This window comes from Actinacidiphila sp. bgisy144, from assembly GCF_057708105.1.
This window is the reverse complement of the sequence record NZ_JBYIRM010000036.1, coordinates 1-57,671: the sequence shown is the minus strand read 5'-3', so window position 1 is coordinate 57,671 and position 57,671 is coordinate 1. Positions and strand designations below refer to the sequence as shown.

The 57,671-nt window shown below is 74.4% G+C and carries 29 protein-coding genes and 2 pseudogenes (1 of these 31 running past the window's edge); 20 read left to right on the top strand and 11 right to left on the bottom strand.

Annotated elements, in window-relative coordinates; genetic code table 11:
* From AC3EVP_RS30975 to AC3EVP_RS30940, 8 genes are all read left to right on the top strand, one after another.
* Positions 1-136: the 3' portion of a nucleotidyltransferase family protein gene (locus tag AC3EVP_RS30975; RefSeq protein WP_435135649.1), read on the top strand. The gene continues 905 nt to the left of window position 1, outside the view; the window shows 136 of its 1,041 coding nt (coding positions 906-1,041); the start codon falls outside the window, past its left edge; the stop codon is at positions 134-136.
* Positions 137-168: 32 nt separating this feature from the next.
* A complete protein-coding gene (locus tag AC3EVP_RS30970; RefSeq protein WP_435135647.1) occupies positions 169-1,110 on the top strand; it encodes an LLM class flavin-dependent oxidoreductase in 942 nt (313 codons plus the stop codon).
* Positions 1,110-1,844, top strand: a complete 735-nt coding sequence (locus tag AC3EVP_RS30965; RefSeq protein ID WP_435135645.1) for a TauD/TfdA family dioxygenase — start codon at positions 1,110-1,112, stop codon at positions 1,842-1,844. The genes AC3EVP_RS30970 and AC3EVP_RS30965 overlap by 1 nt, the downstream gene beginning before the upstream one ends.
* A 163-nt stretch (positions 1,845-2,007) precedes the next feature.
* Complete coding sequence (locus AC3EVP_RS30960) at positions 2,008-3,918, top strand: transketolase-like TK C-terminal-containing protein (RefSeq protein ID WP_435135643.1); 1,911 nt, start codon at positions 2,008-2,010, stop codon at positions 3,916-3,918.
* Complete coding sequence (locus tag AC3EVP_RS30955; protein WP_435135641.1) at positions 3,915-5,060, top strand: 3-dehydroquinate synthase; 1,146 nt, start codon at positions 3,915-3,917, stop codon at positions 5,058-5,060. The genes AC3EVP_RS30960 and AC3EVP_RS30955 overlap by 4 nt, the downstream gene beginning before the upstream one ends.
* Complete coding sequence (locus AC3EVP_RS30950; RefSeq protein WP_435135639.1) at positions 5,057-6,139, top strand: BadF/BadG/BcrA/BcrD ATPase family protein; 1,083 nt, start codon at positions 5,057-5,059, stop codon at positions 6,137-6,139. The genes AC3EVP_RS30955 and AC3EVP_RS30950 overlap by 4 nt, the downstream gene beginning before the upstream one ends.
* Positions 6,139-7,053: an inositol monophosphatase family protein gene (locus AC3EVP_RS30945; RefSeq protein WP_435135637.1), complete on the top strand. Its 915-nt coding sequence runs from the start codon at positions 6,139-6,141 to the stop codon at positions 7,051-7,053. Before AC3EVP_RS30950 ends, AC3EVP_RS30945 begins: the two co-directional genes overlap by 1 nt.
* Positions 7,050-8,438 carry a phosphohexomutase domain-containing protein gene (locus AC3EVP_RS30940; RefSeq protein WP_435135635.1) on the top strand — a complete coding sequence of 463 codons (1,389 nt, stop codon included), beginning with the start codon at positions 7,050-7,052 and terminating at the stop codon, positions 8,436-8,438. Before AC3EVP_RS30945 ends, AC3EVP_RS30940 begins: the two co-directional genes overlap by 4 nt.
* A gap of 61 nt (positions 8,439-8,499) precedes the next feature.
* Here the strand turns inward: AC3EVP_RS30940 and AC3EVP_RS30935 are convergent, their stop codons facing one another.
* The gene (locus AC3EVP_RS30935) at positions 8,500-9,054 is read right to left on the bottom strand and encodes an NUDIX hydrolase (protein ID WP_435135633.1); all 555 of its coding nucleotides are present in this window, start codon (positions 9,052-9,054) and stop codon (positions 8,500-8,502) included.
* 10 nt (positions 9,055-9,064) lie between these two features.
* Positions 9,065-9,301: an RraA family protein gene (locus AC3EVP_RS30930; protein ID WP_488179836.1), complete on the bottom strand. Its 237-nt coding sequence runs from the start codon at positions 9,299-9,301 to the stop codon at positions 9,065-9,067.
* Between AC3EVP_RS30930 and AC3EVP_RS30925 the strand changes: the two genes are divergently transcribed.
* The 5 genes from AC3EVP_RS30925 (at position 9,197) to AC3EVP_RS30905 (ending at position 13,911) form a co-directional block, all read left to right on the top strand.
* Positions 9,197-9,550 (top strand): LysR substrate-binding domain-containing protein, encoded by a 354-nt coding sequence (locus AC3EVP_RS30925; protein WP_435135686.1) that lies wholly within the window; start codon positions 9,197-9,199, stop codon positions 9,548-9,550. The genes AC3EVP_RS30930 and AC3EVP_RS30925 overlap by 105 nt on opposite strands.
* Positions 9,551-9,968: 418 nt before the next feature.
* Positions 9,969-10,847 carry an ABC transporter permease gene (locus AC3EVP_RS30920; RefSeq protein WP_435135629.1) on the top strand — a complete coding sequence of 293 codons (879 nt, stop codon included), beginning with the start codon at positions 9,969-9,971 and terminating at the stop codon, positions 10,845-10,847.
* 76 nt (positions 10,848-10,923) lie between these two features.
* Positions 10,924-12,003, top strand: a complete 1,080-nt coding sequence (locus tag AC3EVP_RS30915; RefSeq protein WP_435135627.1) for a taurine ABC transporter substrate-binding protein — start codon at positions 10,924-10,926, stop codon at positions 12,001-12,003.
* Between the two features lie 115 nt (positions 12,004-12,118).
* Entirely contained in the window at positions 12,119-12,874 is a 756-nt protein-coding gene (locus AC3EVP_RS30910; RefSeq protein WP_435135684.1) for an ABC transporter ATP-binding protein, read from the top strand.
* Positions 12,875-13,005: 131 nt separating this feature from the next.
* Positions 13,006-13,911 carry a TauD/TfdA dioxygenase family protein gene (locus AC3EVP_RS30905; protein ID WP_435135625.1) on the top strand — a complete coding sequence of 302 codons (906 nt, stop codon included), beginning with the start codon at positions 13,006-13,008 and terminating at the stop codon, positions 13,909-13,911.
* A gap of 317 nt (positions 13,912-14,228) precedes the next feature.
* Here the strand turns inward: AC3EVP_RS30905 and AC3EVP_RS30900 are convergent, their stop codons facing one another.
* A complete protein-coding gene (locus AC3EVP_RS30900) occupies positions 14,229-15,170 on the bottom strand; it encodes a LysR family transcriptional regulator (RefSeq protein ID WP_435135623.1) in 942 nt (313 codons plus the stop codon).
* A 124-nt stretch (positions 15,171-15,294) separates the two neighbouring features.
* Here AC3EVP_RS30900 and AC3EVP_RS30895 point away from each other — a divergent pair, with 124 nt between their 5' ends.
* Positions 15,295-16,176: an NmrA family NAD(P)-binding protein gene (locus tag AC3EVP_RS30895; protein WP_435135621.1), complete on the top strand. Its 882-nt coding sequence runs from the start codon at positions 15,295-15,297 to the stop codon at positions 16,174-16,176.
* A gap of 369 nt (positions 16,177-16,545) precedes the next feature.
* On the opposite strand, the gene AC3EVP_RS30890 is transcribed toward AC3EVP_RS30895, so the two are convergent.
* Positions 16,546-16,860, bottom strand: coding sequence for a DUF6980 family protein (locus tag AC3EVP_RS30890; RefSeq protein WP_435135619.1), 315 nt, complete (start codon positions 16,858-16,860; stop codon positions 16,546-16,548).
* A gap of 506 nt (positions 16,861-17,366) precedes the next feature.
* Positions 17,367-18,320 (bottom strand): aldo/keto reductase, encoded by a 954-nt coding sequence (locus AC3EVP_RS30885; RefSeq protein ID WP_435135617.1) that lies wholly within the window; start codon positions 18,318-18,320, stop codon positions 17,367-17,369.
* Positions 18,321-18,461: 141 nt separating this feature from the next.
* Here AC3EVP_RS30885 and AC3EVP_RS30880 point away from each other — a divergent pair, with 141 nt between their 5' ends.
* The 3 genes from AC3EVP_RS30880 to AC3EVP_RS30870 all read left to right on the top strand — a co-directional run bounded on the left by AC3EVP_RS30880 (position 18,462) and on the right by AC3EVP_RS30870 (position 22,411).
* Complete coding sequence (locus AC3EVP_RS30880; RefSeq protein WP_435135615.1) at positions 18,462-19,376, top strand: helix-turn-helix transcriptional regulator; 915 nt, start codon at positions 18,462-18,464, stop codon at positions 19,374-19,376.
* Positions 19,377-19,652: 276 nt separating this feature from the next.
* Positions 19,653-20,468 carry a hypothetical protein gene (locus AC3EVP_RS30875; RefSeq protein WP_435135613.1) on the top strand — a complete coding sequence of 272 codons (816 nt, stop codon included), beginning with the start codon at positions 19,653-19,655 and terminating at the stop codon, positions 20,466-20,468.
* 155 nt (positions 20,469-20,623) lie between these two features.
* Positions 20,624-22,411: an amino acid adenylation domain-containing protein gene (locus AC3EVP_RS30870; protein ID WP_435135611.1), complete on the top strand. Its 1,788-nt coding sequence runs from the start codon at positions 20,624-20,626 to the stop codon at positions 22,409-22,411.
* A gap of 71 nt (positions 22,412-22,482) precedes the next feature.
* On the opposite strand, the gene AC3EVP_RS30865 is transcribed toward AC3EVP_RS30870, so the two are convergent.
* Together AC3EVP_RS30865 and AC3EVP_RS30860 are read right to left on the bottom strand one after the other, a co-directional pair.
* Positions 22,483-23,898, bottom strand: a complete 1,416-nt coding sequence (locus tag AC3EVP_RS30865) for an amidase (RefSeq protein ID WP_435135609.1) — start codon at positions 23,896-23,898, stop codon at positions 22,483-22,485.
* A 5-nt stretch (positions 23,899-23,903) separates the two neighbouring features.
* Positions 23,904-24,134: a hypothetical protein gene (locus AC3EVP_RS30860; protein WP_335984253.1), complete on the bottom strand. Its 231-nt coding sequence runs from the start codon at positions 24,132-24,134 to the stop codon at positions 23,904-23,906.
* A gap of 218 nt (positions 24,135-24,352) precedes the next feature.
* Here AC3EVP_RS30860 and AC3EVP_RS30855 point away from each other — a divergent pair, with 218 nt between their 5' ends.
* From AC3EVP_RS30855 to AC3EVP_RS30845, 3 genes are read left to right on the top strand one after another with little or no spacing between them, the layout of a single operon-like run.
* Positions 24,353-25,768, top strand: coding sequence for an NDP-hexose 2,3-dehydratase family protein (locus AC3EVP_RS30855; protein WP_435135682.1), 1,416 nt, complete (start codon positions 24,353-24,355; stop codon positions 25,766-25,768).
* Positions 25,738-26,907: a Gfo/Idh/MocA family protein gene (locus AC3EVP_RS30850; RefSeq protein WP_435135607.1), complete on the top strand. Its 1,170-nt coding sequence runs from the start codon at positions 25,738-25,740 to the stop codon at positions 26,905-26,907. Before AC3EVP_RS30855 ends, AC3EVP_RS30850 begins: the two co-directional genes overlap by 31 nt.
* Positions 26,904-27,674, top strand: a complete 771-nt coding sequence (locus AC3EVP_RS30845; RefSeq protein ID WP_435135605.1) for an NAD-dependent epimerase/dehydratase family protein — start codon at positions 26,904-26,906, stop codon at positions 27,672-27,674. The genes AC3EVP_RS30850 and AC3EVP_RS30845 overlap by 4 nt, the downstream gene beginning before the upstream one ends.
* Positions 27,675-27,747: 73 nt before the next feature.
* Here the strand turns inward: AC3EVP_RS30845 and AC3EVP_RS30840 are convergent, their stop codons facing one another.
* From AC3EVP_RS30840 to AC3EVP_RS30825, 4 genes and pseudogenes are all read right to left on the bottom strand, one after another.
* Positions 27,748-28,497: a thioesterase II family protein gene (locus AC3EVP_RS30840; protein ID WP_435135603.1), complete on the bottom strand. Its 750-nt coding sequence runs from the start codon at positions 28,495-28,497 to the stop codon at positions 27,748-27,750.
* A gap of 92 nt (positions 28,498-28,589) precedes the next feature.
* Positions 28,590-38,510, bottom strand: a pseudogene (locus AC3EVP_RS30835) (type I polyketide synthase); the annotation flags it as partial.
* 64 nt (positions 38,511-38,574) lie between these two features.
* Positions 38,575-49,539: a type I polyketide synthase gene (locus AC3EVP_RS30830; RefSeq protein WP_435135601.1), complete on the bottom strand. Its 10,965-nt coding sequence runs from the start codon at positions 49,537-49,539 to the stop codon at positions 38,575-38,577.
* 110 nt (positions 49,540-49,649) lie between these two features.
* Positions 49,650-57,650 (bottom strand): annotated as a pseudogene (locus AC3EVP_RS30825) (type I polyketide synthase); the annotation flags it as partial.
* Positions 57,651-57,671 lie beyond the last annotated feature (21 nt).

The window sequence follows — 57,671 nt, the reverse complement described above, 5'->3', positions numbered from 1 at the left end:
CGCGGAGGTCCCCCCGTACAGCCTGCTGTCGGGCTCGGTGTTCGGTACGGCCCACCATCTCGACGGCGCGCTGCTGCGGCCCGACACGGCCGGCCGGGCGGACCGGCTCGTCGGCGCGGCGGGCGGAGCACGATGACACCGCGGGCCTCGAAGGAGGAGGGAGCCGGCATGGAGCTCTTCGTCAGTATGGAGGCCCACCGCGCGACGTACGAGCAGCAGCTCGCGGTGGCCCGGGCCGCCGAACGCCTCGGTTTCGGCGGGGTGTTCCGCTCCGACCACTTCCTGGGCTGGGCGCCTAGCGCCTCGCCCGGCAGCCCCACGGAGGTGTGGACGACGCTCGCGGGGCTGAGCCGTGAGACCCGGCGGGTCCGCCTGGGCAGCCTGCTCAGCGCGGCCCCTTTCCGGTCGCCCGCGCTCCTGGCCACGGTGGTCGCGCAACTGGACGAGATGAGCGGCGGCCGGGTGGAACTGGGCCTGGGGGCAGGCTGGTTCGCGCGCGAGCACCACGCGATGGGCGTGCCCTTCCGCTCCCCGGCCGAGCGGTTCGCCGCGCTGGAGGAGCAGCTCGCGATCATCCGCGGGCTGTGGGAGGCAAGTGCGCAGCGGCCGTTCGGCTTCGCCGGAGCGCACCACCGCCTCCAGGCGAACCCCGGGCCGCGGACCGGGTCCGGCCGTCCCCGGCCGCGGATCACCGTCGGCGGCCGGGGCCGGGTCCGCACACCGCGGATCGCCGCGCGCTTCGCGGACGAGCACAACCTGGCCAGGCCCTCGCCGGAGGCGGCCGCCGCCGCGATCGCGCGCGGCAGGGCGGAGTGCCGGGCGATCGGGCGCGATCCGGCGTCCCTGCGGCACTCGGCACTGCTGCGGGTGTGCTGCGGCACCACCGAGGACCAGGCGCGCGAGCGCGCAGCACGGGCGGGCGCGGGCCGCGCGCCCGGCACCGTGACGGGCACGCCGTCCCAGGTGGTCGCGGAACTCGCCGGCTACGCGGCCCTCGGCGTGAGCCGCGTCTACTGCCAGCTGGTCGACCTCGCCGACCTGGCCCATCTGGAACTGCTCGCGAGCGCAGTCCTCCCGGAGGTGGAAGCGATGACCGGACCGAGGGCGTGATGCCGCGCCTCGTCAGCACCCTGGACCAGCGGGCCTTTGGGGGCCTGGAACTCGACGTGGACCGGGTCCGCGCGGCCCTGGCGGCCACCGGGCACGTGTACCTGCGCCGCGTCCCCGACGGCTTCGACCACGTCGCCCAGCTGACCCGGCTGGGGCCGGCCGTCCCGCAGTTCGACGGCGTGGTGGTGCGGGACATCCGACCGGACCCGGCGGTGGACAACAGCGTGTACCTGCCGTCCAACACCCGCGAACTGCGGGCCCACACCGAGTGGTTCGAGTTCCCGGGGCCCCCTCCGCGCTACCAGGCGCTGTGGTGCGTGACGCAGGCCGAAGGGCCGGGCGGGGAGACCACCCTCGCCGACTCCTACGACTTCGTCGCGGGCCTGCCGCCGGAACAGCTCGCGCGGCTGCGCGCCAGGTCCTACACCTGGACGCCGACCGCGGCGCTCGCCCGCTCCGGGGTCAGCTATCGGTGCCGCCATCCGCTCGTGGAGGACCGGCACGGGGCCCTGGTGGTCCGGTTCCCCTGCGACGACCGCTGCCGCGACCACGACGCGCTGATGGCCGGCTACCTCGCGGCGGGCCGGCGCTACTTCGCCGAGCACCGCCTCGCCGTACGGATCGAGGAGCGCGGCGTCCTGGTCTGGGACAACTGGCGCATGATGCACGCCCGCAACGCCTTCACCGACCGCAGGCGCCACCTGCGCCGGCTCCTCATGGCGGACCGGCGGTGAACGCCGGCCGCCGCCCGCACCGGGGGCGGCGCGCTCCCGCCGGCACCCCGCTCCCCGCACCGGACACCGCGCGGGGCCGCGCGCGGTGCGCACACGCACTCAACGGAACCGACCGCGTCCCCGGCCTGCGGGCAGGGGGCGGACCCTCGTGAGGAGAGCCGCAATGACCCACGTACCGCGTCCCGTTCCGACGACGGACGAACTGCGCACCGTAGCCGCCGGCATCCGGGCCTTCGTCCTCGCCGCCAACAAGCATCCGGGCGGCAGTTCCTCGGCGGTGGAGGCCGTCACCGCGCTGTACTTCTCCGGCGCCACGACGCTCGGCCCCGGCAGCGGCGAGGAGGGCGACCGGCTGGTGTACTCCAAGGGCCACGCGGTCGCCCCCTGGTACGCCGCGCTGTGGGCCCTGGGCGCGGTCCCGGGGATGTCCTGGCAGGAGCTGGCCGGCTTCGGGCAGGTCGGCCACCGCCTCGGGCGTATGCCGCGCCGCGGCCAGCTTCCCGGCGCGCACATGAGCACCGGCGCCCTGGGGCAGGGGCTCAGCTTCGGCGCGGGGCTCGCGCTGGCCGACCGGCGCGGCAACCTGGGCCGCCGCACCTTCGTTCTGCTCGGCGACGGCGAGTGCACCGAGGGGCAGGTGTGGGAGGCGGCCATGACCGCCGCCGCGCTCGGCCTGCGCAACCTGGTCGCGCTGGTGGACGCGAACGGGTCCGGGAGCGTCATCCGGCTGCCCGCGGACGACTGGGCCGCCCGTTGGTCGGGTTTCGGCTGGCGTACCAGGGAGGTGGACGGCCACGACGTCGCGGCCGTGACCGAGCACCTGCGGGAGGCCCCGGCCGACCGGCCGACGGCCCTGATCCTGCACACGGTCAAGGGCCGCGGCCTCGCGGCGGAGGTGGAGGGCGGCAACACGCTCGGCGCGGAGGCCGCCCCCCGGCACCTCCCCGACCTCGACACCGGCCGGCTGCTGGACCGCGCGCTCGCGGTGGTCGACACGTACACCGCGGCCGCCGCCGCGCGGCGGGCGGCGCCGGCCCCCACCGCGCCGGCCCCCACCGCGCCGCCGCCGTGCCGCCCCGCGTGGGCCGACGGCCCCGCGCTGCTGCGCCGGGTCGCCGAGACGCCGGTCGGCCGGGCGCCGGTGGCCAAGAAGACCCTGGGCCCCGAACTGGCCGACGCTCTGGCCGGACTGCCGCTGCTGTGGATGGCCCCCGACGCGATCCGCAACTCGGGGCTGCTGCCCCGCATGGCGAGCACCGGCTCCTGGAGCTGGCACAACCGCGCATCCGACGTGCTCCAGTGCGCGATCGCCGAGCAGGACGCGGCCTCGCTGGCCGGCGGCGCGGCCGGCGCCGGCCTGCGCCCCGTGCTGTTCTCGATGGAGGGCTTCTACTGGCGCATGCTCGACCAGATCCGGGAGTCGATCGTCTTCCCGCAGCTGCCGGTGCTGCTGGTGGGGACCTCCGGCGGCCTGGGCGACCCGCTGGGGCCGATGGTCCAGTCCGACGGCTGCCTGGCCGCCCTCGGCGCCCTGCCCGGCCTGGAGATGTTCGAGGCGGCGGACGTCAACACGGCGAAGTACCTCGCCGTGCAGGCGCTCGCCGACGGCCGGCCCGCCTACCTGCGGCTGCCGCACGAGGCGGTGCCCGTGCGCCACACCTTCGCCGAGCTGGGCGCGGCCCCGCTCCAGGACGGTGTGCTGACCCTGCGCGACCACCCCAGCCCCGACCTGGTCGTGCTCACGGCCGGGGCGATGCGCGAGGCCGCGGTGCGGGCCGCCGACCTGCTCACCGAGGAGCGGCACCGCGCCGTGCGCGTCGTCGAGGTCGTCAGCACCACCAGGTTCGCCCGCCTGGCCGCCGCCGGACGGGAGCGCCACCTGCCACGGGGCACCGCGGCCGCCTGCGTCCACAACGCGCCTTCGACGGTCCTCGGCCGCTTCCTGCCCCCCGGCGGCCTGGCGTTGGGCGCCGACGGGTACGGCGCGGCCGGCTGGCCGCAGGAGGCGCTGTACGAGGCCGCGGGGCTGACCGCCCGGGCCGTGGCCGACCGTATCGCCAAGGAGTTGCTGTGACCGCCACCGCCTCGCGCCTGGAGGTCGCGCACGGCGCGGACGGCGGGTTCGACGTGACCGCACGCCGCGCCGACCGCTACCGCATCCACCTGGAGAACGGGCTGACGGACCGTCTCGCCGACCACCTGCGGGAGTTGGTGGCGGCGCTCGACGCCCACCGCATCGTGCTGACCATGGACACCGTGGTCGCGGCGCACCACCTGTCCTCGGTGTCCGCCGTGCTGGCCCGGGTCGGGGTGCCCTTCGACGTGGTGCTGGTCGCCGAGGGCGAGGCCACCAAGTCGCAGTCGGGCCTCCAGGGCCTGTGGCGCTCGCTCCAGCGGGTGAAGGCGACGCGGCGCACCCTCGTGCTGGGCGTCGGCGGGGGCATGGTGTGCGACCTCACCACGGCCGCGGCGGCGACGTACATGCGCGGGGTGCCGTACGCGCTGGTGCCCACGACGCTGCTGGCCCAGGTCGACGCGGCGATCGGCGGGAAGGGCGGGATCAACTACGACGGGACGAAGAACCTGGTCGGCGCCTTCCAGCACCCGGCGGCGGTCTTCGTCGACCCCGAGCTGATCCGCACCCTCCCCGACCAGCACATCCGCAACGGCCTGGCCGAGGTGGTCAAGGTGGCGCTGATCGCCGACCCCGGACTCTTCGCCGTCCTGGAGCGGTCCGTGGGGCGCGGGGCCGCCACCTGGCCGTGGGACGCGATCATCCGGGCCGCGATCACCGCGAAGCTGCTCCTGCTGGCTCCCGACCCGTTCGAACAGGCCGACCTGCGCCGGCTGCTCAACCTCGGCCACTGCGTCGGGCACCCCTACGAGGCAGCCGCGGGGTTCCGCGTCCTGCACGGTGAGGCGGTGGCCGCGGGGCTGGCCGTGGCCACCGCCCTGAGCCTGCACGGCGGCCACTGCACCCGCGGCGACCACGACCGCATCCTGGCCGTGCTGTCCGGGCACCGGCTGCCCACCACCGTCCCCGCACCCCTGCGGGCGGACGTCTGGGACGCGTTGGAGGCGGTGCGCCGCGTACGCAACGGGCACCTGCACCTGGTGGTCCCGGCCGCGCCGGGGCACTGCACCGTGGTCGACGACGTGACCCGGGAGGCGTTCGACCGGGCGCTGCGCCACCTCGACCGCCGGTGCCGGCCATGACGGCGCCGGACGGCGAGTGGGTCCTGCTGGAAGGAGGCGGCAGCAGGACCTGGGCGGCGCTGTCCCGCGACGGCCGTGAACGCGCGGCGGCCGAGGGCTCCTCGACCAATCCCCGCTCGGTCGGGGCGGGCCCCGCCCTGGACGGCCTCGGCACGCTGCTCGCCGCGCTGCGGCCCGCCGTGGCAGTGCCGGGCGGGTCGGTGCGGGGGGTGGTCGCGGCGCACGGCGCGGCGTCCACCGCCGTCTGCGCCCGGCAGTTCGCCTCCCTGGTCCGGCACGCCTGCGAACTCGCGGGCCTGGGGGCGGCGCCGGTCCTGGTGACCAACGACATCGCCCCGCTGCTGCTCGCGGACGGCCCCGCCGCAGCCGTGTGCGCCGTGGTGGCCGGCACCGGGACGGGCTTCGCGGCGGGCAACGGGCAGCGGTGGGCGCGGGCCTCGGGGCTGGAGTGGCTGCTCGGCGACGAAGGCGGCGGCTACGACCTGGCGGTGTCCGGGCTGCGCGCGGCGGTGCGCGCCGTGGACGGCCGGGGCCCGCGCACCGCGCTCACCGGGGCCGCGCGCGAGTGGTGCGGGCGAGCGGGCGGGCCGCGGGCGGACGCGCCGCTGGGCGAGGCTCTCTTCGCGGCGGTGCACGCGGCCCGTTCCAAGGCCGAGGTCGCCGACTTCGCCCCGTACGTCCTGCGCTGGGCGCAGGGCGGCGACCACGTCGCGGCCGCTCTCGTCGAGGCGGCGGCCGAGGAGTTGTCCGCCGGCGTCCTGGCCGTCACCCAGGCCGCGGGCATCGGCCCGGGGACCCCGTACGGCCTGGTGCTCGCCGGCTCGCTGCTGACCGCCGCCGAGGGGCTGCGCGGCCGGCTGCTGGACCGCCTCGCGGCCCGCGCCCCGTGGACGTCCGTGCGCTACCACACCGCCGGCGACAACCTCGCGGCGCTGCTGCGGCTGGCCGGCGTCTGGCGGGACCGCCCGGACGTGCTGGCGCGCCTGGCGGGCGCGCTGCCCACCCATGTCGACGCGGCACCGCGCGGGCCGTCCGCCCGCGCCGGGGGGCTGCCCGCCGGCGGCAGCGGGGGCGCGTGATGGCCGGGGCGCGGTCCGGTGCGGGCGGTGCGGGCAATGCGGGCGGTGCGGGCCGGGCCGTCCCACCGGTACCGGGACCGGCGGGGGGCGGCCTCGACCCGGGGCTCGACGCGCTGTTCGGCAGTGCGCTGGACCGCTGCCGCCTCGCGGTCCGGGAGTTCCGGCGCGCTCCCACCCCGGCCCGGGTGAAGACGAACGTGTACGGCAGGCCGGAGCCGGTCTGCGATCTCGACCTGCGGCTCCAGGCGATCCTGGAGGACGCCGCGCGCCGCGCCCGGCCCGCCAGGAGGGTCGTCGCGGAGGAGAACCGGCTGCGGCTGGGCGCCGTACCGGACCGGTGCTTCCTGATCGATCCGCTGGACGGGACGGTGCCCTTCCTGCACGGCTCGGCCACCTATTCCATCGCCATCTGCCAGATCGACGCGGGCCGCCCCGCGCAGTCCCTGGTCGACCTGCCCGGCTACGGGCTGCGGTTGGCCGCGGCCCCCGGTGTACTGCGCGTCAGCGGCTCCCCGCAGGCACTCCCCTGGTACGGGCCGCGTGCCGTGCTGACCGGGCCCGGGCGCTCGGGGCCGCTCCAGGCCCTGCTGGAGCGGACCGCGCCGGGCCGCTACACGGTCCGTGAAGTACCCACCACCAGCGTGAAACTGGTGCTGGTGGCGCTGGGCCGGGCCGCGGCCGCCGTCCGTCTCCCCGCGCCGGGCAGCCCTGCCGTGGCCCCCTGGGACCATGCGGCCGCCGCGATGGTCCTGCACGCGGCCGGGGGCCGGTTCGCGGGCGCCGCCGGAAAGCGGCCGGCCCCCGCCCGCCCCACCACGCTCACCGGGTGGCTGGCCACGGCTCCCGGCTGCGCGCCCCCACTGGGCATCGGCGCCCTGCTGGTGCCCCGGACCGGAAGGCGGACATCTCGATGACGTCACAGCCCACCACGACCGACGGATGGCGGGGCCTGCCGGGGCCCGGCTGGAGCGAACGCGAGGTGCTCGCCGTCCTGCACGGCGTCCTTCCCACCCTCCTCGCAGGACGGGACCGAGGAGCGGACGTACTCGTCGGCCACGACGGCCGGGCCGGCTCCCGCGAACTGGCCGGGCTCGCCGCGGACTGGCTCGCCGGGCGCGGCACGTCCTGCCGGCTGGCCACCGGACCGGCGCCCACGCCCGCGCTGGGGCGCATGGTGCACGAGGACGGCGGGCTGGCGGCGGCGGTCGTCATGACCGCCAGCCACAACCCGCCGGGATTCTTCGGGCTGAAGGTCCGCGACAGCGCCGGATACGGCGTCGTGTGGCCGCCGGCCGCGGTGGACGCGGGCGCCGCGTCGGAGCCCGCCGAGGTCGCGGTGCGCCCGCACCGCGCCGTCGACGCGGCCGCCGCGTACGCGCGGGGGGCGGTGGGGCGCGCGCTGCTCGCCGGCGCCCGGCGCTTCGGCGGCCGGCGCTTCGGCGGCCGGCGCTTCGGCGGCCGGCTGGTGGTCGACGCCGCCCACGGCGCGGTCGGCGCCCTCGCACCGCACCTGCCGGGGCTCGCCTTCCACCGGGCACGGCCGCTGCCCTTCTTCGCCGGCGCCACCCCGGACCCGACGCTGCGTCAGCAGGCCGAAGCCGTCGCGGAGCGCGTGCTCGCCGGCCTGCCCGACGCCGGCCGCGGCCTGGTGGCCATGGTGGACGGCGACGGGGACCGGCTGGCGCTGTTCACCCGCCGGTCACGGTTCATCGGCAGTGCCGAGCAGGCGGCGCTGCTCCTGCGGGCCGGCCTGCCGGCCCGCAGGCTGATCACCACCGCCGTCGCCCCGCTGATGGTGGCCCGGGCGGTGGCGGCGGACCGGCCGGACGTCGAAGTCACCGAGACCGCGGTCGGCTTCAAGCACATCGTGGCGGCCTGGCGGAGCGACCCCCGGCCCGCCCTGGGGCTCGAGCCCAACGGGGCCCTGGTGTGGCCGGGCCCCGACGGCGCCGGATACTTCGAACGCGACAGCCTCGCCGCGCTCGGCACGCTCCTCGCCGCCTTCCCCGCCGTCGCGGACCTGGACGACGCGGTCACCGCGCTGCGCGGCGACCACCCCTACCGGCAGGACATCCACACCGTCGCGCTGGAGCCGGAGGAGGTCGTGGCCCGCGTCGCGCGGCTGCTGCCGGGCTGGCACGCCGCCGCCGTCGAGGACCGCTGGGTGTTCGGTGACGGCGGGCACGGCCGGATCACCGTGCGCCGCGCGGCCACCGAACCGCGCACCCGGCTGTACGTCGAGGCCGAGCCGGCCGTCGGCGCCCGTCTGCCGGCCGCGCTCCGCGCGGCACGGAACTGACCGGCACGGAACTGACCCGGCACGGCACGGAACTACCGGCGCCCACGGAACTGGCCGGCGTTCAGGGCGTGGGGACCAGCAGGCCCGCGGCGAACAGGCCCGCGAGCCCCATGTCGGCGTCGGTCAGCTCGCCGGTCAGCACGTGCCGCACGTACTCCTCGACCGGCAGGGTGACCGGCTCGATGAACTCCGCCGCGTCCAGGGCGGGTTCGCCCACCTTGCGGCAGTCCCACGCCACCACCGCGTGGCGCAGGTGGGTGGCGTAGGACGCGAGGTAGGTCTTCATGACGACCTCGACCCGCCCCGCCCGGTAGCCGGTCTCCTCCAGCAGTTCGCGGGCGGCGGCGGCCGCGACGTCCTCACCGGGCTCCACGATGCCGCCGGGCAGCTCGTCGAGGACGCGCCCCGGCCCCGGGCGGAACTGCCGTGCGAGCACGCCCCGCCGGTCGTCGGTGAGGGCCACCACGGCCACGGTGCGCGGCCCGCAGAGGATGTCCCACTGGTCCTGCCGGCCGTCGGGGTAGCGGTAGGTACGGCTGCGCACTTTCAGGAATCCGGCCGCCTTCGGGCTCTCGCGCACGAGTTCCCAGTCCAGGCCCGGAGGTTGGTCGTCCACGGCCGGGAGTCTATCGGGGGCGGCCGGTACGGATGCCGCCGTCCACGACGAGCACCCGCCCGTCGCCCGGCCCCGACAGGGCCTCGCGCACCAGGACGTTGTCGCCCAGGCAGCGCACGGTGCGCACCGGCCCGGTGAACCTCTGCCGGCCCCCGAAGAGGCGCAGTTGCGTGGAACAGGTGCGGGCGGCGTCCCCCAGGTCGGGTCCCGCGGCGTGCAGGTGGTGAAGGAGTCCGTGCTGCGGCACGGCATGATCGCCCTGCTTCCCGTCACCGCGGTGACCGAGGAGGTGGCGCCGGGGTCCCTGTGCCTCGCGGAGGTCCCCAGTCTGCCCCTGCTGCGCTCGACCGTCGTCGCGACACGGCCGGACAAGGCGCACGACCCCCGGATTCGGCCGTTCGTCGAGGAACTGGCGCGGCTCCACGCGGAGGACGCCGCCGGCGCCTCCCGCGGCGTCACCCGGGTGCTGGCGGAGGAACAGCAGCCCGCGGTGTGACGAGGCGCGCCGATCCGCCCGCGCGGCCCGGTTCACCTCGCAACTCGCTTACGGCGAGCCGACGTTGAGCGCCGGCAGCGGCACACACGTCCTGGGCATGTCACGCACGGACCTGTATAGTCCCGACGCATGACGACGACGAACCTGGTGCGACGACTGGTCATCGACCTGTGCCGCTGCCCCGTCGTGTGTTGTCGCTGACCTCCCGCCCCTGAGGCGTAGCGCCCGCTTCGAGGCGCCGCCGGTCCGGGGTGTTCCGGCACCGCGCCACGCGGTCCTTCCTTGCCCCGTCGTACGCCTGGCCGCCTCGCGGCGCGTACCGCCCCTTCCTGCCCGGCCGCGGTGACTGCCGGCCGGTCCCCTCCGCGGCGGACCGGCCGCCGCGGCCTGGCCCTGTCCGGTCCCCTGGAGGCCGACGATGCCCACCGCACCGCCTGTTCCGGAAACCGGCTCCAGCCGGCCCCCGCGGTCCACGTCACCCTTGCGCCGCCGCCGCGGCGCCCGGGCCGGCCGGGCGCTGCTCGTACGGCTCGGGCTGCCGCTGCTGTCGCTCGTGTTGTTCCTCGTGCTGTGGCAGGTGGCCGCGGCCAGCGGACGGTGGAGCGACATCCTGGTCCCTTCACCGGCCAAGGTGTGGGACGCGTTCATCGACGTGTCCACCACGCACGACGGCGTACGCGGCTACAACGGCACGCTGCTCATCGACCACCTGGCCATCAGCCTGCGGCGGATCGGCATCGGCGCGGGCAGCGGCATCCTGATCGGCGTGCTGTTCGGCCTGCTGATGGGGAGCGTCGGGTGGGTACGCGCGCTCTTCGAGCCGTGGGTCACCTTCCTGCGGACGCTGCCGCCGCTGGCGTACTTCTCGCTGCTCATCGTGTGGTTGGGCATCAACGAGCAGCCGAAGATCACCCTGCTGGCGGTGGCGGCGTTCCCGCCGGTGGCCGTCTCCACCACGACCGCGGTGGCCGCGGTCCCCGGCAGCCTCGTCGAAGCGGCCCGGGCGATGGGCGCGTCACGGTGGGAGGTCGTCCGGGACATCGTGATCCCCTCGGCGCTGCCGGAGACCTTCACCGGTATCCGGCTGGCCGTCGGCGTCGCGTACTCGTCGCTGGTGGCGGCCGAGTTGGTGAACGGGCTGCCCGGCATCGGCGGCATGGTCAAGGACGCCGCCAACTACAACAACACTCCCGTGGTGATCGTCGGCATCTTCGTCATCGGCATCTCGGGCCTGGTCATCGACGGTCTGCTGCTGTGGCTGGAGCGTACGGCGCTGCCCTGGCGCGGCCGTAGCTAGACCCACCCCGCACCCGTCCCCGCCCCTTCGTCCGATCCCCGTTCCCCCGCGGTCCCTTCGCACAGAAACGGCTCCCATGACTTCTTCAGCGAACCGTGCCGGCACCCGCCCCGCCGGCGGCCGGCTCACGCGTCGCTCCGTGCTGGCCGCCGCCCTGGCGGCAACGACCACCGCGGCGGTCAGCGCCTGCGGAGGCGGCAGCGGAAGCGGCGGCGCGGGCGCAAAACGGCTGCGCCTGGGGTACTTCGCCTTCCCCAGCGGCGACCTGGTCATCAAGAACCAGAAGCTGCTGGAGAAGGCGCTGCCGGACTACAAGATCAGCTGGATCAAGTTCGACTCGGGGTCCACGGTCAACCAGGCGTTCCTCGGCAAGTCCCTCGACATCGCGGCCCTCGGCTCCAGCCCGTTCGCCCGCGGGGTGTCGGGGTCCTCGCCGATCCCGTACAAGGCCGCCTTCGTACTCGACGTCGCCGGCGAGAACGAGGCCCTGATCGCGCGCAAGAGCACCGGCATCACCTCGGTGGCCGGGCTGAAGGGCAGGACGGTCGCCACGCCCTTCGCCTCCACCTCGCACTACAGCCTGCTCGCGGCGCTGACGCAGGCCGGGCTCACCACCTCGGACGTCAAGCTCGTGGACCTCCAGCCGCAGCCGATCCTCGCCGCCTGGCAGCGCGGCGACATCGACGCCGCCTACGTCTGGCTGCCCACCCTCGACGACCTGCGCAAGACCGGGAACCAGCTGATCAGCAGCGCGCAGATCGCCGCCGGCGGCAAGCCGACCCTCGACCTCGCCGTGGTGACGAACGAACTGATCGCCAGCGACCCGCACGCCATCGACGTCTGGCGCAGGACCGAGGCGCAGGCCCTGCGGCTGCTCAAGTCCGACCCGGAAGGCTCCGCCAAGTCCGTCGCGGCCGAACTGGACATCAGCCTCGCGGACGCCAAGGCGCAGCTCGCACAAGGGGTGTTCCTCACCCCCGGCCAGGTCGCCTCCGCCGAGTGGCTCGGCACCGAGGGCGCGCCCGGCAAGCTCGCGGACTACGTCACGAGCACCGCGCGGTTCCTGGCGGACCAGAAGCAGATCGACGCCGCGCCGACCCGCGACACCGTCGCCAAGGCGCTCTACCTGAAGGGACTGCCCGGTGCCTTCAACTAAGCCCGGCGGCACGGCGGAACCCACCGGTGACACGGCGGAACCCACCGGCCCCGCGACGCGCCCGGCCGGCGCGGACCACCGCCCGCAGGACGACGGCACGGAGCGCCCCGGCTCCGTGCGGCTGCGCGATGTCACCCACCGGTACGGCCGCGGCGACCAGGCGGTCACCGCCGTCGGACCGGTCGATCTGACCGTTCCCGCGGGCGAGTTCCTCGTCCTGGTCGGCGCGTCCGGCTGCGGGAAGAGCACGCTGCTGCGGCTCATCGCGGGCTTCGAGCAGCCGACCCACGGCACGGTCGAGGTCTCCGGCGCCGCGCCGCGGCCCGGCCGGGCCGCGGGCATGGTGTTCCAGCAGCCCCGGCTGTTCCCCTGGCGCACCGTGCGCGGCAACATCGACCTCGCGCTGCGCTACGCCGGTGTCAGCCGCGACCAGTGGCCGCGGCGCCGGGCCGAACTGCTCCAGCGCGTCGGCCTGGAGGACGTCGAGCAGCGGCGTACGTGGGAGATCTCCGGCGGCCAGCAGCAGCGTGTCGCCATCGCGCGGGCGCTGGCCGCCGAGCACCCGCTCTTCCTGCTGGACGAGCCCTTCGCCGCGCTGGACGCGCTGACCCGGGAACGGCTCCAGGAGGACATCCGCAAGGTCACCGACCAGACCGGCAGGACGGCGGTCTTCGTCACCCACTCCGCCGACGAGGCGGTGTTCCTCGGGAGCCGGATCGTCGTGCTCACCAAGGGCCCGGGCACCGTGGCGCTCGACCTGCCGATCGATCTGCCGCGGGGGGAGGTCGGGGCGGACGAGCTGCGGGAGTCCGCGCACTTCGGCGAGTTGCGCGCCCGGGTCTCCCATGCCGTCAAAGCCGCCGCGGCGTGAGGGAGTCCGGTGTTCCCGCACTCGAAGGCCCCGCCCGTAGGCCCGAGTTCCACGTTGCACGCCCCGCACCCGAAGCCCCACGCCCGAAGCCCCAAGCCCGAAGCCCGAAGCCCCGAGGAAGGGAAGGACTCATGACCGTCAGCAGCGAGCAACTCCTCACCGCCGGCGCGGTATCCGACGAGCGGCCGGGACTGCGGCTCACCAAGCTCGGCCCGCGCTTCGGCGCCATCGTGCACGACATCGATCTCGGGCGGCTCGACGACGGCCAGGTGCGGGCGATCCGCGCGGCACTCGTCGAGCACAAGGTGCTCTTCCTGCACGACCAGACCATCGACGACGCGGCGCAGATCGACTTCGGCCGCCGGCTGGGCGAGGTCACCGCCGGGCACCCCGTCCACGACTCCGGAGACGTCGCGCCCGAGGTCTACGCCCTGGACAGCCAGGACAACGGATTCGCCGACGTCTGGCACACCGACGTCACCTTCGTCCAGCGCCCGCCGGCGGTCTCCATCCTGCGGGCGCTGGTCCTGCCGCCGCACGGCGGCGACACCAACTGGGCGGACAGCCAGCTCGCCTACGACTCCCTCTCCCCCGGTCTGCGCGACTACGTGGACACGCTCACCGCGGTGCACGACGGCAGTCGCGAGTTCGGCTACTACCTCGCGCAGCGCCGCAAGGGGCGCGGCAACGTGTGGGAGGGGGAGACGTTCACCGACCTCGTGCCGGTCGAGCACCCGGTCGTGCGCGTGCACCCGGAAAGCGGGCGCAAAGGGCTGTTCGTGAACCCCGGCTTCACCTCGCACATCGCCGGTGTCTCCGCGGAGGAGAGCCGCGGAATCCTCGACATCCTCTACGCCCACCTGACCAAGCCCGAACACGTCGTCCGCCACCGGTGGCGGCAGGGTGACGTCGCCCTGTGGGACAACCGCGCCACGTCCCACTACGCCAACCGCGACTACGGCGACGCCCACCGGGTCATGCACCGGATCACCCTGCGCGGGGACATCCCGGTCGGCCCGTCGACCGGCCGCGACTGAGCCCTCCGGAGCCGGGCCCCGCCGATCCGCCCGCGGGGCCCGGCACACCGTCGGCCGCGGCGGGCGCCGGACAACTGTGCGGCCCCTGAACGCGTGCTGTGGTTCGGCTGACCCTCGCCGCGTCGACGCGGCAGCCCAGTGGCCGGCGCGAAGACGGGGGCCGCCGCGCTCGGCGGGGCCTTCATCCGCCGGACGCGCTCGCCCTCCATGCAGGCCTGCCCGAAGGCGCGGGGCCCGACCCTTACGGGCCCGGCGGGCCCACCCGGCTCTCCGCCCTCGGCAACGGCGTCATCCGGCCAGCCCCGCACCATGAATGCCTATTCACGCAAGGCCGATTTCGATCGCAACGGGAACATCCGTGGGTCGGGTGAAGGACTCGGGGTGCTCTCCGCATGTGTGTGGTGGGCGGCTGTCGAGCGTGCGGCGCGGACGAAGGCGGCGACAGCCGGAGAGCGGGCGTCCTGGGGCCACGCGACGGCCAGTGTGCAGTCCGGCAGGTCGCTGACCGACCGGTAGGCGACCCCGGGGCGCGGGTTGCGTCGGGCGACCGAGGCGGGTGCGAAGAACACTATGCTGCCCGTCTCGACGAGGCTGAAGATCTCCGACAGATTCGAGGCCGACCTCGTCGCCCCAGGGGCAGGCGGTGTGGTGCGCCCGGCGTCGGCCGGTGCGCCGCTGGGGAGGTTTCGGCCGGCCAGGTCGGCCAGGCACAGTTCGGTACGGGCGGCGAGCGGGTCGGTGGCGGCCATGGCGACCAGGACCGCCTCGGTCAGCAGCGGCTCACTGTCCAGCCCGCGGTCGTCCATGGGGCGGAGCACGAGCGCGACATCGGCGAGGCCGTCGCGCAGTACCTGGGGTTGATCGCCGAACCCGCCGAGGACCAGTTCGGGAGGCAGGGCGGCGGGGTCGGTGCCGTAGGTGTCCAGGATCTGCGGCAGCAGACCGCCGTCGATGTCGGCCTTGAGCGCGATCCGCAGCCGCGGCGCGGTACTGCCGGCGTGCCGGGCCCGGTGGGCGGCGGCGGTGACCGCCTCCAGAGCGGTTCTGGCATCGCGCAGCAGGACCTCTCCGGCACCGGTGAGTCTCACCTGCCGGGTGGTCCGCTCGAACAGCGTCACGCCGAGTTGTCGTTCGAGATCCCGGATCGTGCGGGACAGCGGCGGCTGCGCCATACCCAGTCGGTCGGCGGCGCGCCCGAAATGCAGCTCCTCCGCGACCGCGACGAAGTAGCGGAGCTGCCGCACCTCCAGGTCACTCATACCACCAGGGTATCAATAGCGACCAAGACGGTCCTTCACCTGTGCCTTTGCTCCGGGTTCACTCAAGAGCGACCCCCGGCACGCCCCTGGGGGTCGCCGTCGACCGCCACGCATGGAGGCACACATGATCGTCATTACTACGCCCACCGGCGACATCGGCCGACAGGTCCTGGACCGCGTCCTGGACAGCGGCGAGCCGGTCCGGGTGATCGCCCGCGATTCCTCCCGCCTCCCGGAGCACGTGCGCGCGCGGGTGGAGGTGGTGGAGGGCTCACACGCCGACGTGGACACGATCGCAAAGGCGCTCCAGGGCGCGGACCACCTGTTCTGGCTCGTGCCCCCGGCCGGCTTCCAAGACGCCGGCCCCGCCAGGAGCTACTACCTGGACTTCACCCGTGCCGCCGCCCAGGAAGCCGCGAGCCGGGGCGTGCGGATGGTGCACGTCACCTCCCTTGGCCACGGGTACGACGGTGAGGCCGGCCTGTTGTCGGCCGCGCTCGACATGGACGAGCTGATCAAGGACACCGGCGTGCAGGACCGGGCGCTGGCGCTGCCGTTCTTCATGGAGAACCTCCTGCGCCAGGCCCAGCCGATCGCCCAGCAGGGCGTGTTCTCCATGGCGAACACCGCGGACTGGCCGTTGCTGACCGTCGCCACTCGCGACGTGGCCGCCGCGGCGGCAGCTCTTCTCCTGGACAAGACCTGGAGCGGTCAGGTCCGCGTTCCCCTGGTCAGCCCGGACCGTCTGACGCCAGACGCCATGGCCGAGACGATCTCGGAAACCCTGGGCCGCACGGTGAGCTACCAGCAGGTGCCGCTCGCGGACTTCCAGGACCGGATGGTGCAGCGAGGCGCGAGCCCTTCGCTGGCCCAGGACATGGCCGACATGGTCAGCGCGCAGAACAACGGCATCTACGACGCCGAACCCCGCGACCCGGCCTCCGCCACTGCCACCGACTTCCGCCAGTGGTGCCAGAACGTCCTGAAGCCGACCGTGCAGTCCTGACCAGCACGCCGGTCAGCGCCCGGCGCAGCCGGCTGATTCAGCACCGGAGGAAGCGGCAGTCGCACTCCACGATCGGGCAGAGCCGCCCCTTCCACATGATCAATAGGATCGCGCGCCGCGACCGGGATGTTCGCCAGAGTGTCCCGGCCGCGGTCTGCTCTCCAGATCCCCACACCCTCAGAGGGGCGGGTGTCCCACCCCAAAGCACGGTTGACGGTCCATGGGCGTTTCTCGCGCCCACCGCCCCACCAATGGGGCCGACGCCGGCGAGCCGAAGGACCCGCTCGACGAGATCAGTCGCCTCAACAACCCTGCGAGTCAATACAACCAGGGTGTGTATCGGAAGTGCCTTGCCAGGCTGTCGGCTCGTCAGCCCCGAGGCAGGACGGCAAGCCAGCGGTCGTCCTGGAATTCGGCGGGTACTTCGTCCTCCCCCGGATCGATCCCACGGCGTTCCAGTTCGTCGAACCATCGGTCCCGCTGTGACTCGGGGAGGCGTCGTCCGCACCAGGGACAGAAGTCGATGGTGATGCTCGACGTGCCGCCGTCGTGAATGATGAGCCCGTACTCCTGGAACCTGGCGCTGAACTCGATCATTGCATCCGGGCATGCGAAGGGGTCGTCGTGCTGATCACAGTCCACGTTCGCGTGGCGGCTCATCGCTTCGCAGCAGTGGTTGGTCATGACCTTGGCTTTCTGGTGACCGACTCGATGACCAGAAGTAGATCACGGTCTGTGATGATCACCGGGTGGCATGTGGAGATCCGACGCAGTGGGTGCGGCTGGAGTCGTTCTTGCCCAAGGGCAGGAAATCCGAACGGCCACCGAAGCGGAAAGAAGGGCCTACAGGCCGAGACACCCGGCGGGACGTCGACCTGCCCCCGACGTGTTTCCGCGATGCGCACCTCGGCGGTGATCCTCTCGCCGGCCTCGACCGCTTCCGAAGGGTTTGATCCGCGACCAGGTCAGATCGGGCCCGCGGATGAACCCTGTGCACAGGCCGTGGGGCTCGCCGTCGAGATGGACGAAGACGCGGAAGTGGTGAACTTCCGGAGCCTCTCCGCGGGGAATTCGGCCGACGGCGTACGTCTCGCCCGACGCCCCGACGCGACCAGCACGGGTCACGCCGGGGGCGCCGGCGCTTGCCCGCGGACGTGGCCGTCGCCAGCTCCGCCGAGGGGTGCGGGTTATTACATTTCCTGCTCCCACCAGCCGCGGGTGTCGACGTCCGCGGCGTCCGCCAGTGCTTCCAGTTCGGCGATCTCCGCCTCGGTGAGCTCGATGGCGCGGGCGCGGACCAGCCCGTCGATGTAGGCGGCCTTCGTGACGCCGATGATCGGGGTGGTCCCCTTGGCGATGGCCCAGGCCGTGGCGATGTCGGCGGCGGACGCGCCGCGCTCGGCGCCGAGCGCCCCCATCCGGTCGGTCAGCGCCTGGAGCCGGTGCAGGACGCCGTTGTAGACGTCCGCGCGGCTGCTGCCCTCCGGCAGCGGGTTGGCCGGGTTGTAGCGGCCGGTCAGCGCGCCTTGTTCCAGGACCATGTAGGAGAAGAACGGCACGTCGTGCTTGCGGCAGTGGTCGAGGATGCCCGCGCGCTCGGACGCCCGGTACAGGAGGCTGAAGTGGTTCTGGACCGCCTCCACGCGGAAGCCCGCCTCGCCGAGTATCCGGTCGGCGAGGGCGATCTCCTCCAGGTTGTGGTTCGAGACGCCGACATGCTTGATCCGGCCGCTCTCCAGCAGCGGGATCAGCGGCGGCGTCCACCTTGCGACGTCGGCGGCGTTGTGAATCCAGTACAGGTCCACGTAGTCCGTGCCCATACGGTCGAGGCTCTGCTCCAGCAGGTCCGCGACCGGGTCGTCCCCGTCACCCGCGAGCTGCGGGGTGAACTTCGTCGACAGCGCGTACGAGCTTCGGTCATAGCCTGCCAGAGCCCGACCGAGAGCCTTCTCCGAGCGGCCCATGCCGTACGCGACGGCGGTGTCCCACAAGGTGAACCCGTTCGACAGGGCCTTGTCGACGACCTCCCGCAGTCCGGACTCGCTCAACCGGCTGCCGAAGTAGCCGTCGCCGGCCTCGCCGCTGTCTCCCCAGGCCCATGTGCCCAGCGCCACCGCGGGCACACTCAGGGTGTTGCTCGTCATGTCCTACCTCCGTTGCCCCGGGTCCGTGCCGGACCCTTCGATCCCAGGAGACCCCGCTCGCCGCCGCGGGTGAAGGTCGTGTTTATGGGGGGTACAAGCTCAGCCCCCCTCCCGCCGTGACCAGCGGATACCCTGAAGGGCATGGACCACGAGCCCGGAAGCCGCGGCGAGATCCGGGACTTCCTCACCAGCCGGCGCGCCAGGATCACCCCGGAGCAGGCCGGTCTGCCGACCAGTGCCCGCCGCCGGGTCGCCGGGCTGCGGCGCGAGGAGGTCGCCGTCCTCGCCGGCGTGAGCACGGAGTGGTACACGCGACTGGAGAAGGGGCACATCGGCGGCGTGTCCGAAGCGGTCCTCGACGCGGTCGCCCGCGCCCTGCGCCTGGACGACGACGAACGCACCTACCTGTTCGACCTGGCCCGCTCGTCGCGGCAGGTCGGCCGCACGCCGACGCGCCGCAGGGACGTGGAGGTCCCGCCCCGGGTCCAGTGGCTGCTGGACTCCATGACGATGTCCTCGGCGTTCGTACGCAACGGCCGTACGGACATCGCGGCCGCCAACCCGCTCGCCCGGGCTCTTTTCGCTCCGATGTTCGACAGCGCCACCGTCGACCGGCGCCGTCGCCCGAACATCGCGCGCTACACCTTCCTCGACCCCGGCGCCGGCGACTTCTTCGTCGACTGGGACGCCGCCTGCGTCGCCACCGCCGCGCTGCTGCGGGCCGAGGTCGGGCGCGAGCCCCGCGACCGGGCGCTGCACGAACTCGTCGGTGAACTGTCCACCCTCAGCCCCGAGTTCCGCGGCCAGTGGGCCGCGCACGACGTCCTGATGCGCCACGACGGCGTCAAACAGCTCCGGCACCCGGAGGTCGGCCACCTGGAACTGGCCTTCCAGTCCCTCGACCTGCACCTGTCGGACCGGGCCGTGCACGACCTGGTCATCTACACCGCCGAACCCGGCACCGCGTCCGAGGAGCGACTCGAACTGCTCGCCATCTCGGCGGCCACCCGCTCCCGGGCAGCGGCACAGAGCACTTCGCCGAGCCCTGAGGCCTGAGCCGTAAGCGCCAAGCCGTGAGCACCGCGCCGTGAGCCCTGAGCGGTGAGCCCTGAGCGGTGAGCCCTGAGCCGCCAGCCGTGAAGCGCGCGCCCGCACCGCCCCGCCCCAGCTCACCCCCGCCCCCGCTCACCCGCTCGCCGAGCCGACCGCGCGCGGTGACAGGGGCGAGTAGGGGGGACGTTGGGGTTTGTTCGGGCAGGTGAGGCACCTAGGGTCGGCGATCGAACGCCGTTGAGGGAGCGTTGCGGGGACTCTTGGTGGAGGCAGGGCGTCATGAGCGAGAGCGAAGCCTGGGCGGTCCGGTCGGCCGGGGAGGCGGGCCGGGAGGCGGACGGGGTCGTGCTCGCCGTCGACTTTCCGGGCACGGGGCGGCGGGAGGCCGGCTTCCCGGATCTCGCCGAGCGGCTGGCGATCCCGTACCCGCTGTGGGAGACGCTGCCGCCGCCGCTGGCCGCCGGGACCAGGCTGACCGGCGGGCAGTGGATCGACCGGTGGCTGGCCGGGGTGGGCGGGCGGCCGGTCCGCGCGGTGCTGGGCTTCTGCGCCGCCAGCCCGTACGCGGCGGTGCTCGCGCACCGGCTCGGCGCCGTGCAGGAACGGACGCCGGACGCGGTGTTCTTCGACCCGGACATCCCGCAGGAGTTCTTCCTGTACTGGCAGTACCAGCAGATCATGGAGCGCTTCCTGCCGGAGCTGACGGCGGCGGAGAAGGACGCGGCGCGGCAGCGCGGTGAGCAGGCGCGCGAGCGGGCCGACGACCTGACCGCGCTGGGCACCGAACTGAGCCGGCTGTTCCGGGAGTACGGCGAGCCCGCGTGCCGCCGCTCGGGTCTGGACGACGAGCGCACGGCGGAGTTCATGGGCGGCTTCACGACGTACGTGTCGTTCCTGTGCGGCTCCAGCCAGATCGCGGCGGAGGAGCCCGAGGCGCTGGTCGGCAGCTGGTCGAAGGCGACCGCGGTGACGTCGTCGGGCAGCAGCGAGGCGGGGCGGCTGGTCGCGAAGGAGATCCCGTTCCCCGAGGTCGCGCACGTCGACCTGCTGGCGAGCCCGGAAGTGGCCGCCGCCGTCTCCGACCTGCTGCGGTGAGCGCCGCCGACCGCGAGGGAGCCGCGGTGACCGCCCCGCACCCCTCAAGCCCGCCGCACCCGTCAACCCCGCCAAGCGCGCCGGGGGCGGCAGCCCCGTCGGCCCCGCCGCAGGCGTCAGCCGCCGGCCATGTGCTCATCGGCCCGGTCCGCCCGGTGCCCGACACCCTGCTACCGGACCTGTTCGGCGCGGCGGCCGCCGCGCACCCGCGGGCGACCGCGCTGGTCGCCCCGGACGCGACGTACGGCTACGCCGAACTGCACGCCCGTGTCCAGCAGTTGGCCCGGCTGCTGCTGGCCCGCGGGGTCGGCGCCGAGGACCTGGTCGCGGTGCTGCTGCCGCGCACCGCGGACGCGGTCGTCGCGCTGCTAGCGGTGCTCACCGCGGGCGCGACGTATGTGCCGGTGGACAGCGGTTATCCGGCGCGGCGCATCGCGGGCATGCTCGCTGACGCGCGTCCCCGCCTGCTGCTCACCACCAGCGCGCTGGCCGAGAGCCTCGCCGGGGACGTGCCCGCGCTGCCCGCGCTGTGCCTGGACGACCCGGCGACGGCGGCGGAGGCGTCGGCGCTGTCCGCCGCGCCGGTCGGGGACGCGGACCGGACCCGGCCGCTGCTGCCGGGCGACGCGGCGTATGTGCTGTTCACCTCGGGCTCGACCGGCCGTCCCAAGGGCGTGGTCGTGGAGCACCGCTCCTTGACGAACCTGGTGGCCTCGCACCGCGAGGTGTTCTTCGGGCCCGCCACCGAGCATGTCGGGCGGGGGCGGCTGCGGGTGGCGCACAGCGCGGCGATGTCCTTCGACGCGGCGTGGGACCCGGTGCTGTGGCTGTTCGCGGGCCACGAACTGCACCTGGTCGACGACCTCACCCGGCGGGACCCGGCGCTGCTGGTGTCCTACGTCGCCGAGCGGCGCGTCGACGTCATCGAGACCACCCCGACGTTCGCCGAACAGCTCGATGGCAGCGGCCTGTTCGCGGCGTCCGGCGGCCACCGGCTCGGGGTGCTGGCGCTGGGCGGCGAGGCCGTGGGGGCCGCGCAGTGGGCGCGGCTGCGGGCGCTGCCGCACCTGCTGGCGCTCAATCTGTACGGGCCGAGCGAGTGCACCGTCGACGCGTTCATGGCGCGGCTGTCGGCGTACGAGGCGCCCACGATCGGGCGGCCGGTCGCCAACACCCGGGCGTACGTGCTGGACGGGCGGGGCCTGCCGTGCCCGCCCGGGCAGACCGGCGAGCTGTACCTCGCGGGGGCGGGGGTGGCCCGCGGCTACCTGGGCCGCCCGGACCTGACCGGTGAGCGCTTCCTGGCCGACCCGTGGCAGCCGGACGGCGGCCGCATGTACCGCACCGGCGACCTGGTGCGGCTGGCCGCGGACGGTGTGCCAGAGTTCGTGGGACGCGCGGACGACCAGGTCAAACTGCGCGGCCAGCGGCTGGAGTTGGGCGAGGTCGAGCAGGTGCTGCGCACGCACGGCAGCGTGGCGCAGTGCGCGGTGCTGCTGCGCGAGGACACGCCGGGCGCGCCGCACCTGGTCGCCTACGTGGTGGGCGAGGGGTGCGTGCCGACGGAACTCCTGGCGTACGCCGGGGAGTTGCTGGCGCCGTACATGGTGCCGTCTGCGGTGGTGGTGCTGGCGGCGCTGCCGCTGTCGCCCAACGGCAAGTTGGACCGGACGGCGCTGCCGGCACCCGAGTTCGGCGCTTCCGGCGGGGGGCGGGCGGCCGCGACGCCGACCGAGGAGCTGCTGTGCCGGCTGTGTGCGGACCTGCTCGGCCTGGACGGCATCGGCCCGGAGGACGACCTGTTCCGGCGGGGCGCGGACAGTATGGGCGCGATCCGGCTGATCGCCGCCGCCCGTGCGGAGGGGTTGACGCTGCGGTTGCAGGACGTCTTCGAGCACCGGAGTGTGGAGGCGCTGGCGGCGTTCGCCGACCGGGCGGCCTGAGCCGTACACCGCGGCGGGGCGGGCGGGTCCCTTCGGACCGGTCCGCCCCGCCGCGGTGTGCGGGCCGCGGCTCAGTCCGCGACCGGGTCGGCGGTCGGCCAGGGCCCGCCGCTCAGCGCCTCGTACCGCCGCCCGAGCCGCAGTACCGTCTGCTCGCCGTGCGGGCGGCCCATGAACTGGAGGCCCACCGGCGGGCCGTCGGCGGGCGCGCCGCAGGGCACGGACAGTGCGGGCAGGCCGGCCAGGCTCGCGGGGTGGGCGAAGCGGGTGCTCGCGACCGGGACGACGTCCATTCCCCCGTCGGGCTGTGGGAGGAAGAACTCCCCGTGCGGGACGGGGGTGATGGCCACGGTGGGCAGCACGAACGCGTCGACGCCGGTGAACGCCTCCCGCCAGCGCTGGTGCAGCAGTTGCCGGAACCGCAGCGCGTCGATGTAGTCGCGGGCGGGCACCAGCGCGCCTTCCTCCAGCCGGTCGCGCGTGGTGGGGTGCAGTTCGGCGCCGTCCTGGAGCGTACGGCGGTGGTGGGCGCTCGCCTCCGCTGCCATGATCAGCGAGACCGCCGGGGAGACCAGGTCGACCAGCGGCAGGCTCACCCGCTCGATCCGCGCGCCGTCCGCGGCCAGCAACTCCACGGCGGCCGCGACGCGTTCGGCCACTTCCGGGGCGCAGCGCGCGAAGAGCGCGTCGTCGGGCACGGCGAGGGTGAGCCCGGCGGCGCTGACGGGCGGCGCGGCAGCGGGGGCGGGGGCGGCGGCGCCGGTGAGCGCGGCGAAGGCGAGGGCCGCGTCGTCGACGGTGCGGGCCAGCACTCCGGGGGTGTCCAGCGACCAGGACAGCGGTGCGACCCCGTCGGCCGGCAGCACCCCGTAGGTCGGCTTGAGGCCGACGACCCCGCACATGGCGGCCGGGATGCGTACCGAGCCGCCGGTGTCCGTACCCAGGGCCAGGGGTCCCAGGCCCGCCGCGACGGCCGCGGCGGCGCCGCCGCTGGAGCCGCCGGCGGAGCGGTCGGGGCACCGCGGGTTGCGGGTGCCGGGGGTGACCGTGCCGAAGGCGAACTCGTCCATCCGCGTCTTACCGACGATCAGCGCGCCGGCCGCCCGCAGCCGCGCGACGACGGCGGCGTCCGCGGCGGCGGGGGTGCCGCCGGCGGCGCGCAGTGCGGCCGAACCGGCCCAGGTCGGGGTGCCGGCGACGTCGAAGAGGTCCTTCACCGAGACGGGCACCCCGTCCAGGGGCCCGCGCGGGCCGTCCTGCGCGATGCGCTTGGCGGCCTGCTCGGCCTCGGCGCGGACGGTGTCCGCCAGGACGGCGGTGTACGCGCCGACCGCCGGATCGACGGTGCGTATCCGGGCGAGCAGCGCCTCGACCAGCTCGACCGGGCCGAGCCGGCCGTCGGCGATCCGTGCCGCGGTCTCCACGGCGGTCAACTCATGGACGGGGACGGCCTGTTCGGTGCCGTCGGCGGTCGGTGTCCGGGTCATCGCGCTCACTCCCATTCCAGCCGGAAGGCCGGGGGCAGTTGCTGCCGGCCCAGGTCGACCGCGTCCAGCGCCTGACCGCAGCCGAGGAGCCGTCCGCGGCGCGCCTCGAGTGCCGCCCACCGGTCCCGGGGCACCGTCAGCCGTGCCGCCGCGGTGAGGACGCCCACGGCGTCGGGCTCCGCCTCGGGCGCGGCGCCGGGCGGCCTTGCCTGCGTGCTCTGCGTTTCGTTCGACAATTCGCTTTCCTGCCGTTGCAGCCGGACCCGGCCAGGCCGAGTCGATTCCGTACGGCAAACTAGCAAGGCCCGCACCGGTGCAGAAGATTGTCCGGCGGCAGGGCCGGGACAGCGCCGCCGAAATCACGGTCGTCCGCTTTCCGTCAGGGGCGCCTAGGGGGACGATAGGGGGGGCCGGTATCCGTACGCTGTCGAAAGTGACGATACCTGCAGCGACGATGAAGTCCGCGGCGGCGGGCCGGGTGGCGAACGCCGGCCGGCAGCAGCCGGGGCCGCGTTGGGACCGGCGCACCACGGATCTTCTGGCCGGCTCGGCGCGACTGACCGACCAGGGCGCCCAGTTGGCCACGGCGGACTTCGCCGCTTGGCTGGCCGGCCGCGGGCGCGAACACTCCTTCGCGGTGGAGCGCATCGACTTCGCCGACCTGAAGGGCTGGTATTTCCTGAACCGCACCGGGAATCTGGTGCACCAGTCGGGGAAGTTCTTCACCGTGGAGGGGCTGCGGGTCACCACCTCGGCCGGGCTCTTCCCGGAATGGCACCAGCCGATCATCCGGCAGCCCGAGGTCGGCATTCTCGGAATCCTGGCCAAGGAATTCGACGGGGTGCTGCACTTCCTGATGCAGGCGAAGATGGAGCCGGGAAATCCGAACCTGCTGCAACTGTCCCCCACGGTGCAGGCGACCCGCAGCAACTACACGCGCGCGCACCGCGGTTCGCCCGTGCGCTACGTCGAGTACTTCGCCGGGCCGCGCCGCGGCCGGGTGCTCGCCGACGTGCTCCAGTCGGAGCACGGCTCGTGGTTCTACCGCAAGCACAACCGCAACATGATCGTCGAGACCCGCGACGAGGTACCGCCGCACCCGGACTTCTGCTGGTTCACGCTGGGGCAGCTGCACCAGTTTCTCCAGCTGGACAACGTGGTGAACATGGACTCGCGCACGGTGCTGTCCAGCCTGCCCGCCGTCGCCGAGGGGCCGGGCAGCCGGCTGGCGCTGCACCCGGACACCGAGGTGCTCAGCTGGCTCACCGAGCACCGCTCGACCCACGACTGGACGATCACCCCGGTCCCGCTCGCGGGACTGCCCGGCTGGCAGCGCACCGCGCGCGAGGTCAGCCGCGGCGACGGGCGGTTCTTCGACGTCGTCGCGGTCGCCGTGGAGGCCGCCAGCCGCGAGGTGCCCAGCTGGACGCAGCCGCTGATCCAGCCGCACGGCGAGGGTGTCGTCGCCTTCCTCGTCCGCGACTTCGACGGGCTGCCGCACGTCCTGGCGCACGCCCGGATGGAAGGCGGCCTGCTGTCGGTGGTGGAGGTGGCGCCGACCGTGCAGTGCGTGCCGGAGAACCACCCGGTGGACAAGCGGCCCCGCTACCTCGACCAGGTGCTGTCCGCCCGGCCCGAGCAGATCCGCTACAGTGCCCGGCACTCCGAGGAGGGCGGCCGCTTCCGCAACGCGGTCAGCCACTACCTGCTGGTCGACGCCGACGACGCGCTGGCCGCCGAGCCCCTGCCGCCGGAGTACACCTGGCTGAGCGTGCGGCAGTTGGAGCGGCTGACGGGCGCCGGGCTCACCGTCAACGTGCAGGCCCGCACCCTGCTGGCGTGCCTGCGCTCCGCGGCGGGAACCCGGTGACGGCGGCCCCGCTGCGGGTCGGCGTGCTCGGCGCGGCGGACATCGCGCGCCGCCGGATGCTGCCGGCGTTCGCCGCCGCGCCGGACACCCGGGTCACCGCCATCGCCGGCCGCGCCCCGGGCCGCGCGGACGAACTCGCCGCGCAGTACGGGTGCGCGGCCGTCACCGGCTACGACGCGCTGCTGGCCCGGGACGACGTGGACGCGGTGTACATCCCCACGCCGTGCGCCCTGCACGCCCTTTGGGCGGAGCGGGCGCTGCTGGCGGGCAAGCACGTCCTGGTGGAGAAGCCGCTGACCGGCGAGCCGGCCGAGGCCGCGCGGCTGACCGCGCTCGCCGCGGCCCGCGGCCTGGTGCTGGTGGAGAACGTGCTGTTCGTCCACCACGGCGCCCACGCCCGGGCCGCCGCACTGGTGGCGGACGGCGCGATCGGCGAACTGCGCTATGTGCGCGCCACGTTCACCATTCCCGAACTGCCCGCCGACGACATCCGGCACCGGCCCGACCTGGGCGGCGGCGCGCTCGCGGACGTGGGCGTGTACCCGCTGCGCGCCGCCGGCCGCTTCCTCGGCACGGACCTGCGCGTCACGGGCGCCGCGCTCGTCGCCGACCCGCGCACCGGGGTGGACACCTCCGGCGCGGTCCTGCTGCGCACTCCGCCGTCGGCGCCGGGCGCCCCGGTCACCGCGCTGCTGTCGTTCGGGATGCGGCACGCCTACGAGTCCTCGTACGAACTGTGGGGCAGCCACGGCCGTATCCGCCTGGAGCGCGCGTTCACCCCGCCCGCCGGCCACGTACCGGTCCTCCAGCTGCGCACCGGCCAGGACGAGCAGCTCATCGAGCTGCCCGCGGAGGACCAGGTCGCGGCGGCGGTGCGGGCGTTCGCCGCGGCGGCGCTCGGCCGCCCGGAAAGCGCCGAGAACGCCCGGCAGGGCGCGCGCTGGGCGGTCGAACTGGCCCGGCTGCTCGCGGACGTCCGCGAGGCGGCGGCCGCCGGCGCCGAGAACGCCGAGCGCGCCCAGAACGCCCGCACCGGCGCCGAGGACCCGGCCCGGAACGCGACCGGGGCCGCGCCGCCGGCAGCGGACTGCACCGGTGCGGCCCGCCCCCTGGCAGCAGCGAACGAGAAGGGCCGGTGAGCGCGGTGGAGATCGTCGGACGAGGGTTCCTGGCCCGCCATCTGTCCGCGTTGCCGGCCTCCCACGGCGAGGTGACCGTACTGGCCGCGGGAGTGTCGAGCACCGCGGTCGGCTCGCCCGACGCCTTCCGGCGCGAGGCCTACCTCGTACGGGCCACCGCCCGCCGCTGCCGCGCCGAGGGCCGGACCGTGGTGTTCTTCTCCACCGCCTCCAGCGCCCTGTACGGCACCTGCGACACCCCGGCCGGCGAGGACGCGGCCGCACCGGGCATCCCGTACGGGCGGCACAAGCTCCACCTGGAGGAGGAACTGGCCGGGTCGGGCGCCTCCTGGCTGGTGCTGCGGCTCAGCCACGTGGTGGGCGCCCACCAGCGCCCGCACCAGCTGCTGCCCGGGCTGGTCGAGCAGATCACCGCCGGTCACGTGCGGGTCTTCGCCGGCGCGTACCGCGACCTGGTCGACGTCGCCGACGTCACCGCCTGCCTGGACGCGCTGCTGGCCGCGGGGGTACGGAACGAGGTGTTCAACGTGGCCGCGGGCACCCCCTACGCCGTCGAGGACATCGTGCGCGGCGTCGAGGCGCGGTTGGACCGGCAGGCCCGCTGGGACGTGGTGGACGCAGCGGGCCGGGGCGGGCGGGCCGTCGTCTCGGTCGACCGGCTGCGGCGGCACGTGGGCGCCCTGGCACCGGCCGGCGGCCCCGCCTACCTCGCGCGGATGCTGGACCGCTACACCGCCTCCTACCGCCCCGCGCCCGCCGCCCCCTGATCCGCGGGCCGCACGGCACGACCGGGCCGGGCGCCCTCCGCCGGGAGGGGCCCGGCCCGGTCGTGTGCCCGGGTCAGCGCGCCAGGTGGCGCCGGAGCACGTCGGTCACCTCCGGCACCCGGTCGTTGAGGTAGAAGTGGCCGCCGGGCAAGACGTGCAGGTCGCTGGGGCCGTCGGTGTGCTGCGACCACGCCCGCGCCTCCGCCACGGTCGTCATGGTGTCCGCGTCGCCGGTCAGCACCGTGACCGGGCAGCCCAACCGGTCGCCGGGGCGCGGCTCGTACGTCTCCGCGGCCTGGTAGTCCGCGCGGATCGCGGGCAGCACCAGCCGCACCAGCTCCTCGTCCTCGAGGACCCGGTCGTCGGTGCCGCTCAACCGCCGGACGCTCGCCAGGAGTTCGGCGTCGGCGGCTTTGTGCAGGTCCTCGCTGGGCCGAAACGCCGACGGGGCCCGCCGTCCCGACACGAACAGGCGCATCGGGCCGCGCCCGGCGGCCTCCAGCCGCAGCGCGACCTCATAGCCGACCAGCGCGCCCATGCTGTGGCCGAACAGCGCGAGGGGGCGGTCGTCCCCGTCCGTGACCGCCTCGGCGACCCGGTCCGCCAACTCCCGCAGGTCGGTGACGGGTTGCTCGTGCCGGCGGTCCTGGCGGCCCGGGTACTGGGCGGCCAGCACGTCGACGGCGGGGGTGAGGGCAGCGGCCACGGGCGTGTAGTAGCCGGCCGCGCCGCCGGCGTGCGGCAGGCACAGCAGCCGGACGCGCGCGTCGGGAGCGGGCCGGTAGCGGCGCATCCACACGCCGCTGTCCACTGCGGAGGTCATCGGGTCTCGCTTCCTGGTCGGGTGCGGGCGGTTCGCGCCTGCGGCGGGGGCGGCGGAGGCGCGGCCCAGGTTGTCGTAGGCCATGGACGCTGTCAGGCCGCGGCCGGTTCACCGGCGAGTTCCGCCGCGAGGTGCGCCGCCAACTCCGCCGGGTGCAGGTAGTCGTAGACGAGGGTGGTGGGCAACTCCAGCCCGGTGATGGCGGTGAGGCGGTGGCCGAACTCGACTGCGGTGAGGGAGGCGAACCCGAAGTCCATGAAGTCCCCCTCGGCGGGCACCGCTTCGGCCGAGGCGTGCCCGAGGACCACGGCGACCTGGCCCCGCACCAGTTCCAGCAGCGTCTCGGACCGCTGTTCCGCCGACTGCCCCGCGAGCTTGCGCCGCAGCGACTCTGGCCCGTCCACACCGGCCAGCAGTCCGCCGGCGCCGCCCGCGCCGCCCGCCTCGGCCGGTGCCGCCGCGGCGAGTGCCGCACGCGCCTCGGGCAGGCCCGTCAGCAGGTGGCGGCTGCGAGCGCTGGCGCGGGTGGCGGCGTAGTCCGCCCAGTCCAGGTCAGTGGCAACGAGCAGGCTGTCCGCCCGTGCCAGCGCCCGGTCCAGGACCGCGAGGTCGAGGGCGTCCGGGTCGGCGGCGACCAGCCGTACGGGCGCGAGCGCGGCCGTACGGTCCCGGGCCACCGCCTCCCACCAGCCGGCCACGGCAGCGGCGGCAGCGCTGTCGTCGGCACCGAGCAGATCGGTCGCACCGACGGCGAGGAAGAGGGCGACCTCGTCCGCGCGGCCCTCGGCGCCGGACCCGTCCACCGCGAACAAGGCCGGTACGGCGGGCAGTTCGGTGCCCAGCAGCTCGTCCAGGGCCTTGTCGAGCGGGCCATCGGCGGCAGCGCGCGGCGCGTGCAGCACCGCCGTCAACGGCTGCTCGGCGGGCAGGGACGCGACCAGCCGGGCCAGGGCCGGCGCGTCGGAGACGTCGCAGACGGCGTGGCTGATCCGCGCGGCGGCCGGGTCGGCGGCCGGGTCCGCGCCCTGGTCCGCGCCGTGGTCCGCGACCGGCCCGGCGGTGCCGACGGGCTCGCCGGGTGCCGCGGCCACCAGGACGTGCGCGGCCCCGGCCGCGGCCAGCCGGTGCGCCACGCGGTCGCGCCAGCCGCCGGTGCCGCCGCTGACCAGGAGCGTGCCGCGCGGCGCCGCAGCCGTACCGGCAGCGGTGGCCGCGCCGGAGCCCGCCTTCAGCAGGCGGCGGGCGAAGGCGCCCGCGTCCCGCACAGCGAGTTCGGTCTCCTCCGACCGGGCCAGCACGTCCGCCAGCCGCCGCAGCACGCGGTCGGAGCACCGCGCCGGGACGTCCACGACGCCCGCCCACCCTGTGGCGGGGTCGTCCGCGAGGACCCGGCCCAGGCCCCACAGCACGGCCTGGCCGGGCGCGGTGACCCGGTCGGCGCCGCCGGTCGACACCGCGCCGGAGGTCAGCGACCACACCGGCACCGCGGCATCGGGGCCCGCGAGGTCGGACACGGCACGCAGGAGGGCCAGGGTGGCGGTGGCCGCGCGTCGGGCGCCGTCCGGGTCGGCCGGGTCGGCCGGGTCGGCCAGGGCCGTCAGCGCGAGCAGCGAGAGCACCCCGGCCGGTTCCGTGCCGTCGGCCGTGAGGGACGCCAGTTGGGCGGCCAGGCGGTCGGCGGCAGCGGGGTCGGCAGGGTCGGCCGTGACGACCCGCACGTCCGCGCCCGCGGCGGCGAACACCGCGGAGAGCCGGGGCACCAGGCGGTCGGCGGTCCCCTGCTCCGGTACCGCCAGCAGCCAGGTGCCGTGCAGGCGCGCGGACGTAGCCGCCGGGCGCGGGGGCAGCGCGGTCCAGCCGAGGCGGTAGTGCGGGGCGGGAGCGGCGGCCTTCCGACGGCCGAGCCACGCGGCGAGCACCGGCAGCGCTCCCTCGACGGCCGCCCGGTCCCGCGCGTCGTCCAGCCCCAGCAGGGCGGCGAGCGAACCCGGGTCCTGGTCGGCGACGGCGGCCCAGAAGCGCGCGTCGGGGTCGGCGGGCCGGGATGTGGTGTCCTGGGATGCGGTGTTCCGGGATGCGGAGTCCCTGGGGCCCACGGCCAAGGCATCGGCGGCCAGGGCACCGGGGTCCGGGGCGGTCCGCTCGGCGGCCAGTTCCTCCGGGTCCAGCCAGTACCGCGTGTGCTGGAAGGTGTACGTGGGCAGCTCGATCCGGCGGGCGCCGGGCAGCAGCGCCGCCCAGTCGACCGGTACGCCGGCCATGTGCAGCCGGCCCACGGCCGCCACCAGCGCCCGCGCGTCGGGCTGGTCCCGGCGCAGTACGGGGACCGCGGCCACGTCGGCGGGCAGGCTCTGGTCGGCCATGCCGGTCAGCACCCCGTCCGGGCCGACCTCCACGAACCGGCGCGCGCCCTGCGCGTGGAGTTCGGTGAGGGCGTCGGCGAAGCGAACGGTGGCGCGGACGTGGTGCACCCAGTAGTCCACGGTCCGCAGTTGCTCCGGGTCGGCGGTGCCGGTGACAGTCGACACGAACGGCACGGACGGCTCGTGGAAGTCCAGGCCCGCCACGACGCTACGGAACTCCGCCAGCATCGGCTCCATCAGCGGGGAGTGGAACGCGTGGCTGACCGTGAGCCGCTTCACCCGGCGGCCTTGCTCAGCCAGTTGCTCCGCCACCTGCTCGACGGCTTGCTCCGCACCCGAGATCACCACGGACTGCGGCCCGTTGACCGCCGCCACGCCCACGGTGTCCGCCACGCCTTCCAGCAGCTCACGCACCTCCGCCTCGGTGGCCTCGACCGCCACCATCGCACCGCCCGCCGCAAGTTGCTGCATCAACCGGCCCCGCGCCGCCACCAGCACACACGCCTCCCGCAGCGACAACACCCCCGTCACGTGCGCCGCCGCGATCTCACCGATCGAGTGCCCCGCGACCGCGTCAGGCCGTATCCCCCAGGACGCCAGGAGCCGGAACAACGCCACTTCGACGGCGAACAGCGCCGGTTGCGTGAACTCCGTACGCGCCAACACCTCCACGTCCCCGCCCCACATCACCGCACGCACCGGACGCGCCATCACCGCGTCCAGCTCCGCACACACCTCATCGAGCGCATGCCGGAACGCGGGGAAGGCGTCGTAGAGTTCCCGGCCCATGCCGAGGCGCTGCGCACCCTGCCCCGTGAACAGGAACGCGGTGCGGCCGGGGACAGCTGCACCCGTCAACGTCAACGCGGCGAGCTGGTCGAGGAGTTCGGCCCGGTCCGCGGCCACGGCGACGGCCCGGTGCTCCAGGGCGCCGCGGGTCGTCGCCAGCGAGAACGCGACGTCCGCCGGGCGCAGGTCGGGCCGCGCGGCGACGTACGACCGCAAGGTCTCCGCCTGAGCCCGCAGGCCCTCCGGGGAGGCCGCGGAGAGCGGCAGGGGCACGACGGCGGCGGGCCGCGGTCCGTCGGCGGCTCCGGCGTCGGGTCGGACGGGCGGCTGCTCGATGACGACGTGCGCGTTGGTCCCGCTGAACCCGAACGACGACACCGCCGCGCGGCGCGGCTGCCCCGTCTCGGGCCACGCGCGGGCCTCGGTCAGCAGCCGTACGTCACCCGCCGACCAGTCGATATGCGGGGAGGGCTCCGCCACATGCAACGTCCGCGGCAGCACACCCGCCCGCAACGCCATCACCATCTTGATGATCCCGCCGACACCGGCCGCCGCCTGCGCATGCCCGATGTTCGACTTCAATGACCCGAGCCACAAAGGCCTTTCGGCGTCACGCCCCTGCCCGTAGGTGGCTTGCAGGGCCTGCGCCTCGATGGGGTCGCCGAGGGAGGTGCCGGTGCCGTGGCCCTCCACCACGTCCACCTGCGCGGGAGTCAGGCGTGCGGCGGCCAGCGCCTGGCGGATCACCCGTTGCTGGGAGGGGCCGTTGGGGGCGGTGAGGCCGTTCGACGCGCCGTCCTGGTTGACGGCGGTGCCGCGGACCACGGCCAGGACGGGGTGGCCCAGGCGTTCGGCGTCGGAGAGCCGCTCCACCAGCAGCATCCCGACGCCCTCGGCCCACCCGGTGCCGTCCGCGCCCGCGCCGAACGCCTTGCAGCGGCCGTCGGGGGAAAGGCCGCGGTGGCGGCTGAAGTTGATGAACGCACCGGGTGTGGCCATCACCGTCACCCCGCCCGCAAGCGCCATCTCGCACTCACCCGCGCGCAACGCCTGCACGGCGAGGTGCAGCGCGACCAGCGACGAGGAACACGCGGTATCCACGCTCACCGACGGGCCCTCCAGCCCGAACGTGTACGACAGGCGGCCCGCGATCACACTGGTCGCGTTACCCGTCCCCATCAACCCTTCGAGGTGGCCCGGCACTTCACGCAACCGCGACGCGTAGTCGTGGTACATCACCCCCGCGAACACGCCGGTGCTGCTGCCGCGCAAGGTGGCCGGGTCGATCCCCGCACGCTCGAACGTCTCCCACGACGTCTCCAGCAGCAACCGCTGCTGCGGGTCCATGGCGAGCGCCTCACGCGGTGGGATACCGAAGAAGGCGGGGTCGAAGTCGGCCGCGCGGTGCAGGAATCCGCCCTCGCGGGAGTACGTCGTGCCCGGGTGGTCCGGATCGGGGTCGAAGACGTTCTCCAGGTCCCAGCCGCGGTCCGCCGGGAACTCCGAGACGGCGTCGCCCCCGGCCAGCACCAGGTCCCACAGGTCCTCCGGAGACATGACGTCCCCCGGGTAGCGGCAGCTCATGCCCACGATGACGACCGGGTCGTCGTCCAGGCCCGTACGCCCGGGCGCGACGGGGGCGGGGGCGCCTGCCTGCTCGCCGACGAGCTGGGACCGTACGTGGTCGGCGAGGGCGGCGGACGTCGGGTAGTCGAAGACCAGGGTGGCGGGCAGCCGCAGGCCGGTGGTGGAGCTGAGGCGGTTGCGGAGTTCCACGGCGGTCAGCGAGTCGAAGCCGAGGTCGCGGAAGGACTTCGCCGGCTCGACCACGTCGGCGGAGGCATGCCCGAGGACCGCCGCGACGGCCGACCGGACCACGTCCAGCACGTGCGCCGCCTGTGCCTGGGCGTCCAACGCGGCCAATTTGAGGGCCAGTTCGTCGCCGCCCGGGTTCCCCGCTGCCTCGCCCGCGGCCCTGCGCAGGACGCGGGTGGGCAGGAGGCCGCGCAGGATCGACGGCACCGGCGCCGCGCCGGCCGCCCCGGTCCGGAGCGCGCGCAGGTCGAGCCGGATGGGGACCAGCAGGCCGTCGTGGTCCGCCCCGGCAGCCATGGCGACGGCCCGGTCGAAGAGCGCCAGGCCCTCGTCCGCCGACAGGGCGCCGTCCCCGCCGCGGCCGAGCCGCCGCACGTCGGCCGCGCCGAGCCCGGCGGTCATCGCACTGTCCGCCCCCGCCCACAAACCCCAGGCCAGGGACAACCCCGGAAGACCCTCAGCACGCCGGGCCTGGGCGAGGGCGTCCAGGAAGACGTTCGCCGACGCGTAGTTGGCCTGACCGGCGTTGCCGAACACACCCGCAGCGGAGGAGAACAGCGCGAACGCCGACAGCTCCATGCTCCGGGTCAGCTCATGCAGATTCCAGGCCGCGTCCACCTTCGGGCGCAGCACCGTGTCAAAGCGCGCGTCGTCGAGTGAGTCCAGTACACCGTCGTCCAGTACGCCCGCCGCGTGCACCACGCCGGTGAGGCGGCGATCCCGTAGGACCTCGGCCAGCGCGTCCCGGTCCGCCGCATCACACGCCACCACCTCCACCACGGCACCCTGATCGCTCAACTCACGGCTCAACTCCGGCATGCCAGCCGCTTCCAGGCCGCGACGACTCAGCAGCACCAACTCCCGTACGCCATGCGCCGCCACGAGGTGCCGGGCAAGTACGGTGCCCAGCGCACCCGACGCCCCGGTCACCAGCACCGGGCCGTCACCGAACGCCCGACCGCCCTCCTCCGCCGCCACTTGCGCCCGTACGAGACGGGGTACGCGGACCTCACCGTCCCGCACCGCCAACTGCGCCTCGTCCAACGCCAGTCCAGCGGCCAACACGTCAACGCCCGCACCTGCGTCGAGATCCGCCAGCACGAACCGCCCCGGGTACTCCGCCTGCGCCACCCGCACCAAACCCCACACCGGCGCAGACCCCACCTCCACCAACTCACCCGCGGACACCGACACAGCCCCCCGAGTCACCACCACCAACCGCGAACCCGCCAACCGCTCCTCACCCACCCACCGCCGCACCACACCCAACACCTCAGCGAGCCGCGACCGTACGGCCTCCGATACGGCGCCGTCATCGGCCGGACCGCACTCCCACACCACCGTCCCGGGTACGTCATCGCCGGACGCGAGCAACGCGTCCACATCGGCGTGCGACCCACCCGCACCCACCACGACGTACGGACCCGCCTCGCCCCCACCGGCCGCCGGCACCCACTCCACCCCGAACAGCGCGTCCTCACCCCCCGCCGACACCGCGGCCAACTGCTCCGCCGAGACCTCCCGCGTGGCCAGCGCCTCGACGGAGGCCACGGGGCCGCCGGATGTGTCCGCGACGTCCAGGGCGAGGCTCGTCCCGTCGTCGCCGGTGGGGGCCAGGCGGACGCGGAGCGCGGTGGCGCCGACGGCGTGCAGCGCGACGCGGCGCCAGGAGAAGGGGACGCGCGCACCGTCGCCCTGGTCCGGGGCCGTCGCTGCGGCGGCGTGCAAGGCGGCGTCCAGCAGGGCCGGGTGCAGCCCGAACGACCGTGCCGCGTCGGCCGCTTCCGCCGGAAGCGCCACTTCGGCAAAGAGTTCCGCGCCCCGCCGCCAGGCGCGGCGCAGGCCCTGGAAGACGGGACCGTAGGCGTAGCCGCGCTCGGCCATCGAGGCGTAGAAGCCGCTGGTGTCGACCGGCTCCGCGTCGCGTGGCGGCCACACCGCGAGGTCGGCCGAGTCGGCGGTGGCCGGGGCGGGGGCGAGCAGGCCGGTGGCGCAGCAGGTCCAGGGGGCGTCCGCCGTGTCGTCCTCGGTCCGCGCGTACACGTCGACGGGCCGCAGGCCGCGGGCGTCCGGCTCCCCGACGACCATCTGGACCTGTACGGCGCCCGCGGCCGGGACGACCAGGGGCGCCTGGAGCGTCAGCTCCTCGACGGCCGCGCACCCGGCCGCCTCTCCCGCCCGGAGCGCCAGCTCCACCAGCGCGGTGCCCGGGACGAGGACGGTGCCGTGGACCGCGTGGTCGGCCAGCCACGGGTGGGTCGCCAGGGAGAGCCTGCCGGTGAACAGCACGCCCGACCGGTCGGCGAGGGTCACGGAGCCGCCGAGCAGCGGGTGCCGCGCGGCGCTCAGGCCGAGCGCGGTGGCGTCACCGGCGCCGACCGGGGCGTCGAGCCAGTACCGCTCGTGCTGGAACGCATACGTCGGCAACTCCACCCGCCGCCCACCGGCCAGCACCGCCGCCCAGTCCACCGCACCACCCCGGACGAACACCGCACCGGCCGCCTCCACCACCGCCCGCACCTCCGGCACCCGCCGCCGCAGCACCGCCACACCATCCGCCTCGACCACCTGCCCAACCAACCCCGCCAACACCGCAGCCGGCCCCACCTCCACAAACCGCCGCACCCCCAACCCATGCAACTCCGCCACCGCATCAGCAAAACGGACCGCCGCACGAACATGCTCGACCCAATAATCCGGCGCGGCGATCTCCGCGCCGACCACAGCACCCGTCACCGTGGACACGAACGGAACCGACGGCTCCCGGAACTCCAGCCCCGCCACGACAGAACGGAACTCCGCCACCATCGGCTCCATCAACGGGGAATGGAACGCGTGACTCACCACGAGCCGCTTCACCCGCCGGCCCTGCTCAGCCAGCTTCTCCGCCACCTGCTCGACGTCCCGCTCCACACCCGAAATCACCACCGACTGCGGGCCGTTGACCGCCGCCACACCCACAGTGTCCGCCACGCCTTCCAGCAGCTCACACACCTCCACCTCGGTGGCCGCCACCGCCACCATCGCCCCACCCGCCGGAAGCTCCTGCATCAACCGCCCCCGCGCCGCCACCAGCACACACGCGTCCCGCAACGACAACACACCCGTCACATACGCCGCCGCGATCTCACCGATCGAATGCCCCGCCACCGCATCCGGCCGAATCCCCCACGACGCCAACAACCGGAACAACGCCACCTCGACGGCGAACAGCGCCGGTTGCGTGAACTCCGTACGCGCCAACACCTCCGCATCCTCACCCCACATCACCTCACGCACCGGCCGCGCCATCACCGCGTCCAACTCCGCACACACCTCGTCCAACGCCTCCCGGAACACCGGGAAGGCGTCGTAGAGCTCCCGGCCCATCCCGAGCCGCTGCGCACCCTGCCCCGTGAACAGGAACGCGGATGTCCCTTCCAACACGGGACCCGACGGCTCCAACGTGCCTAGCTTGTCGAGGAGTTCGGCCCGGTCCGCGCCGACGATGACGGCGCGGTGCTCCAACGCCCCGCGGGTCGTCGCCAGCGAGAACGCGACGTCCAGCGGCCGCAGTTCGGGCCGCCCGGCGACGTACGACCGCACGCTCTCCGCCTGCGCCCGCAAGCCCTCGGGGGAAGCCGCGGAGACCACCCAGGGCACTACGTCCCCGAGCTGCGGCTCGTCCGCCTCCTCGGCCGCCACGACCTCCCCGACCGCCGGGGCCTGCTCGATGATCACGTGCGCGTTCGTCCCGCTGAACCCGAACGACGACACCGCCGCACGCCGCGCCTCACCCGTTGCCGGCCACGCCCGTTCTTCGGCCAACAGCCGCACCTCGCCCGCAGACCAGTCGATGTGCGGAGAGGGCTCCGCCACATGCAACGTCCGCGGCAGCACACCAGCCCGCAACGCCATCACCATCTTGATCACACCGCCGACACCGGCCGCCGCCTGCGCATGCCCGATGTTCGACTTCAACGACCCCAGCCACAACGGCCGTTCGGCATCACGCCCCCGCCCGTAGGTGACTTGCAGGGCCTGCACCTCGATCGGGTCGCCCAGCGTCGTGCCGGTGCCGTGCGCCTCCACCGTGTCGACCTGCGAGGCCTCCAGGCCGGCCGCTGCCAGCGCCTGGCGGATCACCCGTTGCTGGGAGGGGCCGTTGGGCGCGGTGAGACCGTTCGACGCACCGTCCTGGTTCACCGCGCTCCCGCGGACGACCGCCAGCACCGGATGGCCCAACCGCTGGGCGTCCGACAGCCGCTCCACCAGCAGCACCCCCACCCCCTCGGCCCACCCCGTGCCGTCTGCACCCGCACCGAACGCCTTGCACCGCCCATCCGCGGCCAACCCCCGCTGACGGCTGAAGTTCACAAACGCCTCCGGCGTGGCCATCACCGTCACCCCACCGGCCAACGCCATCTCACACTCACCCGCACGCAACGCCTGCACCGCAAGATGCAACGCCACCAACGACGAAGAACACGCCGTATCCACACTCACCGACGGGCCCTCCAGCCCGAACGTGTACGACAACCGACCCGCAATCACACTCGTCGCGTTACCGGTGCCCATCAACCCTTCGAGGTGGCCCGGCACTTCACGCAACCGCGACGCGTAATCGTGGTACATCACCCCCGCGAACACACCCGTACGACTCCCCCGCAACCCGGCCGGATCAATACCCGCACGCTCGAACGCCTCCCACGACGTCTCCAGCAACAACCGCTGCTGCGGGTCCATCGCCAACGCCTCACGCGGCGACACACCGAAGAACCCCGCATCGAACTCCGCCACCGCGTCCAGGAACCCACCGCGGCGGCCGTAGGTCTTGCCGGGGCGGTCCGGGTCCGGGTCGTACAGCGCCTCCACATCCCAGCCCCGGTCCGCCGGGAACTCCGAGATGACGTCGGCGCCCGAACGCACCACCTCCCACAGGTCCTCCGGTGACCCGACACCTCCGGGGAAACGGCACGCCATCCCCACGATCGCGATCGGCTCGCTGGAGGCGGCGCGCAGCGCGTTGTTCTGCCGGCGCAGCAGCTCGGTCTCCTTGAGGGAGGCGCGCAGTGCCGCGACGACCTTTTCGTTGGGCGTTGCCATGTTCTGCTCCGGATTACGAGGTGGGTCAGGAGTCTTTGCCGTCGAGCGCCATGCGCACCAGGTTGTCGAGGTCCATGTCGTCGATGGACTCGGCCTCGTCGTCCCCTCCCGGGACGGTCGCCTCTTCCGCTACCGGGTCGGCCAGTTGGCGGACCAGGTCCAGCAGGCCGGCCTCACGGAACCGGGCCATCGGAATCGCCGCGACGGCCTCCCGGAAGGCCCGCTCCTCGGCGTCCGCCGGCGCCTCGGCCGCCGCTTCCGGGGTGAGCTCCAGCCGGATCTGCCGCGCGAGCAGCGTGGAGTTGGGGTAGTCGAAGATGAGCGTGGCGGGCAGCCGCAGGCCGGTCACCGCGGTGAGGCGGTTACGCAGCTCCACCGCGGTCAGCGAGTCGAAGCCCAGCTCGGTGAACGACCGCTTCGGGCCGACCACGTCCGGCGACGCGTGACCGAGGACCGCGGCGACCTCGCTCCGGATCAGCCGCACCACGTGCTGTTCCGCCTCGGCCTCGTTCATGCCGGCCAGGCGCTCCCGCAGCGGAACGCCGCCGCCCGCCGCCGCAGCGCCCACCGCCCGGCGGGGCCGGGTACGGACGAGCCCGCCGAGCAGCGCGGGCAGCCGGCCGGAGTCCGCGAGCGTCCGCAGGGCGGGGAGGTTGAGGCGTACGGGGACGAGCAGGCCGTCCGTCCCCGCGCCGCTGCCCGCACCCAGCGCCCGGTCCAGCAGCGCCAACCCCTCCGCCTCACTCAGCGCCTCCGCACCAAGCCGCGCGATACGTTTCTGGTCCGCCACACCCAGCCCAGCGGTCATCGCACTCTCCGCCCCCGCCCACAAACCCCACGCGAGGGACAACCCCGGAAGACCCTCAGCACGCCGAGCCTGGGCAAGAGCGTCCAGGAAGACGTTCGCCGACGCGTAGTTGGCCTGACCCGCATTGCCGAACACACCCGCGGCCGACGAGAACAACACGAACGCGGACAGGTCCATGTCCCGGGTCAGCTCATGCAAGTTCCAGGCCGCGTCCACCTTCGGGCGCAGGACCGTGTCGAAGCGCCCGTCGTCGAGTGAGTCCAGTACACCGTCGTCCAGTACGCCCGCGACGTGCACCACACCGGTGAGGCGGCGATCCCGCAGGGCCTCGGCCAGCGCATCCCGGTCGGCCGCATCACACGCCACCACCTCCACCGCGGCACCCTGTTGCGTCAACTCACGGCTCAACTCCGGCATGCCAACCGCTTCCAGGCCGCGACGACTCAGCAACACCAACTCACGGACGCCGTGCGCCGCCACCAGGTGCCGGGCAACTACGGAGCCCAGCGCACCCGACGCACCGGTCACCAGCACCGGACCGTCACCGAACGCTCGACCGCCCTCCTCCGCCGCCACCCGCGCCCGCACCAGACGGGGCGCGCGGGTAACGCCGTCACGCACCGCCAACTGCCCCTCTGCCGAGGCTAGCCCTGGCGCCACCGTCTCAACGTCGGCGCCCACCGGCAGATCCGCCAGCACGAACCGCCCCGGGTACTCCGCCTGCGCCACCCGCACCAAACCCCACACCGGCGCAGACCCCACCTCCACCAACTCACCGGCGGACACGGCCACCGCGCCCCGGGTCACCACCACCAACCGCGACCCGGCGAGCCGCTCCTCACCCACCCACCGCCGCACCACACCCAGCACCTCAGCCAGCCGCGACCGTACGGCCTCCGGTACGGCGCCGTCATCGGCCGGGCCGCACTCCCACACCACCGTCCCGGGTATGTCATCGCCGGACGCCAGCAACGCGTCCACATCGGCGTACGCCCCCTCGGCACCCACCACCACGAACGGACCCACCTCACCCCCACCCACCACCGGCACCCACTCCACCCCGAACAGCGCGTCCTCACCCCCCGCCGACACCGCCGCCAACTGCTCCCGACTCACCTCACGCAACGCCAACGAACCCACCGAGGCCACTGGCAACCCCGCCTCGTCGAACAACTCCACCGCCACACCCCCACCCCCATCCGGCGCAACCCGCGCCCGCACCGCCACCGCACCCACCGCGTGCAACGCCACATCCGCCCACGCGAACGGCAGCCGCGTGCCCGAACCGTCGGCGAGCGGCAGCAGGCCGATCGTGTGGAGAGCGGCGTCCAGCAGGGCCGGGTGCAGCCCGAACGAGTCGGCCGAGTCGGCCAGTTCATCGGGGAGCGCGACCTCGGCAAGGACCTCGTCGCCCTGCCGCCAGGCCGCCCGCAGGCCGCGGAACGAGGGGCCGTAGTTCAGGCCCTCGCCGGCGAGCGTGTCATAGACGCCGGACACGTCGACGGGGGCGGCCCCGGCGGGCGGCCAGGGTCCGTCCTGCTTGTCGGGGGCGGTGTCGACCGCCGCCAGGACGCCGTCGGCGTGCGCGGTCCACTCGGCGGTCCCCGCGCCGCTCGGGTCATGGGGGCGGGAGTGGACCTCGACGGTACGGCGCCCGGCCTCGTCCGCCTCGCCCACCGCGACCTGGATCTGCACGGCCCCGCTCGCCGGCAGCACCAGCGGCGCCTGGAGCGTCAACTCCTCCAAACGGCCGCACCCGACCTCGTCCCCCGCCCGCAGCGCCAGCTCCACCAGCGCCGCACCCGGCACCAGCACGACGTCGCCCACGGCGTGGTCCGCCAGCCACCCGTGCGACGCGAGGGACAACCGGCCCGCGAACACCGTACGGTCGGCGCCGGCCAGTTCGACCGCCGCGCCGAGCAGCGGATGCCCGGCGCTCCGCAGCCCGGCCGCGGCGACATCGCCCGCACCGGCCGGGGCCTCCAGCCAGTAACGCTCGTGCTGGAACGCGTACGTCGGCAGCTCCACCCGCCGCCCGCCGGGCAGCACCGCCGCCCACTCGAGGGGCACCCCGGCCATGTGCAGCCGGCCGACCGCGGCCATGACCGCCCGCTCCTCCGCCCGGTCCCGCCGCAGTACGGCCACGGCGGCCACGTCCGTCTCAAGCACCGGCTCAAGCGCCGGCTCCACCAGCCCGGCCAGCACCGCGTCCGGCCCGACCTCCACAAACCGCCGCACCCCCAGCGCGTGCAGTTCCGCGACCGCATCGGCGAAACGGACCGCCGCACGAACATGCTCGACCCAGTAATCCGGCGCGGCGATCTCCGCGCCGACCACGGCACCCGTCACCGTGGACACGAACGGCACGGACGGCTCGTGGAAGTCCAGGCCCGCCACGACCGTACGGAACTCCGCCACCATCGGCTCCATCAACGGGGAATGGAACGCATGGCTGACCGCGAGCCGCTTCACCCGCCGGCCCTGCTCAGCCAGCTTCTCCGCCACCTGCTCGACGTCCCGCTCCACACCCGAAATCACCACCGACTGCGGCCCGTTGACCGCCGCCACACCCACAGTGTCCGCCACGCCTTCCAGCAGCTCACACACCTCTACCTCGGTGGCCTCCACCGCCACCATCGCCCCACCCGCAGGAAGCTCCTGCATCAACCGCCCCCGCGCCGCCACCAGCACACACGCGTCCCGCAACGACAACACACCCGTCACATGCGCCGCCGCGATCTCACCGATCGAATGCCCCGCCACCGCATCCGGCCGCACCCCCCACGACGCCAGGAGCCGGAACAACGCCACCTCGACGGCGAACAGCGCCGGTTGCGTGAACTCCGTACGCGCCAACACCTCCACGTCCCCGCCCCACATCACCTCACGCACCGGACGCGCCATCACCGCGTCCAACTCCGCACACACCTCGTCCAACGCCCCCCGGAACACCGGAAACACGTCATACAACTCCCGGCCCATCCCGAGCCGCTGCGCACCCTGCCCCGTGAACAGGAACGCGGTGCGCCCACCCACCGCCACACCGGTCTCCGCCAACCCACCCAGCCCGTCAGCCAGTTCACCCAGATCCGCACCCACCACCACCGCACGGTGCTCCAACGCACCCCGCGTCGTCGCCAACGACCACGCCACATCCACCGGCCGCAGGCCAGCCCGCCCGGCAACATACGACCGCAGCCGCTCCGCCTGCCCACGCAGCGCCTCCGGGGAAGCCGCGGACAGCACCCACGGCACCACCGCGTCCGGCCGCGGCTCCCCGTCCTCCTCGGGCGCCACGACCGCCGGGGCCTGCTCGATGATCACGTGCGCGTTCGTCCCGCTGAACCCGAACGACGACACTGCCGCACGCCGCGCCTCACCCGTTGCCGGCCACGCCCGTTCTTCGGCCAGCAGCCGCACCTCGCCCGCAGACCAGTCGATGTGCGGGGAGGGCTCCTCCACATGCAACGTCCGCGGCAGCACACCAGCCCGCAACGCCATCACCATCTTGATCACACCGCCGACACCGGCCGCCGCCTGCGCATGCCCGATGTTCGACTTCAACGACCCCAACCACAACGGCCGTTCAGCATCACGCCCCTGCCCATACGTCTCCTGGAGCGCCTGCACCTCGATCGGGTCACCCAACGTCGTACCGGTGCCGTGCGCCTCCACCGTGTCGACCTGCGAGGCCTCCAGGCCGGCCGCTGCCAGCGCCTGGCGGATCACCCGTTGCTGGGACGGCCCGTTGGGCGCGGTAAGACCGTTCGACGCACCATCCTGGTTCACCGCACTGCCCCGCACCACGGCCAGCACCGGATGGCCCAGCCGCTGGGCATCCGACAACCGCTCCACCAGCAGCACCCCCACCCCCTCAGCCCACCCCGTGCCATCCGCACCCGCACCGAACGCCTTGCACCGCCCATCGACCGCCAACCCCCGCTGACGGCTGAAGTTCACAAACGCCTCCGGCGTGGCCATCACCGTCACCCCACCGGCCAACGCCATCTCACACTCACCCGCACGCAACGCCTGCACCGCAAGATGCAACGCCACCAACGACGAAGAACACGCCGTATCCACACTCACCGACGGGCCCTCCAGCCCGAACGTGTACGACAACCGACCCGCAATCACACTCGTCGCGTTACCCGTCCCCATCAACCCTTCGAGATGCCCCGGCACCTCACGCAACCGCGACGCGTAATCGTGGTACATCACCCCCGCGAACACACCCGTACGACTCCCCCGCAACCCGGCCGGATCAATACCCGCACGCTCGAACGCCTCCCACGACGTCTCCAGCAACAACCGCTGCTGCGGGTCCATCGCCAACGCCTCACGCGGCGACACACCGAAGAACCCCGCATCGAACTCCGCCACCGCGTCCAGGAACCCACCTTCGCGGGAGTACGTCGTCCCCGCGTGGTCCGGGTCCGGGTGGAACAGGGCCTCCACATCCCAGCCCCGGTCCCCCGGGAAGCCGGAGACGGCGTCGCCCCCGGCCAGCACCAGGTCCCACAGGTCCTCGGGAGAGTCGACTCCTCCCGGGAAGCGGCAGCCCATGCCCACGATCGCGATCGGCTCGTCGTGCGCCATGACGACGGTGCGGGCGGCACGCGCGGCCGGCTCCGCGTCCGCGCCGACGAGGTCGGCCAGCAGGCGGGCGGCCAGGGCGGCCGAGGTCGGGTGGTCGAAGATGAGGGTGGCGGGCAGCCGCAGGCCGGTCGCGGCGGTCAGGCGGTTGCGGAGTTCCACCGCGGTCAGCGAGTCGAAGCCCAGTTCCTTGAAGGACTGGGTGGCCCGTACCGCGTCCGGGGTGCTGTGGCCGAGGACCGCGGCGACCTCGCGGCGCACCAGGTCCTGGACGTGTGCGGTGCGTTCGGCCGGTGACCGGCCGGCCAGGTGCTGGGCCAGTCCGCCACCGGCTCCGTTCGTGCCCGGCGCGGACCGTGTCGCGGCCTGCCGCCGTACGGTCGCCGGCACCAACGCCCGAAGCAGCGCGGGCAACGTCCCCGCCTGCGCCTGGGCCCGCAGCGCCGCCCGGCTGAGGCGTACGGGGACGAGCAGGCTCTCCCTCTCCGCGCTGCCGCCCGCTGCCAGCGCCCGGTCCAGCAGCGCCAACCCCTCCCCCTCGCTCAGCGCCTCCGCGCCGAGCCGCGCGATACGTTTCTGGTCCGCCGCACCCAGCCCGGCGGTCATCGCACTCTCCGCCCCCGCCCACAAACCCCAGGCGAGGGACAACCCCGGAAGACCCTCAGCACGCCGTGCCTGAGCGAGAGCATCCAGGAAGACGTTCGCCGACGCGTAGTTCGCCTGGCCCGCATTGCCGAACACACCCGCAGCGGAGGAGAACAGCACGAACGCCGACAAGTCCATGCCCCGGGTCAGCTCATGCAGATTCCAGGCCGCGTCCACCTTCGGGCGCAGCACCGTGTCAAAGCGCCCGTCGTCGAGTGAGTCCAGTACACCGTCGTCCAGTACGCCCGCCGCGTGCACCACACCGGTGAGGCGGCGATCCCGCAGGGCCTCGGCCAGCGCATGCCGGTCTGCCGCATCACACGCCACCACCTCCACCGCGGCACCCTGTTCCGTCAACTCACGGCTCAACTCCTGCATACCTTCGGCTGCCAGGCCGCGACGACTCAGCAACACCAACTCCCGCACGCCATGCGCCGCCACCAGATGCCGGGCAACTACGGAGCCCAACGCACCCGACGCCCCGGTCACCAACACCGGACCGTCACCGAACGCCCGACCGCCCTCCTCCGCCGCCACCCGCGCCCGCACCAGACGGGGCGCGCGGGTAACGCCATCCCGCACCGCCAACTGCCCCTCTGCCGAGGCCAGCCCGGGCACCACCGTCTCAACGTCGGCACCCACCAGCAGATCCGCCAACACGAACCGCCCCGGGTACTCCGCCTGCGCCACCCGCACCAAACCCCACACCGGCGCAAGCCCCACCTCCACCAACTCACCCACGGACACCGACACAGCCCCCCGCGTCACCACCACCAACCGCGAACCCGCCAACCGCTCCTCACCCACCCACCGCCGCACCACACCCAACACCTCAGCCAGCCGCGACCGCACCACCCCCGGCACCGCACCACCACCCACCGGACCGCACTCCCACACCACCGTCCCCGGCACGTCATCACCCGACGCCAGCAGCGCGTCCACATCGGCGTACGACCCACCCGCACCCACCACCACGTACGGCCCCGCCTCACCCCCACCAACCACCGGCACCCACTCCACCCCGAACAGCGCGTCCTCACCCCCCGCCGACACCGCGGCCCCCATCGCCGCGACGAGCTGGTCCCGCGACATCTCCCGTACGTGCAGGGACTCGACCTCGGCCACCGGGGCGCCCGTCGGGTCGGCGGCGGTGACGGAGAAGCTGTCGGGCCCGGTCGGGGCGAGGCGGACGCGGAGCGCGGTGGCACCGACGGCGTGGAGGGAGACGCCGGACCAGGCGAACGGCAGCCGGGTGGCACCGTCGGCGGCGAGGGAGGTCAGGCCGATCGGGTGGAGGGCCGCGTCGAGCAGGGCCGGGTGGAGGCCGAACTCACCGACGGCGAAGCCCTGTTGGTCGGGCACGGCGACCTCGGCGAAGAGGTCGTCGCCGCGGCGCCAGGCGCGCAGCAGGCCGCGGAAGGCGGGCCCGTAGGCGTAGCCGCGGTCGGCGAGGCCGTCGTAGAAGCCGTCGAGGTGCACCGGTTCGGCGGCGGGCGGCGGCCAGGCGGTGAGGTCGTCGGACGGGGCCGGGGCGGGGGTGCCCGCGGTGAGCAGGCCGGTGGCGTGGCGGGTCCAGGCGCTGTCGGCGCTCTGCCCCTGCCCGGGGTGCCCGTCGGGCTGCGGCCGGGAGTAGATGTGGACCGGGCGCGCCCCGCGCTCGTCGGGTGCGCCGACGGTGACCTGCACCTGGAGCTGGACGTGGTGCTGCCCGGCCGCGGTGTCCGCCGTACCCGTGGGCAGGACCAGCGGTGCTTCGAGGGTGAGGTCGTCGATCCGGGTGCAGCCGACCTCGTCGCCCGCGCGCAGCGCCAGTTCCACCAGCGCGGTGCCCGGCGCCAGCGTCGCGCCGGCGACGGCGTGGTCCGCCAGCCACGGCTGGGCCGCCACGGAGAGCCGGCCGGTGAGGAGGACGCCGTCGCCTTCCGCGAGGGCGACGGACGCGCCGAGCAGCGGGTGGTGGGCCGCGCCGAGGCCGGCGGCGGTCATGTCACCGGTGCCGGCGGGGGCGTCGAGCCAGTACCGCTGCCGCTGGAAGGCGTACGTGGGCAGGTCGACGCGCCGCGCGCCGAGCCCGTCGAGCACGGCCGCCCAGTCGACGGGCGTGCCGGCCGCGTGGAGCCGGGACACGGCGGTGAGCAGGGCGCGCTCCTCCGGTGCGGCCCGGCGGAGCACGGAGACGACGACGGCCGGGCCGCCCGGGTCCGCGGCGCCGCTCCTGTCCGCCCGGTCGGCCGGGTCCGGGGTGCCCGGTGCGTCCACCGTGCCCGGCACGTCGAGTGCGTCCTGCGCGTCCACGGTCCGCTCGACCATGGGCAGGAGCGCGGCCGACGGGCCCACCTCCACGAACCTGCGCACGCCCTGCGCGTGCAGTTCCGCGACCGCGTCGGCGAAACGGACGGTGGCGCGTACGTGCTCGACCCAGTACTCGGCGGTCCGCATCTGCTCCGGATCGGTGGTGCCGGTGACGGTCGACACGATCGGCAGGCTCGGCTCGTGGAAGTCCAGGCCCGCCACGACGGTCCGGAACTCCGCCGTCATCGGCTCCATCAGCGGCGAGTGGAAGGCGTGGCTGACCTTGAGCTGCTTGGTGCGGCGGCCGCGGGCCGCGAGCGCGTCGGCGACCGCGCGCACCGCCGGTTCCGCACCGGATACGACGACCGATCCGGGCGCGTTGACGGCGGCGAGGCCGGCCTCGTGCTCGTGTCCGGCGAGCAGCGGACGCACCTCGTCGGCGTCGGCTTCGACGGCCACCATGGCGCCCCCGGCGGGGAGTTGCTGCATGAGTCGGCCGCGCGCGGCGACCAGGGCGCACGCGTCCGCCAGGGAGAGGACCCCGGCGACATGGGCGGCGGCGATCTCGCCGACGGAGTGCCCGGCGAGCAGGTCGGGCCGTATGCCCCAGGACTCCAGCAGCCGGAAGAGGGCGATCTCCAGGGCGAAGACAGCGGGTTGGGTGCGGCCGGTGGCGTCGAGCGCGGCGGCCGCGGGCGTGCCGGGCTCGGCGAACAGGGCTTCGTACAGCGGCTGTTCGAGCAGCGGGTCGAGTGCGGCGCACACCTCGTCGAGGGCCTGCCGGAACCGCGGGTAGCGGCGGTGGAGTTCGCGGCCCATGCCGGCCCACTGCGAGCCCTGGCCGGAGAAGAGGAAGGCGGTCGCGCCGGGTGCGGCCGTGCCTGTGACGCCGAGGGCCGTACCGTCGGCGGAGGCGGTGGTGCCCGTCTCACCCGGTATGGCGCCGGACTCGCCCGATACGGCGCCGGTCTCGGCGAACCGGGCCACGGCGGCGAGGAGTTCGGCGCGGTCGGCGCCGAGTGCGACGAGGCGGTGGGTGAGCGCGGCGCGCGTGGTGCCGAGCGCGTGGGCGATGTCGGCGGCCGTGTGGTCGGGGTGGGCGAGGAGGTGGGCGTGCAGCCGGGCCGCCTGGGCCCGTAGGGCCTCGGCGCTGCCGGCGGACAGCGGCCAGGGAAGCAACGCCGGTGCGACGGCCGGCGTTTGGGCAGCGGAGCCGACCGGCGTGGTGTCTGCCGCAGCCTCGTCCTGCTGCTCCGGCGCCTGCTCGATGATCACGTGCGCGTTGGTGCCGCTGACCCCGAACGACGACACCGCCGCACGGCGCGGCTCCCGGGTCTCGGGCCACGGGCGTGCCTGGTTCAGCAGCCGCACGGTACCCGCCGACCAGTCGACCTGGTGTGACGGCTCGGCCGCGTGCAGCGTGCGGGGCAGCACGTCGGCGCGCAGCGCCATCACCATCTTGATGATCCCGCCGACCCCCGCCGCGGCCTGCGCGTGCCCGATGTTCGACTTCAACGACCCGAGCCACAGGGGCCGTTCGGGGGTCCGGCTCTGCCCGTACGTCGCCTGGAGCGCCTGCACCTCGATGGGGTCGCCCAGCGTCGTACCGGTGCCGTGGCCCTCCACCACGTCCACCTGTGCGGGGGTCAGCTGCGCGGCGGCCAGCGCCTGGCGGATCACCCGTTCCTGAGAGGGGCCGTTGGGCGCGGTCAGACCGTTCGACGCGCCGTCCTGGTTGACCGCGCTGCCCCGGACCACGGCGAGCACCGGATGGCCCAGCCGCTGGGCGTCCGACAGCCGCTCCACCAGCAGCATCCCCACGCCCTCTGCCCACCCCGTGCCGTCCGCACCCGCACCGAACGCCTTGCAGCGGCCGTCCGGGGCCAGCCCGCGCTGGCGGCTGAACTCGACGAAGGTGTCCGGCGTGGACATCACGGTGACGCCGCCCGCGAGGGCGAGCGCGCACTCGCCCTGCCGCAGCGCCTGGATCGCCAGGTGCAGCGCGACCAGCGAGGACGAGCAGGCGGTGTCCACGGTCACCGCCGGGCCCTCGAGCCCGAAGGTGTAGGCGATCCGGCCCGTGGCGATGCTGCCCGCGCTGCCGTTGCCGACGTACCCCTCGACGCCCTTGGGCAGCGCGCCCGGGCCGGTGCCGAAGCGGCCGCCGTAGTCGTGGTACATCACCCCGGCGAAGACCCCGGTCCGGCTGCCGCGCAGGGTGGCCGGGTCGATGCCCGCCCGCTCGAACGCCTCCCACGACGCTTCCAGCAGCAGCCTCTGCTGCGGGTCCATCGCGAGCGCCTCACGCGGTGGGATGGTGAAGAACGCCGGGTCGAACTCGGCCGCCTCCCGCAGGAATCCGCCCTCGCGGGAGTACGTGGTGCCGGTGCTCGACGGGTCGGGGTCGTAGAGCGCGTCGACGTCCCAGCCGCGGTCCGCCGGCATGTCGCCGATCGCGTCGCGGCCCTCGGCTACCAGCTGCCACAGGTCCTCCGGCGACCCGACCCCGCCCGGGTAGCGGCAGGCCATACCGACGATCGCGACGGGCTCGTGCCGGGCGGCCTCGGCCTGGCCGAGCCGGCGCCGGGCGTCGGCCAGGTCGGTCGTGACCCGCTTGAGGTAGTCGCGCAGCTTCTGCTCGTTGGACATCAGTCAGTCACCATTCGAGTCGTCGTCGGAGACGATCGGCGTACGTGGGGCGGGGGCGGGGACGGGGGTCGGCGCCGTACCGGGTGTAGGGGTACGGCGCCGGGCGGGGCTCAGCCGAGTTCGTTGTCGATGAACGCGAAGATCTCGTCGTCCGTCGCCGCGTCGATCTGGTCGGCGACCTCCTCGGCCTCCGCCGGCCGGGCAGCGGCCTCGAAGCGGGCGGCCAGCGCGGCCAGGCGCTGCTGGATACCGGCGCTCTGCTCGTCGTTCGGGTCGACATCGGCCAACGCCTGCTCGATCCGGTCGAGTTCACCGAGCAGCCACTCCGGTCCGGCCGCCGGCAGGTCCGGGATCTGCGTCCGCAGGTGGCGCGCCAGGTCCGCGGACGTCGGGTGGTCGAAGACGACGGTGGCGGCCAGCTTCAACCCGGACGCGCTGTGCAGCCGGTTGCGCAGTTCCACCGCCGTGAGCGAGTCGAACCCGAGGTCCTTGAAGGCGCGTTCTGGCTCCACCGTCGCCGCCGACCGGTGGCCCAGCACCGCGGCGACCTCCGTACGCACCAGCGCCAGCAGATGCGCCGCCCGGCGGCCCTCGTTCATCCCCGCCAGCTGCTCGGCCAGCCCCGGACCGCCCTCCCGCGCCGCCCCGGCCGCGGCATGCCGCCGCACCCTGGCAGGCACCAGCGCGCGCAGCAACGCGGGTGCCTCCTCCGGCCGCCCGCGCAGGGCGGGGAGGTTGAGGCGTACGGGGACGAGCAGGCCGTCCGTCCCCGCGCCGCCGCCCGCACCCAGCGCCCGGTCCAGCAGCGCCAGCCCCTCCGCCTCACTCAGCGCCTCCGCACCGAGCCGCGCGATACGTTTCTGGTCCGCCACACCCAGCCCAGCGGTCATCGCACTCTCCGCCCCCGCCCACAAACCCCAGGCCAGGGACAACCCCGGAAGACCCTCAGCACGCCGTGCCTGAGCGAGAGCATCCAGGAAGACGTTCGCCGACGCGTAGTTCGCCTGGCCCGCATTGCCGAACACACCAGCGGCCGACGAGAACAGCACGAACGCCGACAGATCCATGCCCCGGGTCAACTCATGCAGATTCCAGGCCGCGTCCACCTTCGGACGCAGCACCGCGTCGAAGCGGGACTCGTCCAGCGCATCCAGCACACCGTCGTCCAGTACGCCCGCGACGTGCACCACACCCGTGAGACGGCGCTCGCGCAACACGTCCGCCAGCGCATCCCGGTCCGCCGCGTCACACGCCACCACCTCCACCGCGGCACCCTGTTCCGTCAACTCCCGGCTCAACTCCGGCATGCCAGCCGCTTCCAGGCCGCGACGGCTCAGCAACACCAACTCCCGTACGCCGTGCGCCACCACGAGGTGCCGGGCAACTACGGAGCCCAACGCGCCCGACGCCCCGGTCACCAACACCGGACCGTCACCGAACGCCCGACCGCCCTCCTCCGAAGGACCCTCCGCCCGGGTCAGACGCGGCACCCGCACCACGCCATCCCGCACCGCCACCTGCGGCTCATCCGCCACCAGTCCAGCCGTCAGTACGTCAACGCCCACACCCACCGGCAGATCCGCCAACACAAACCGCCCCGGGTACTCCGCCTGCGCCACCCGCACCAAACCCCACACCGGCGCAGACCCCACCTCCACCAACTCACCGGCGGACACGGCCACCGCGCCCCGGGTCACCACCACCAACCGCGACCCGGCGAGCCGCTCCTCGGCCACCCATCGCCGCACCACACCCAGCACCTCGGCCAGCCGCGACCGCACGGCCTCCGGAACGGCGCCGTCATCGGCCGGACCGCACTCCCACACCACCGTCCCGGGTATGTCATCGCCGGACGCCAGCAACGCGTCCACATCGGCGTACGCCCCCTCGGCACCGAGCACCGCGACCGGGGGCCCCGCCTCGGCCCCGCCCGTCACCGGCACCCACTCCACCCCGAACAGCGCGTCGTCGCCCCCCGCCGACGCCGCCGCCAACTGCTCCCGACTCACCTCACGCAACGCCAACGAACCCACCGACGCCACCGGCAACCCCACCTCGTCGAACAACTCCACCGCCACACCCCCACGCCCATCCGGCGCAACCCGCACCCTCACCGCCACCGCACCCACCGCATGCAGCGCCACATCCGCCCACGCGAACGGCAGCCGCGTGCCCGAACCCGCGTCCGTGGAGGTGAAGTTCATGGTCTGCAAGGCGGCGTCGAGCAGGGCCGGGTGCAGCCCGAAGGAGTCCGCGGCGTCCAGTGCCGTGTCCGGCAGGGCGACTTCGGCGAACACGTCGTCACCGCGCCGCCACGCCCGGCGCAGGCCCTGGAAGGCGGGCCCGTAGGCGTAACCGCGGTCCGCCAGGTCGGTGTAGAAGCCGTCCACGTCGAGCGCCTGGGCGTCCTGCGGCGGCCAGAGGTCGGACAGCGCGGCGGGCGCGGGGTGCGCCTCGGGCGCGGTGAGTGCGCCGAGGGCGTGGCAGGACCAGGTCGTCCCGGCCGCGTCCTGCTCGGCGCGGGAGTGGATCTCGACGGTACGGCGCCCGGCCTCGTCCGCCTCGCCCACCGTCACCTGGATCTGCACGGCCCCGCTCGCCGGCAGCACCAGCGGCGCCTGGAGCGTCAACTCCTCCAGACGGCCGCACCCGACCTCGTCCCCTGCCCGCAGCGCCAGCTCCACCAGCGCGGCACCCGGGACGAGGACGGTGCCGTGGACGGCGTGGTCGGCCAGCCACGGCTGAGCGGCGACCGAGAAGCGGCCGACGAACACCGTACGGTCGGCGCCGGCCAGCTCGACGGCCGCGCCGAGCAGCGGATGCCCGGCGCTCCGCAGTCCGGCCGCGGTGACGTCACCGGCTGCGGCCGGGGCGTCGAGCCAGTACCGCTCGTGCTGGAACGCGTACGTCGGCAACTCCACCCGCCGACCACCGGCCAGCACCGCCGCCCACTCCACCGCACCACCCCGGACGAACACCGCACCGGCCGCCTCCACCACCGCCCGCACCTCCGGCACCCGCCGCCGCAGCACCGCCACAGCATCCGCCTCCACCACCTGCCCCACCAACCCCGCCAACACCGCAGCCGGCCCCACCTCCACGAACCGCCGCACCCCCAATCCATGCAACTCCGCCACCGCATCAGCGAAACGGACCGCCGCACGAACGTGCTCGACCCAGTAGTCGGCCGTCCGCAACTGCTCCGCATCGGCGCTGCCGGTGACGGTCGACACGAACGGCACGGAGGGCTCCTGGAAGTCCATTCCCGCCACGACCGTACGGAACTCCGCCAGCATCGGCTCCATCAACGGCGAGTGGAACGCGTGGCTCACCGCGAGCCGCTTCACCCGACGCCCGCGACCGGCCAGTTCCTCCGCCACCCGCTCGACGTCGACCTCCGCACCCGAGATCACCACGGACTGCGGGCCGTTGACCGCCGCCACACCAGCCCCGTCCTCCACTCCGACCAGCAGCTCACGCACCTCCGCCTCGGTCGCCTCGACCGCCACCATCGCCCCGCCCACGGGGAGTTGCTGCATCAACCGGCCCCGCGCCGCCACCAGCACACACGCGTCCCGCAACGACAACACACCCGTCACGTGTGCCGCCGCGATCTCACCGATCGAATGCCCCGCCACCGCATCCGGCCGTATCCCCCACGACGCCAGGAGCCGGAACAACGCCACTTCGACGGCGAACAGCGCCGGTTGCGTGAACTCCGTACGCCCCAACACCTCCGCATCCTCACCCCACATCACCGCACGCACCGGCCGTACCGTCAGCGCGTCCAACTCCGCACACACCTCGTCCAACGCCCCCCGGAACACCGGAAACACGTCATACAACTCCCGGCCCATCCCAAGCCGCTGCGCACCCTGCCCCGTGAACAAGAACGCGGTGCGCCCACCCACCGCCACACTGGACTGCGCCAACACGTCCAGACCATCGACCAGTTCCCCCAGATCCGCACCCACCACCACCGCACGATGCTCCAACGCACCCCGCGTCGTCGCCAACGACCACGCCACATCCACCGGCCGCAGTCCAGCCCGCCCGGCAACATACGACCTCAGCCGCTCCGCCTGCCCACGCAGCGCGGCTTCGGTCCTGGCGCTGATCACCCAGGGGACGACCGGAAGCGGGGGTGCCGCCGGGGCGTCGTTCGCGGCGGCCTCGGGTTCCGTGGCCGGGGCCTGCTCCAGGATGAGGTGGGCGTTGGTGCCGCTGGCGCCGAAGGACGAGACGCCCGCGCGGCGCGGCTGCCCCGTCTCGGGCCATGCCCGTTCCTCGGTCAGCAGCCGAACCTCGCCCGCCGACCAGTCGATGTGCGGGGAGGGCTCCTCCACATGCAACGTCCGCGGCAGCACACCCGCCCGCAACGCCATCACCATCTTGATCACACCGCCGACACCGGCCGCCGCCTGCGCATGCCCGATGTTCGACTTCAACGACCCCAGCCACACAGGCCGTTCGGCATCACGCCCCTGGCCGTACGTCGCCAGCAGGGCCTGGGCCTCGATGGGGTCGCCGAGTGTCGTGCCGGTGCCGTGGGCCTCCACCGTGTCGATCTGCGCGGGTTCCAGTCCGGCCGCGGCCAGGGCCTGGCGGATGACGCGCTGCTGGGCGGGGCCGTTGGGGGCGGTGAGGCCGTTCGACGCGCCGTCCTGGTTGACGGCGCTGCCGCGGACCACGGCCAGGACGGGGTGGCCGAGCCGCTGGGCGTCCGACAGCCGCTCGACCAGCAGCATGCCCGCGCCCTCGCTGAAGCCGGCGCCGTCCGCGCCGGCGCCGAACGCCTTGCAGCGGCCGTCGGGCGAGACGGCGCGCTGGCGGCTGAACTCCAGGAACATCTCGACGGACGACATGACGGTGACGCCGCCGACCAGGGCGAGCGAGCACTCGCCCTGCCGGATGGCCTGCATGGCCAGGTGCAGCGCGACCAGGGACGAGGAGCAGGCGGTGTCCACGGTCACCGCCGGGCCCTCGAGCCCGAAGGTGTAGGCGATGCGGCCGGTGGCGATGCTGCCCGCGCTGCCGTTGCCGACGTAGCCCTCGACGTCCTCGGGCACGGTGCCGGCACCGAGCCGGGCGCCGTAGTCGTGGTACATGACGCCCGCGAAGACGCCGGTGCTGCTGCCGCGCAAGGTGGCCGGGTCGATGCCGGCGCGTTCGAACGCCTCCCACGACGTCTCCAGCAGCAGGCGCTGCTGCGGGTCCATGGCCAGCGCCTCGCGGGGCGAGATGCCGAAGAACGCGGGGTCGAAGTCGGCGGCGCCGCGCAGCAGGCCGCCCTCGCGGGAGTAGATCCGGCCGGGTACGCCCGGGGTCGGGTCGTAGAGGGCGTCGATGTCCCAGCCGCGGTCGCCGGGCATGACGTCGATCGCGTCGCGGCCCTCGGCGACGAGCTGCCACAGGTCCTCCGGGGAGACCACGTCGCCGGGGAAGCGGCAGCTCATGCCGATGATCGCCATGGGTTCGGCGGCGCCGGCCGGGGTGGCCGGGCGGGCGGCCGGGGTGGCGGCCGGTGCGGCGCCGGGTCCGGTGCCGACGAGTTCGGTGCGCAGCAGGCGGACGACGGCGGCGGCGTTGGGGTGGTCGAAAACGAGGGTGGCGGGCAGCCGCAGTCCGGTGGCGGCGCCGAGCCGGTTGCGCAGTTCGACGGCGGTGAGGGAGTCGAACCCGAGGTCCTTGAAGGCGCGTTCGGCTTCGACGGCGTCGGCGGAGGCGTGTCCGAGGACGGCGGCGACCTCGCCGCGGACGATGTCGAGCAGGTACTCCTCGCGTCGGTCGGCGGGCAGTGCGGCGAGCTGTCCGGCGAGGTCGCCGCCGGTCGCCGGGGTGCCCGCGGCGGCCGCCTGGCGCCGTACGCCCTGCGGCACCAGGGTGCTGAGCAGCGCCGGTACCGGGGAGGTCGCCGCCCGGCGGCGCAGGGCCGCCAGGTCCAGCCGCAGGGGGAGCAGGTACGGGTCGCCGGTGCGGGCGGCCGCGTCGAGGAGGGCGAGGCCCTGGCCGGTCTCCAGGGCGGTGACGCCGAGCCGGGCGAGGCGGTTGCGGCCGGCCTCGCCGAGCCCGCCGGTCATGGCGCTGGTCTCGGCCCACAGGCCCCACGCCAGGGACAGGCCGGGCAGTCCCTCGGCCTGCCGGGCCTGGGCGAGGGCGTCGAGGAAGACGTTGGCCGCGGCGTAGTTGGCCTGTCCTGCGGTGCCGAAGGTGCCGGCGCCGGCGGAGAACAGGAGGAACGCCGACAGGTCCATGTCCCGGGTCAGTTCGTGCAGGTGCCAGGCCGCGTCCACCTTCGGGCGCAGCACCGTGTCGAAGCGCGCGTCGTCGAGTGCGTCCAGTACGCCGTCGTCGAGTACGCCCGCCGCGTGCACCACGCCGGTGAGGTGGCGATCCCGTAGGACCTCGGCCAGCGCGTCCCGGTCGGCCGCGTCGCAGGCCAGCACCTCCACGACGGCGCCCTGGGCGGCCAGTTCGCTGCTCAGCCCGGCGATGCCGTCGGCCGCGGGGCCGCGACGGGAGAGCAGCAGCAGGTGGCGCACGCCGTGCGCGGACACCAGGTGCCGGGCGACTGCGGTGCCCAGTACGCCCGATGCGCCGGTCACGAGCACCGGGCCGTCCCCGAACACGGGCGCGGCGGTGGCCGCTTCGGCGGCGGGCGGGAGCTGCGCGCGGGTCAGGCGCGGTGTGCGCGCCACGCCGTCCCGTAGCGCCAACTGCGCTTCACCGGAGGCCAGTCCGGGCGCGAGCGCGGCAACTCCCGCGTCGGCAGGGAGGTCGGCGAGCACGAACCGGCCCGGGTACTCCGCCTGCGCCACCCGTACCAGGCCCCACACCGGCGCGAGCGCCACCTCCACCGGCTCACCGGCGGACACCGACACGGCCTCCCGGGTCACCACCACCAACCGCGACTCGGCGAGCCGCTCCTCACCCGCCCACCGCCGCACCACATCCAGCACCTCGGCCAGCCGCGACCGTACGGCCTCCGGTACGGCGCCGTCATCGGCCGGGCCGCACTCCCACACCACGGTCCCGGGTACGTCATCGCCGGACGCCAGCAACGCGTCCACATCGGCGTACGCCCCCTCGGCACCGAGCACCGCGACCGGGGGCCCCGCCTCGGCCCCGCCCGTCACCGGCACCCACTCCACCGCGAACAGCGCGTCGTCGCCCCCCGCCGACGCCGCCGCCAACTGCTCCTCGGACACCTCGCGGGTCGCCAGCACCTCGACGGACGCCACCGGGCCGCCGGAGGCGTCGGCGACATCGAGCGTGACCGTCGTCGGGTCGCCGGCGACGGGGGCCATCCGGACGCGCAGGGCGGTCGCGCCGACCGCGTGCAGGGTCACGCCGCGCCAGGAGAACGGCAGCCGGTTGCCTGAGGTGTGGCCGGAGGTGTGGCCGGCGGCGGGCGCGAAGAGGGTGAGCAGCCCGGACTGGAGGCCGGCGTCGAGCAGCGCCGGGTGCAGGCCGAACCCGTCGACGGTGTCGGCCGCCTCCGCGGGCAGGACGACCTCGGCGAACACCTCGTCGCCGCGCCGCCAGACACCGCGCAGGCCCTGGAAGGCGGGGCCGTACTCGTAGCCGCGCTCGGCCATGGCAGCGTAGAAGCCGGTGGTGTCGACGGGCTCGGCGTCGTGCGGGGGCCAGGCGGTGAGATCGGCCCGGGTGCCGGTCGGAGGGGTGGCCGGGGTGCCCGCCAGGGCGAGCGGGTCGGCCGGGGCGAGTGTTCCGGTGCCGTGCAGCGTCCAGGTGTCCTCGGCGCCGGACTCCTCGGGCCGGGAGTAGATGTCCAGGGCCCGGCGGCCCGCGTCGTCCGGGGTGCCGACGACGACCTGGACCTGGACCGCGCCGGTGGCGGGCAGCACCAGCGGCGCCTGGAGCGTGAGTTCCTCCACCCGGCCGCAGCCGACCTCGTCGCCCGCGCGTACGGCGAGTTCGACCAGGCCGGTGCCGGGCACCAGGACGATGCCGCGGACCGCGTGGTCGGCGAGCCAGGGGTGGGTGGCCAGCGCGAGCCGGCCGGTCAGTACGGTCCCGCCGCCGCCCGCGAGGGCGACCGACGCGCCGAGGAGGCCGTGTCCGGGAGCGCCGAGACCGGCGGCCGACACGTCGGCGGTGGTGCTGGTCGG

Excerpts from the sequence above, each read along its gene's own strand:
- AC3EVP_RS30970 (WP_435135647.1), top strand. The coding sequence starts at position 169 with ATGGAGCTCTTCGTCAGTATGGAGGCCCACCGCGCGACGTACGAGCAG.
- AC3EVP_RS30920 (WP_435135629.1), top strand. The coding sequence starts at position 9,969 with ATGCCCACCGCACCGCCTGTTCCGGAAACCGGCTCCAGCCGGCCCCCG.
- AC3EVP_RS30865 (WP_435135609.1), bottom strand. The coding sequence starts at position 23,898 with ATGACCCGGACACCGACCGCCGACGGCACCGAACAGGCCGTCCCCGTC.
- AC3EVP_RS30890 (WP_435135619.1), bottom strand. The coding sequence starts at position 16,860 with ATGACCAACCACTGCTGCGAAGCGATGAGCCGCCACGCGAACGTGGAC.
- AC3EVP_RS30905 (WP_435135625.1), top strand. The coding sequence starts at position 13,006 with ATGACCGTCAGCAGCGAGCAACTCCTCACCGCCGGCGCGGTATCCGAC.
- AC3EVP_RS30960 (WP_435135643.1), top strand. The coding sequence starts at position 2,008 with ATGACCCACGTACCGCGTCCCGTTCCGACGACGGACGAACTGCGCACC.
- AC3EVP_RS30830 (WP_435135601.1), bottom strand. The coding sequence starts at position 49,539 with ATGTCCAACGAGCAGAAGCTGCGCGACTACCTCAAGCGGGTCACGACC.
- AC3EVP_RS30895 (WP_435135621.1), top strand. The coding sequence starts at position 15,295 with ATGATCGTCATTACTACGCCCACCGGCGACATCGGCCGACAGGTCCTG.
- AC3EVP_RS30940 (WP_435135635.1), top strand. The coding sequence starts at position 7,050 with ATGACGTCACAGCCCACCACGACCGACGGATGGCGGGGCCTGCCGGGG.
- AC3EVP_RS30915 (WP_435135627.1), top strand. The coding sequence starts at position 10,924 with ATGACTTCTTCAGCGAACCGTGCCGGCACCCGCCCCGCCGGCGGCCGG.
- AC3EVP_RS30965 (WP_435135645.1), top strand. The coding sequence starts at position 1,110 with ATGCCGCGCCTCGTCAGCACCCTGGACCAGCGGGCCTTTGGGGGCCTG.
- AC3EVP_RS30900 (WP_435135623.1), bottom strand. The coding sequence starts at position 15,170 with ATGAGTGACCTGGAGGTGCGGCAGCTCCGCTACTTCGTCGCGGTCGCG.
- AC3EVP_RS30880 (WP_435135615.1), top strand. The coding sequence starts at position 18,462 with ATGGACCACGAGCCCGGAAGCCGCGGCGAGATCCGGGACTTCCTCACC.
- AC3EVP_RS30945 (WP_435135637.1), top strand. The coding sequence starts at position 6,139 with ATGGCCGGGGCGCGGTCCGGTGCGGGCGGTGCGGGCAATGCGGGCGGT.
- AC3EVP_RS30855 (WP_435135682.1), top strand. The coding sequence starts at position 24,353 with ATGAAGTCCGCGGCGGCGGGCCGGGTGGCGAACGCCGGCCGGCAGCAG.
- AC3EVP_RS30950 (WP_435135639.1), top strand. The coding sequence starts at position 5,057 with ATGACGGCGCCGGACGGCGAGTGGGTCCTGCTGGAAGGAGGCGGCAGC.
- AC3EVP_RS30840 (WP_435135603.1), bottom strand. The coding sequence starts at position 28,497 with ATGACCTCCGCAGTGGACAGCGGCGTGTGGATGCGCCGCTACCGGCCC.
- AC3EVP_RS30875 (WP_435135613.1), top strand. The coding sequence starts at position 19,653 with ATGAGCGAGAGCGAAGCCTGGGCGGTCCGGTCGGCCGGGGAGGCGGGC.
- AC3EVP_RS30885 (WP_435135617.1), bottom strand. The coding sequence starts at position 18,320 with ATGACGAGCAACACCCTGAGTGTGCCCGCGGTGGCGCTGGGCACATGG.